Origin of the sequence: Lentzea sp. JNUCC 0626 (assembly GCF_043632865.1) — a bacterium.
Lineage (GTDB): Bacteria > Actinomycetota > Actinomycetes > Mycobacteriales > Pseudonocardiaceae > Lentzea.
In genome coordinates, this window is record NZ_CP171635.1 from 10,131,862 (window position 1) to 10,189,414 (window position 57,553).

Genomic DNA, 57,553 nt, shown 5'->3' on the forward strand with positions numbered 1-57,553 from the left:
GAACGCGGGCAGATCCGCCTCGGCCAGCGCGGGCAGCATCCCGTGGTAAAGGTGCGCTATCTGCCACAGCACGTCCTCGCTGGATACAGGTGTGTTCGACCGGAAGAACCCGCCTTCGGCGTCCGGTGCCACTGTCGGCCGCAACTCCGGGATCACCAGCGATATCCGCCAGTCGGCAGGTATCGGCCACGATCCCGTCGTCGTCGATGGTGGACGGTCCTGGGGGTCGTGCGACGGCCGGTAACACCCGTCAACCGGGTGTCCCCGTTGACCCGCGTCGACGACGAATCCTCCGGTGAAGAACGCGGCGGAGCCTACACCGGAGGTGCGACCCCTCCCGCTCAGCTTCACCAGATCGGCTGGTGACGTCGGCCAATCGTGCAACCTGGCCACCGCCGCCAGCGCGGACAGGACAGTTGCGGTGCCTGCCCCGAACCCGACGTGAGCAGGCAGAGCAGCTGTGATCGACAGCGCCGCGCGGGTGTCGAGCCCCGCGGCTGCCGCCCGCTCGAACGCGGCGGTCACCTTGAGTCGAGTGAGAGGTTCGGAGTCTGAGGTGAGCCCGAACCTCGGGGAGCGCTCGGCGCGCGTCCTGACCGGCCAAGCCGAGAACGACGCTCCGGCACCGCCATAGGCCCGTGGCGTCACGGAGCCCAGATCGATCAAACCGAAGTGCACCCAGGGGTAGGCGATCAGTGAGACCTCACGCGCCATCTCAGACGTCCGTCGGGATCGGTGCGCGGGACAGCGCGTCGTTCGACCAGATCTCCTCGAAGTGGTCCACCAGGCGCTCGTACATGTAGCCGGGGCGCTTGACGATCATCGTCGGGAGATTGCGGCTCGCGCGTCCGGACTGGCCGCTCAGGATCAGGTACGGGCCCCAGAACGACTCGTCGTCGATTCGGAACATGTTCACGCTGGGCAGCGTCTTGGCCAGCCGCAGATCGAACCGCACCTGGGCGTCCGACCATAGCGGCCGGGTCTCTTCGATGAACCGGCGGATCTCGTCGTCCGTCTTTCCGGCGTTGTTCCGCTCCTCGCGATCACGCAGCGCGGTGAAGGAGGTGCCGAGCCCCGCCGTTGACGGCTCGACGAGGAGCACACGCACTTCCGCACGTGTCGACCACTCGCGGAACCTCTCGGAGAAGTCCTCCCGCAGAGCGTTGAGGCCGTATCCCATGATGTCGATCCTGTGGGAGGCGCGGGAGATCCTCGCCTCGTACTCGGTCTTGATCTGGATGGACCGGTGTGGAAAGGCGGTCACGAAGCCGAACTCGTCCATCGCCTTTCGCCGTTCCGCGTCCTCCTCGCTGAAGACGATCCACCCGAACACGATCATTCCGCTGATGCCGGTGGCGATGACGGACGTGCCGACGGCCACGCCGATCGATCCACCGACCGCGGAGATGAACGCGCCGAGCAGTACCAGCAGGACGTGGGCGGAGAGGTAGACGACCGTGCGCACCCGCCTGATCGAGACGCGGACCCTGTCGGCGAACCCTCTGCTCATCACACCCCCCTGCACGCGGTGAACACCTGATAGGCGTCGTGCGTCGTGGTGACTTCAGGGCGGGAGTACCCGGCCGACTCGATCATGCGGAGGTACTCGGTCCGGCTTCGTTCGCGTCCGCCGAACAGGACGTGCATGTCCAGGTTCCGGGCGGAGTGCCGGAGAACCGCCGGGTCGAAGGCACGCTCGATGATCACGATCGAGGATCCCGGCCGGCCCGATTCGCGGCACGAACGGAGCAGGAACGCCGCCTCCGCGTCGGCCAGGTCGTGCAGGATGCTTCCGAGCAGGTAGACGTCCGCCGGCGGAGGCGGGGCGATTGGCTCGGCCGGCACGATCAGCAGGTCGACACCGGACTCGTGGCCGGTGCCGCACCACCAGCCGGCGTCGTCGTAGGTCTCCAGGAGCACACCGTTCCAGCGTGCCCCGGCCACGGCCAGCGCCCGCGCCAGGTAGTGGCCGGGTCCTCCGCCGACGTCGACGATGCGGCCCGCCGGCAGGGTGAACAGCTCAGGTGCGAACACATTGGCCGTCGTCGCCCGGCTCACCATGTGCTCGTCGAACGCGCGCGAGAGCGACCTGTCAGCCCGGATCTCGGACCAGGTCCGGGCGGCGCGATCCGAGGAGCTGTCGCCGTCTCCGGCCACGAGTCGCGGCAACTCGGCGCGCTTCCGAGCGAGGAACCGCTGAAGGGGATCGTCGCTGCGCTGGGCTCGTTCTACGAACTCCGCGGGGCTGGGAACCAGCTCGGGCTGAGAAGTCCGGCTGTGACGGATCTCGGGTGTCACCGTCCGCCAGAACAGCCTGAGGTGGTGAACCAAGGCTCCTCTCAACCCTGCCGGCTCCGGTGGCCGCCCGTCGGCACACGACAGGGTGGCGAAGTCGAAACCGACTGCTTCGGCTGCGAGAAGCGCATAAGGGGTGAGGGCATCGTGCTCGGCGAGGTCGATCTGGCCCACCGCGTCACCCCTCCTCGGAGATCGAGGTCCGACGGATGCTACTCGCGCTGGGTGAATCTGCCACGCGGAAACGACCTGCGAGTTGTCACTACGCGTGCCCAACTCGTGACGTGCCCGATAGGCTGTCGGAATCGATCTTTGCCGGAGCGTGGAGGCGCGACGTGGCGGACGAATCCGACGTGACGAACGCGATGAGCGGCGCTGCGGGCAACGTTGTGCAGGCAGCTCACGTCGGTGAGATCCACCTGCACTCCGGTCCCCGGGATCCCAGGCCTCGCCAGCTTCCTGGCGCGATCACGAAGCTGGTCAACCAGAAACGAGTGCTTCGCCAGCTGGACGAGGCGTTGGACGCGGTCGGTGACGACGGCCCGGTCGTCAGGGTGCTGCGCGGGCAACGAGGCAGTGGCAAGTCGACGGTCGCGTTGCACTGGTTGCACGGCAACGCGGCTCGTTTCCCCGACGGTCAGCTCTACGCGAACCTGGGAGCCTGGACCGATCAGACCAGCGCGCCGGCCGAGGTGCTGGCGGGCTTTCTCGCCGGGCTGGGGGTCGATCGCTCGCAGATTCCCGCCGACCTTGAATCACGCACGAGCATGTTCAGGTCGTTGACCCACGACAGGTCGTTTCAGATATTGCTCGACGACGCCGTGACCCCCGCGCAGGTGCGCTCGTTGCTGCCGGGCAGGGGACCTTCGATGGTCTTGGTCACCGGCCACGGGTCGTTCGGCACGCTGCTGCAGAGCAACGCGGCACAGGTCGACGTCCAGCCCCTCGAGGACGAGATGGCCATCGTTCTGCTGCGGACGTTCGCGGGAGACCGGATCGACGAGGAGCCGACGGCGCGCGATGCCCTGGTCTCGATGTGCGCCGGACTGCCGTCAGCCCTGTGCGTCGTCGGAGTCCTGCTCGCAGAGTCGTCGCATCTCGCGTTGGCGGAACTGGTCGACGAGCTGAACGATCCGGCGACCGGGATCACGAGCGTCACCGTGGGCGGCGAGCCGTCGCTCGGCATGGTGTTCGACGCGGGGTACAGCAGGCTCGGCCGCCTCGCTCAGCGCACTTACCGCGTGCTGGGCTTGCATCCGCACGGTGACGACGTGTCGGTCGCGGCGCTGGCGGTCGCACTGGGAGTGCCCGACGCGTCCCTTCGCCCCGTGATCCGCGAGCTTCACCACCTGCGCATGGTCGACCAGCATCGTGCGGGCCGTGTGACCATGCACAAACTGGTCCACGAACACGCCAGGTCGGTCGCCGGCGCGGTGGAGGAGTCCTCGGCACGTCTTGCCGTCGAACGGGCGTACGTGGCTTGGTATGTGACCGGCGCGATCACCGCCGATGCCGCGCTCCTGCCGCAGCGGCCCTGGCGTGCCGAGTTCTTCCCTGGGGCGATCGTGGACGGTTCTCATCCTGCTGCCGCGGACGCGGGCGCGTGGATGCGCGCGGAACGGACCAACCTGCGTTCCGCCGTCGCGTTGGCGTTCAAGCTCGGGGAGCTGGAGTCCGTACTGCGGCTGTGCGTGTCGCAGTGGTGGCTGTTCCTGGCGGAGAAGTACGCCGACGACCTGCTGGCCACCCATGCCCGGGGCCTCCAGGCGGCCGACGGCCTGGGTGCGGACGTGGTGAAGGCGCTTCTGCTCGTGCAGGAAGGGTTCGCTCATCGCGGGTTCGGCCGGTTCCGCGACGCGATCACCGTGTGCACCGAGGCGATCCGGCTCGCGGAGAGTGCGCGCAGAGCGGACCTCGCCGCTACCGCGCAGGAGTGTGCCGGGCTCGCCGCGTTCGACGCCGGAGACGTCCCGCAGGCGGTGGCGTTGTTGCGACGCAATCTGGAGCTGGCCGAGAACATCGGTGACCCGCGGCGGATCGCCCTGGCGTGCTTGCACGGAGCCAAACCGGAAGCTCCGGAACGGGCACTCGTTCTGCTCGACCGCGCGTATGAAGGGTTCCGATCGCTTCCTGTGCCGGAGCCGCAGAACCTGGCGAAGGTGTTGCTGTGGCAAGGCCGGAAGCTGGGGGTCGAAGGTGGCCCGCGGCTGCGGGAAGCGCTCTCCCTGGCCACCGAGCACAAGCACCAGGCTGATCGCGCGGAGGTCCTGGAAGCGCTGGCAGAGCTGGAGAACGACGTCGCCGTAGCGGTTGAGCTGTACCGCGAGGCGTTGATGATCTATGAGGAGCGAGGTCTGGTGCGATCGGCGCTAGCGGTCCAGGAACGACTCACTGACCTGAACTGAACCGCGCGCCAGATCGCTTGTTCACCGAGTCGAAGTTTCCTCAACTGGGTGGCGGGCCGTGCTGTTCGCCGACAGCTGGCTGCGACTCGACGACCTCCGGTCGGTCGGCCTGCGGTAGTCCGCTGGAACATCGGCATGGAGCCGGGCGCGCATCAACCTGATGAGTCTTGCCACCGAGAAGGATCTCGACACGGCGGGGCAGTTCGCACGCCTTGCTGCCGCCGGCGATCCAGGCGAAGACCACGGAAGCCAGAACCGGTCCGGCATGACCGGTGTGCTCGAAGCGCACCAAGTGTCCGTCGCGGTCGCCGACGAGCCAGGTTCCGTCTGGACCGGGGCGCGTCACCAGCGCCGAGCCCGGCAGCGCGCTCAACGTCTCGCCGATCCAGTCTGTCGTCCGGCTGGAAGTGTTGTGCACGATGACATCGGCGAGCTGCAACGCGCTTTTGGCCGGCTCGTCCGTGCTGACCACCAGGTGGGCGCCATCGGCGAGCGGTCGGCCGTGCTCGACCGCGTTGTCGGAGAGACGCACGGCCGTGGCGCGGAGAGACTGGTCCTGGCGTTCGAGGGTGACGTGCACCTGCTGCACCGCCGGGAGTGACGGACTGGTGACGGGTATTGGGACAGCTGCCGGTTCAGCCGGGATGGTCGGCTCTTCCAGGCGAAGCAGGCGATAGAGCTCGCTGCGCAGCAGGGCGTGAGCCTTGAGCGGTGCGGAGGTGGTGAGGTCGGCCAGGCGGTCGAGGTGGGCATCTCGGCGCCGTGTCGTCGCGCGGTCGATCTGCGGGCGCAGAGGTTGCCCGGAATCGAGTGCGTCGGCGACGGCGAGGAACCTGCCGATCGCCGAGACGGGATCAACGGTCTCGTGCGGGCGTTCGGCCAGCAGAACAGGCCTGCCCAGCGAGGCTCCGTAGAACGTGACCGAGCCGTGGTCGCCGACTACCAGGTCTGCGGCGACCAATCCGGCCCGCCAGCCCTCGTCGGCGGGGAAGACGTGCACACCGGACCGCACACAGGCGTTCAGCCACCTGCGGATCTGCCAGGGTGTGTGCGCCGACCAGATGTTCGGGTGCAGCGCGACCGCGATCGCGTAGTCGTCCAGCGGGAGTTCGGAGCGGAGCCTGGAAACGAGCTCGGGCTGCTTGCCGTGCAGAGAGCTCGGCCCCCACGTGGACGAGACGAGGATCAGACGTTGCGATGAGCCGACACCGAGCGCGTCGCGGTACAGGGAACGCAGCGGTGTGCTGGCGAGCATCCGGTCGAAGCAGGGATCGCCGGCGACGACGGCCACCGCTGCTGCTTCGGGGCAGGACTGGCGAAGCCGGTCGAGCTGTTCAGGGTGGGACAGCACCAACGAGGACGCGATCGGACGGCCTTGGTGCAGCAACCATTCCGGGGCCATCCCGAAAACCGGTTTCCGGTTTCCGGTTTCCGGTTTCCGGTTTCCGGTTTCCGGTTTCCGGTTTCCGGTTTCCGGTTTCCGGTTTCCGGTTTCCGGTTTCCGGTCCAAGTATTTATTGTATCCAATTCCGTGGGGAATGATTATCAGAGGAACGCGCAACTTGTTCAGTGGACCGCCGTGGCTGGCGGCCACGGCGAGGTCGAACCGTGTCTCGGAAGCCAGCTTCCAAGGCACGGGAGTGACCTCGCGCGCGGAGAAGTACTCGACGATCTGCCCGTGGAACGGCGACGACTCGGGGCACGTGAAATGCACCTGGATGCGCGGGTCGTCGGCAATGACCGGGAGGATGTCGAAAAGCCGGGTGGCGGCGGTCACGTTGTGCACCACGGCGAGGACGGTCCGCTCGATCACCGAGGTGGTCCACGGGGAATTCCTGTCGAGTACCTCGGGCCGTTGCGCGTTGAACACAACCTGCGATCCTAGCTTCGTTCGCCGGTGGGGTCGGCCCGAGCTGGAAGTGTCGTCCTGCTACCTGTCGCCCACCGTCAGCGACGGGCTGTGGCTCCGGCCGAACAGCTGGCTGAACACGTCGCGCTGCTCGTAGCTGTGCTCGAAGTGGACGAGTGCGACTCGTTTGGCGAGTTCAGCGACTTCGGCCTCCTCGGCGTGGGGGAGGTCTTCTGGGCGGGTACTGGTTTCGCCGCACCAGGCCAGCACGGCCTCCGGCCCGTTGATCGAGGCCACGAACGCGTGCTGGGCCTGGTGTTGCCAGGCCTTGGCGATCTCGTCGAGCATGCCGTTCCTGAGCATCTGTTCGGATCGTGCGCGCAGGCGGGTCAGATGCGCCGACCAGTCGAGGGGTTCGAGCACTCGGGTGTCCAGCTGGAACGGGAACCGGCCCCGGCACGCCGCGAATCTGCGCAGAAGTGAGAGGGATCCGCCTTCCACGATCACGTGTTCGTTGTTGCGGATCAGCAACTCCACCGCCCTCAGGAGGGCGGCCGCTGCCTCGTGAGTGGGGTAGTCGCCGTCGGTCACCGTTCGTTCGGCGATGTGGTGGCGGCCTTCGGCGTCGAGCCGGGCGCTGGTCACCGGCAGGTCGAGGTAGCACTGGATCCGATCGGCCACGACGACGGGAGCGCCGTGCTCATCGGCGAGGTTCATGGCGACCTCTGACTTTCCGGCTCCGGTCGGGCCGGCGACGAGGTGGACATAATTCATTGTCGAACTCCCTGGGGTAAGGGTGATATCCCTTCATTCTCGACCTCCCGTGTTGCCCTGTAGGTTGGAATCCACGTGCTTCGGAGAACGATTCGACAATTTCTGTTACAGGGTGAGTAAAGGGATTCCAATGGTTTTTGCGACGGATATTTCCGGAATATCATGTGTTCATGAGGATTGCTGTGTTCTGTGGTTCATCGGCTGGCCGTGTGCGGCACATGGAGGTTGCGGCCGACCTGGGTCGGGTGCTCGCGAAACGAGGCGTGGAGGTCGTCTACGGCGGAGGGCGGATCGGCACCATGGGTGCGGTGGCCGACGGCGCGCTGGAGGCCGGAGGCTCGGTGATCGGCGTGATTCCGGAGCACATGCTCGCGTGGGAGATCGCTCACGATGGCCTGACCGAGTTGCACGTCGTGGGCACCATGCACGAGCGCAAGAGCCTGATGGCGGACTTCGCGGACGCCTTCATCGCGCTGCCGGGGGGTGCGGGCACCCTGGACGAGCTCTTCGAGATCTGGACTTGGGCGCAACTCGATCTGCACGCGAAGCCGATCGGCCTGCTCAACGTCGACGGGTACTACGACCACTTGCTCGCAATGGTCAACAACATGGTGCTGGAAGGATTCCTGAAGGTTCCGTACCGCAACATGCTGCTGGTGGACATCGACCTGGACAGGTTGCTGAAGCGAATGGAGAGGTACGAGCCGCAGGAGTACGTGTGGGTGGAGGAGCCCGCGTTGAAAGACCTGCCGGCTTAGGCTTTCACGGGGGCAGCCGTTCGGAATGGAGTTCCTGGCGGCGTGGAGCTCGGTCGCCGTTCCGGGCAGGTCGACCGCCGCGGACCTGACTCGCGCGGTGCGCAGGTGATCCGGTGCTGCGCGGCACGCCGCTTGCGGTTCGTCGTATCGATGTGACGTGATCCGGTGTTCGACGAGCAGCCGGCCTCACGCGGCCACAGCCACAACGTTCCTCTGGCGCGGCCGGCGCCCCGGTCGGCCGCGCCAGAGCGTTGCCGGAGGCAAGCGAAAGAGCACCGATCTGGGAGCTGGCGGCGACATGACGGTGCTCGGATCCGGGTGGGCTGGAACCTGTCTCGTGCGGGCGGTGAAGGACGGGGCGGCCGAGGTGCTCGGTGCGGCCGCAGCGGCTGCTCGACCTGGGGACTGAGGGTTTCCCCTTGGCGCAAGGGATTCGTTGTCCCTGCGGTCCTGGAGACCAAGATCATCAGCGATACGTTCTCGCCGCTGCGGCTTCTTCTCCGCGCCAGGAAGGACTTGGTCACCCATGACTGCCCCGTCGAACTCGGTCGACAACGGTTCACCCGACGACGAGTTCGGGAGCTACCAGACACTCGCCGAACTGCAGTCTGCCGCGGGAGGCCTGGACGACCTGGGCACCGCCGGCGCGGCAGCGGCGGCGTGGCGGGAGAAAGCCGAGCTCTTCCGGCGCGCGGGTACCGCCTACGAGGACGCCAAAACCGGGCTCGACAACAGGATGCGGCATCTGGAGGACACGTTTCAGGGCGCGTCCGGTACCAGCGTGCAGGAGTCCGGGCGTCGGCTCGGCACGCGGGTGCAAGGCGCGAGGGAGATCATCGCTTCGTACCCGGGCAGCATGGAAGGCATCGCGCGGGCCATCCAGGCCTTCTCCAGTTCGTGGAACGGCACCATGGAGGAAGGCCGCGAGCAGATGAGAGTCAACACGGAGAAGGCTCTCGACGTCGTGTCCAAAGCGGCTGCGGCCGGGCTTGACGTCGACGGGGCCAAACTCGTCCGGACCGTGCAGCACAACACCGAACAGCAGATGTTGCCAAAGTTGCGTCAGCATCTGACTGATCTGGCCTCCCAGTACCGCGAACACGGGCAGGCCCTGAACCCCGTGGAGGACGGCGAGCAAGGAAGTTCAGGTGGGGGAGGGAACACCAACACCAACACCGGGTCCGGTGCTCAGCCCAACGGCGTGACCGGCTGGGCCACGGAGAACGGCGGCACGACCGGAGGCGGCGACGCCACTCCGATCGTCGTGACCACGGCCGAGGAACTCGAAGCGGCGCTGGCGAAGGACGGACCGGCGGTCATCCACGTCAAGGGCAACATCAACGTGGACGGCATGCTTAAGGTCGGTTCGGACAAGACAGTTCTGGGTGTCGGCGACGGAGCTGGGATCACCGGCGGCGGGCTGAACGTGAGCGACGCCAACAACGTCATCATCCGCAACCTGAACTTCAAGGGGTCGTCGGACGACGCGATCCAGGTCGAGCGTTCCAAGAACGTCTGGATCGACCACAACACGATCTCCAACGCGAAGGACGGCGCCGTCGACATCAAACGCGGCTCCGACTACGTCACCGTGTCCTGGAACCACGTCTACGACCAGGACAAGTCCATGATGCTGGGGCATGCCGACGACAACGGGGCTGAGGACAGCGGCGCGCTGCGGGTGACCTACGACCACAACTGGTTCGAGGGCGACCAGCGCAGTCCCCGCGTGCGGTACGGCAATCCGGTGCACGTCTACAACAACTACTACAGCGACGTTGACAGCTATGGCGTTGCATCGACCACGGACGCCGGCGTGCTGGTCGAGGCGAACTCCTTCGAGAACACCGAGGACCCCTACCACCTCGGAGAAGGAGACTCCGGTCCTGGATCCCTGGTGGCCAAGGACAATCAGCTCGTCGGCTCCGGGCAGGGCGAATCCACCAACGGCGGTGTCAAGCCCATTCCGTACACGTACTCGCCGGATCCGGCGGAAGACGTCGAGGCCATCGTCACCGGTGGCGCCGGTGCGGGGAAGATCTCGGTCACGGCGTGAACGGAATGACCGGCGGGGCCGGTGGCACCGCTCATCGCGTTGCTGCTGCCGTCATTTCAGCAAGGTCAACGCGGGAGAGTTTTCCCGACCTCCGTTGAGGTGTCCGTCTGGTTCCGAAGAAAGCGGCAAGTCCTCCTGGTGTTTCGGATTGCGGTGTTCTGTCCGGCTGGGATGTCATGGAAATGAATTAGGTCACGTGGTCGTGCACCCGTAGGTGGGTGCACTGACCGACTTGTGTCCAAGAAGTGGAGTGAACGTGAACCTGAAAAACATCGGGAGGCGTGCAGCGCTTCTGGCGGTGGGCATCCTCACGTTGGGCGCGATCCCGGCCGCTCCCTCTGCCCTCGCCGTCACGAACGACTGCCCGCGTGACAGCGGCGGATACCTGTGGCACTTCCAGAACCACGGGGATTCGAACGCCAGGATCACCGTCACGGCTCCCCGTGATTTCAAGTGCACCATCGACGTCAGCTCTGGCCACGGCAACGAGTTCTTCGCCGGCGCGAGCAGGGGAGATCTGACCTTCGCGCTCAAGTACGGCGTCTACAACACCACCTTCGGTCCCTACAAGAACAACACGAACACCTGTTTCCGGATCCTGGACGACGGAGAGCTCGATCTCGTCTCAACCGGAAACAACTGCAACACGAATTGATCAGTTTCTGATCCGCACGAGCCTCGGGATGGACGGTTCTGCAGAACCCGAGGCCGGCACGTCGAGACAACTTGACTGCGAGGTTCTCATGTCCGACTCAATCCACCAGGGGGGTCCCGGCACTGCGGTGGGCACTCCCATCGCGAAGGGCTTGTGGATGCTCGCGGCCTCCGGGGTGGTGGCCGGGCTCGCGGTGGCGGGGGTACTGGTGAGCTCGCCGGATGAGCCCTCCGCGGCTCCGTTCCGTCCGGTGCTCACCACGTTCGCTCCTGCCGACGTGCAACCGACAGACCCGCCTGTCGACGACGGGATTCCAGTCCTGCCGCCACCTGTCCTTCCGGTCAAGGTGCCGGCAGCCGACACCGTCGCCGAGGTGCAGCCTTCGGCGACTACCCCGAAGCCAGAGGCGGTGGGCAGGAGCATCGTGCCTGAACGGTCGCGGCCGGTGACTCCGCTCGCGAAGGTCGTCGCTCAGCCGGTTCAGCAGGTGCAAGCCGTTGTCGAAGCGGTTCAGCCCGCGAAGATCGCTCCTGAAGTGGTCCAGCGCGTGCAGGCCGTCGCGCTGCCGGCGCGGATGCCGTGGTTCGCCGGGCAGTTCGGTCAGCCGGTCCAGGCCGCCCCTCGGTCGGTTCAGCGCCCGCAGATCGCCTCTTTCCCAGCAGGCGGCAACATCCGGTCGAATCCCATGTGGACCTTCCGGTCGTGGCCGGGTTGCAGGTGACCGGGCTGGTCGTGACGACGAGCACGTGAGATGTGGGGCTCCGTTCATCCTCTGAACGGAGCCCACATCCAGTTTTCAGCCCTCATCCGTGAAGATCCGCACGTCCCACGGGCCGAGGCGCACCGCGTCGTCGATCGTGCCTTTTGAGGACGTCCTTCAGCTTGACCGGGGTGGCTACGTCGACAGGCGTCCAGCTCCCGTTGTGAACGACGTGGACGCGCCGGTCTTCAGGCGAGGTTCCGGTGGTCGTGGTGACGGATGGAGGGCGGGGTCGCCAGCCGCTGACGGCCGCTGGTGCGAGCCACTGGCTCAGTGCTGCCGCAAGATGGTGGTCTGGCACCGCGCCCACCTAGGTGATCCGGCCCGATCCGTGAGGCCGTGTGGTGATTGTGGGCCAACGACCGAAGTGGGGATGACCGTAGAGCGCGAGCACGGGATCGGATGTCCGGTCGTGGCAACTTCCGGTGCCGTGCCCGTCCGGCCTTCCAGCTGTCTGATGTGGACGATCCGGACCTACTTGCCCGAGCCGGCGAACTCGCGCACGACGTCCGCCTGCCAGCGGATGAACTCAGTGGCCCGGCTTGCCTTCGGCTGTGCGTTGCCGTCCGGTGTCCACCAGATCGGCCAGCGTCGATAACCGGTGCGACCTTCCGACGATCTTGCGAATCACCCGCTCCTCGTGGAAGAGAAAGCCGGATGGGTGAAGTCCACCTCCTGGCACGAGCCCAACCGAGGCGTCGGCCGGTGGCGGGCTCGCCCGCGATCTCCGGGTACTGCCACGGCGGCACCGCGTAGGTCGGCGTTCCGAGGACGACTGAGATGCCGCGTTGGTGTGCGCCGTCCAGAACGGGCTGCAACCAGTCGAGGTCGAACCTGCCGTTCTCCGCCTCCCACGCCGACTCGCCCACGCGGTGGCAGGGTCGTCATGCGGGAACTTCCCAAGCGGATCGAGGTGGCCCCTGTTCGTCACCGGGGAGGTGCTGTCGACGCGCGGACGATCAGTTCGACGGCCGTGACCGAGCTGTTCGCGGTCGGCACCTGGCCGACCTCGTAGCCGGATGCACGGGCCAATCAGCCTGCGGGACTGCGAGTTCGGGTCGGGAGCGCTCGATCAGCGTGGTGTGCCACGCCGCCAGCCTGTCTCTGGCGGAGAACCACCGAGCCGGGTCGGCGACGTGGTGCACCGTCCGGTGCCCGAGGTCGAGCAGGTGTTCGGTCGCCGCGCGGGCGAACAGGTCGGAGCGGATTCCGGCGGTGACGGTCCGGCGGCTGGTGAACGTCGCGGACCGAGGGTGGTGCGCTGCTTGCTCGAGGCCCAAGAGCAGGGAAGCCAGCTCGTGCAAAGTGGTTCCGGGGTGACCGCCCCGATCGACCTCGTGTCCAGAGACCAGGGCTCTGGCCGCTGTGTTCGGGCGGTAGTTCAGCCGGTCCGCTGCCTGAAGCACACGAGTGCGCACGTCGGTTGATGCGTAAGGCTCGTTGTGGCACACCCGTGACACGGTCTTCTGGGAGACGCAGGCCAGCCGTGCGACGCTCATGCTGCTCACCGTCGCGTTTCCTGATCTTGAGGGGCGACGGGTCTGTCGACGTAGTCACACCTGAGCCGCCAAGAATTGTTCGGCCTGAAACCGATGTGGTGAGTGGTGACACGCGTGACTCCGCGTTCTGCGGAACTTGTTCCGGCAGTTACAGAGTGACGCCATTGGATGGTCCGAACGGGTGATTTTGAGTGTTTAATCGGTTGGGCGGGCGGCTCGCGCCGCCAAGCCCGTGACTCGACGAATCAGAAAGCGAGCGTCACCATGCTTCACACAAACGCTGCGGGGAGACTCCGCAAGCACGGACGCTTCGTCGCCGCCTGCGTGCTCGCCGTCGGAGCCGTCGGCGCGATCACGCAGCCTGCCGCCGCGGCGGTCTCGTACAACATCGTGTTCATCGGCAAGGACATCCCGGCCAAGGTGCGCAGCGTTGTCGTCGCGAACTGGGAGACCGGCGCCCAGACTTGCGCGCCGAACCTCAAGACCGGTGAGGACAAGAACACAGGTCTCTCTGTCCAAGCTGGGCAGCACGTCGTGCTCGGGGTGTACAGCGACCCCTCCTGCCAAACGAAGTTCGGAGCGTCTCTGAGCGCCACTGCGCCCGCGGACAACGGAGGTCTCAAGAATTGGTGGGTGTCGCTGCGCGGAGTCGCCTAGTGTCCTGAGTCGTTGATTCGCTGGCAGTAGGCGGCGAGTGAGTCGAGGATCTGATCTGCGGAGCGGGTCTGGGCGTAGGGCTTGGTGTCGGTGTTCCACTGCTCGATCCAGTTGCGGATGTCTTTCTCCAGTGCGGTGGACGCCCCGGCGCAGCAGCTTGACGGTGATCTCGGCGAAGAACCGTTCGACGAGGTTGAGCCAGCTTGAGCTGGTCGGCGTGAAGTGCAGGTGGAAGCGCGGATGCTTGAGCAGCCACGTCTTCACCGCGGGCGTCTTGTGGGTGCTGAGGTTGTCCAGGATGACGTGGACATCCAGCCCGGCGGGCACGTTCTTGTCGATCGTGCGCAGGAACGCGAGGAATTCCTGGTGCCGGTGACGACGTTTGACCGCGCTGATCACCTGGCCGGTCGCGATCTCCAGCGCGGCGAACAAGCTCGTGGTTCCATGCCGGATGTAGTCGAAACTGTGCCGCTCGGGCACGCCGGGCAGCATCGGCAGCACCGGCGCTGAACGGTCCAGGGCCTGGATCTGGGTTTTCTCGTCCACGCACAACACGACGGCTTTGGCGGGCGGGTCGAGGTGGAGACCGACGAGATCGCGGACCTTGTCTACGAACAACGGGTCCTTGCTGATCTTGAACGTGTCCACGCGGTGCGGCTTGAGACCGAACGCCCGCCAGATCCTGATCGTCGCTGATCGTGCGCGGCCGGCCCGGCCGTGGCTCGTCAGACAAGCCGTCGAGCCTGTCCGTCACGAACCGCGACCGCCACGTACGCAACGATTGCGGCTTAGCCGCAATCGTTGCGCCACTTCGGTATTCGAGCTGCCTTCGGCGCAGTGGGTGATGGCCGACTGCGCCGTCATATCGCGCGCCTGTGGGGGATCAAGGTGTCGGGCCGCGATGCGCACCTCGTCCGGCACGAGTCACGTGGGGATGCCGCCGCGGTTGATCGTCGGCACGTCGATTCCGAGCGCGCGCAGCTGGTTGAACGGGTTCATGAACTCACGCTGCCGGGCGATGCGCCCGTCGCGGAAGTCGAACGAGTGCAGGAAGTGGTTGCGGTAGTGGCCGGGTGCGTAGCCGGGGTAGAGGATCTTTCCCTCTCCGTCGCACTCGGCCCAGAAGTGGTCGGGACTCTGCGTCTCGAAGATCGTGATGTTGAACCACACCCAGTCGGGGAACATCTGCAGCGACCATTCGCCGTGCGCGCGCAGCTTCTCGTGTCCCTTTGACACGACCGGCTCCAGGGTGTCCGCCGTGTACAGTCCGGCGCTGCCGTCCTCGGTGAACAGCTGATACCGGGTCAGTCTGCTTTCCCCGGTGCGACTGAGGTAGTCCTCGACGACGGCGCGGTTGTGCCGCCGTTGCTCCGCCGCGTCGGTGAACCCGAGGGTCGTGCCTTCCGTCATGAGAACACCTTCTTTTCCTGCTGTCGAAGTTCCTCCGGAGGCTCCCTGAGAACTTCCTCTGCTACAACAAGAACGTCCAACTGCGAGTGTCGCGGTTGGACGATTGCCCCCAAGGCGATGTGAACGAGCCGACGGCCGGGGTTCAAGCGGCGTGGTGTCGGCCCACCGGTCGCAGTGGACCCCGGCGTCGGACTGGTGAGCGTCCGGTGTGTTCCGGTGTGTCCGAAGTGCCGCCCGCTGAGTCGGTGTCCCCGTTCTGGCGTGGTGTGCGTCCACCGTCGGGGCGGGATTCGTTGAGGCGCACGAGTACGAGCAGGACGAGCCCGGCGAGCAGCAGCGAGTGGGACAGCACGCGGGACGTGGTGGCGGTACCGTTGATCAGGTCGCCCCCGGAGTAGGGGATCAGCACGGCGACGAACGCCGCTGTGACGGGAAGCGTGCCGGAGATCGCGGCGGGGCGCAGTGCGGTCCAGAGCAAGCCGAGGCCGAGTGCGATGTTCCAGGTCGTGCTCTCGTTGACCAGGTGGCCGTTGTCGACACCGGCGGTGTGGCCGTTGTGCCCGGAAGGGCCGATGCCCAGCACCTGGGCCAGTCCGAGCGTGAGCTGGGCGACCGCGACACCCGTGAGGACGCCGCGGGGAGTCGGCGGCGTGGCGCGGCTGGGGCGAGAGGGGGAGCAGCGTCGAGGATCGCTGCGGCCAGGTCGGGGACCTGCACAGCCGGTCGCACGCGAAGAGTGCGGGTGAGCGCGAAAGCGTTGTCGTGCCACGTCTTGCAGAGCGCGCACCTTTCGAGGTGCGCGTCGATCCGGTCGGCGGACGTTCCATCCTGTTCCCCGTCAAGCCGTGCGGACAAGGATTCTCGGCAGATGTAGCACTCCACGTCACAATTGTCGGATGTCTAGCGTTCGGAGTTCCCAGCGATCTCGGCCATTGGCTACTGTCCACGATCGTGTCAACTTCGAGGGGTGACGAGGCTGTGACGGCGTGCGCGCTGGCCGCCGGCGCGGGTGATCGTGGTGCGCTGGAACGGTTTGTCCGTGCGACGCAGAGCGATGTCTGGCGGCTGGTCGCCCATCTCGGCGGGGTCGGGATGGCGGACGACCTCACCCAGGACGTCTACTTGCGCGCCCTGCGCAGTCTTCCCGGTTTCGAGGGGCGTTCCTCCGCACGCACCTGGCTGCTCTCGATCGCCCGTCACACCGTCGTCGACCACGTTCGGGCGGCCGTCGTCAGGCCGCAGATCGCGTGGTCGGCGGACTACCGGCTGGCCTCGGACGCGAACCGCCACACCGAGCACGCCCGGTCGGCTGGGTTCGAGGACGTCGTCGAGCTCACCGTCATGCTCGCCGGCCTCGCACCGGAACGTCGTGAAGCACTGCTGCTGACCCAGGTGCTCGGACTGTCCTACGTCGAGGCAGCCGAGGTCGTGGGCTGTCCTGTTGGGACGGTCAGATCCCGCGTCGCGCGGGCCCGGGAGGAGCTGGCCGGAGGCGTAGGGAGCGCCGTTGTCGAGGTCGTCCAGCCCACCTCAGGACTACTTGCGGCAGTGAGAGGCACGCGGTGGGCACACGGTTGAGGTGCCTGACGATCGACGGCTGGATCGGTCGTCGCTGACGGTGTGCTGCTGTCGCGGCAGCCCGTTCACCCGTGCGCAGAAGCTTCTTGCTCGGTGGCGCCGGTGAATCGCCAGGAAAGCCAGAAGGTCTGTTCGACGTCCAAAGCGAGTGGCTGGACGTCCGACTCCCCCAAGCCGAACACCAGTCCCCGGGGTCGCCGCGATCGCGGAAGCGGTGAAATGCACGTCGTCCCACTCCTTCGCCACGGACGGCCAGTCAGGGTAAGCCCGACCATCGACGAAGGCCGGATACCTCTGCACGAACTGAACCCACTGAGTGGCCGACGAAATCTCGCACACGACGGCATCAGGGTCGACTTCCAGATGCCGGCGCGGCAAGGGCGCCTGATACAGGAACAAATGCGCCTCCTGGTAGATCCGCCACATGTCCCAGCCGTCCCAGGCCGAGGTCGAGGTGAAGAAGCCGATGTTCCGCGGCTTCGTGCACGCCACCGGAACCGTGGCCGCGTTCACCGGTACGAAGAGCTCAGGCCTGGGCGTTCTCGGGCCGAGGTCGCAGGTGTGCTGCCCGGTGGTGAACCCATTCCTGGGCCGGCAAGTCCACCGGACCGTCCACCACCGACCGGGCGAATACCCGCAGGCGTCCGAGCAACGCGCAGTCCGCGACGATCGCGTCGGCTTCCTCCGGCTCGACCTCCGAACGAACAGGCCTCCCACGCTCGTCAACGGTTGCGGAGAGGTCTGTCCGTTGTGCGAGAACCTCGGTGAACCAGGTTGCATCCGGTCGCTGGCCACTCGGTGGCGCATAGATCTCGTCCGACACAGACCGGTCGAGACAGGCGATCCTGTGGTGTAGGACAACGGCACCTGGGGCGGTAACTCGCGACATCGACTTCTTCGCATCCTAGGAACAATTGATTGGCTGTTGTCCAGGTTCAGCTGCGGTGGTGTGAAACCTTCGGGAAGCACGCCGACATCAGAGGCTGCACCGCGGCGAATGTCCGCGAATCCTGATCGCCGGAACAACGGCCGTGCAAGTCACGTCTGCCGTGACATTCACAGTTCCCTTGACATGTCCGGAATTGTGTGGATTTGAACACTCAGCGTGCAGTTGATCGTGGCGGAGACGCCTGATGTAGCGGCCGACGCCACCCCAGGCGACGATCCTGCCACGATGATGCCGACAGCGACCATTGCGAGCGCAGGACGAGCAAACCCCAATAGCTGAACATGAGGAAACCACGTTGGATGCTGGAACGTCGCATGGGTAACGGCTGGACTTTAGTAGTTCGCGGTCGTAGTTCCGCGTGTTGCGGACAACGCCGTCGGTCGCGGGTGATCTGACCAACCGGTACGGCGTCTAGCTCTGGTTGCTACGAGCGCACAACATGCTCGTCGTCAGTGCCAGCATCGCCAGCACGATGACGCTCACCGAGTACGCGTGCACGTGAGCGGGCAACGGCACCGCCGCGGCACCGGGCGTCGCGCCCAGCAGGAAGCGGTAGCCGACGCCGACGGCGGAGTAGCCGGACGCCAGGGCGAACTGCGTGACGGTGGACGCGACGCCGGAGGCCGCGCCTGCGTCGTCCGCGGTGACACGCGCGAAGATTCCGGTGACAACGGGAGCCACCACGACCCCTTGGGCGAGTCCGACGGCGCCGATCGCCACCGCGAGCAGGAGGTCCTGAGCTTCGACCGGTGCTCGGACCACGGCAAGATGACTCAGCATCGCGACGGCCAGCAGGCAGCAGCCTGTCACGGGCAGTTGGTCGCCGAAGCGTGCGGACAGGCGCGCGGACCACGCGGAGCCGAGTGCGAACGCGGCGCCCAGCGGTACGAACATCAGACCGGCTGTCAACGGTTCTCGGCCCAGACCGGTCTGCACGTAGTAGGTGAACACGAGGAACAGGCCCGAGTTGCCCGCGAAGAACGTCGTGATCGCCGCGAGCCGGATCACCATCCCCGGTGTCCTGAGCACACGAGGCGGAAACAGCGGCGAACCACCGGAGGCCGCGAGCTTTCGCTGCTGTCGCACCAGGACCAGACCTGCGGCCAGTGCCAGGAGCGGCAGTGTCCACAGCAGACCGGATGCTCCCGGCTCAGCGCCGAGCACGAGCGGTACCAGCAGCGACGGCAACGCGATCGCGGTCAGTGCAGTGCCGGCGAGGTCGATGCGCGGCCGTTCGGCCGACCTGCCCTCGTCGATCGCGATCCTGCTCAGCAGCAGGACGAGCAGGCCGATCGGCACGTTGATCAGGAACACCGTGCGCCAGCCCAGGCCCGCAGGGTTCCAGTGCACTAACAGGCCGCCACCGCCGAGCCCGGCGATGACCCCGAGGCCCATCGCGACGCCGTACCAGCCGATGGCGCGCGCACGCTGGGTCCGTCCGGAGAACATGCCGTGGATCAGAGCCAGTTCCTGCGGCACGAGCGCCGCTGCGGCGAGTCCCTGTACGCAGCGCATGACGATCAGCACCTCGGGGCTCGGCGCGAGGCCGCACAGCAGCGAGGCGAGTGTGAACACCGCGATTCCGGCCACGAACGTCCGGCGGCGGCCCCAGCGGTCGCCGATCCTGCCGCCGGTGACCAGTCCGGCGGCGCACGCGAGCACGTACGCCGCGCCGACGAGCTGGATCTGGCCGAACGACGCGGGGAGATCGCGCTGGACCGACGGTGCGGCGACGGTGACGATGAACCCGTCGACCTGGCCCATGAAGGTGGCGGCGAGGATCGCCGTCAGACCCAGCCAGGCCCGGAAGCCGGAGTGCTCGGTGGTCGTGATCATGCCTGCCTTCGTCGCGGTGCGGGGAAGAACCCGGTGCTGATGAAGTGGTCGAGGTAGGTGTCGATCAACGGTCCGTTCACCGCGGGGATGGCGAGCCCCGCATCCACCAGGTTGTCTCGCCCGAAGGCGACCGGTGCGGTGGAACCACCTAGCGCGGGAGCGTGTGCCACGGCGATGGCGAGGCTGTAGTCGCCCGTGTCCGCGGCGCGGTCGGCGGTGTCGGCCAGCAGGTTTCGCCACTCGGTGACGGGCAGCCGGGCGAGGTCGTAGCCGCGATCGCGGAGCCTGCCCAGCACGTCGTCGATCGCGAGCGGCCCCGGACCGGTCAGGTGGTAGGTCGCGCCGGTACTGCCGCGGACCAGCAGCTGCACCACGGCGGAGGCCACCCGGTCTGCCGGGACGACGTCCGCGTGACCGGCCGAGTTCGGTGCCGCGCCGACGACGAGCATGCCGCGCACGAGATTCCACAGCGCGTCGTCGGTGCCCGCGGCACCTGTCTTGCTGTGGCCGGCGATGCGGCTCGGCCGGTGCACGGCCACCGGCACGCCGCGTTGACCCGCGAGCAGCACCATGCCTTCCGCTACCCACTTGCTCGCGACGTAGCCGTTGGGCAGCAGGGACTCCGGCCGGACTCGCCGCGTTTCGCGCACGATCGGGGGATTGCCATCGGAAGCGACGGCGGTGTCGCAGGTGGACACGAAGTGCACGGCCTTGACCCGATGGGTGGTCGCGAGCCGCAGCACCTCTGCCGTGCCGCCGACGTTCGCGGCCCGCAACCGCCTGTACGGATCGAGGTGGTGCACCCTGGCGCCGTTGTGCAGCACCACGTCGATCTCGACCGCCAGTTTCTGGAACTCCTCCGCCGGCAGCCCGAACGACGGCAGCTCCAGATCTCCCGGTACGGCGATTACGCGGTGCAGGTCGTGTTTGGGCAGTCCGTAACGCCGCAGTGACGCCCTCAACCGCTTCAGCCCGTCCTGCTCGGTCTGCGTGCGGACAAGGCAGTGCACCGTGGCGGACGTGCGGTCGAGCAGTTCCCGCAGCAGGAACGCGCCGAGGAAACCTGTACCGCCGGTCAGCAGCACGGAGTCGACCCGGCCGGAGAACGGTGCGAGCCCTGCCGCGGTGATCGCGTCCGACAGCGCGACCTCCGCGGTGAGGTCCACATCGGACAGAGGGTCCGCGCCGAGAGGAGCGACCGCACCCAGCCTGATCGCGAGTGCGGCGACGTTCGCGGTCTCGAACACGTCGCGGATGCCGAGCCGGACACCGAACTCGGCGCGCACCCGGCTCAGCAGCTTCGCCACGAGCAGCGAATGTCCGCCCAAGGAGAAGAAGTCGTCGTCGACGCCGACCTCGGGCAGTCCCAGGACTTCGGCGAACAACGCGCACAACGCCCGTTCCCGCTCGCTGGTGGGAGGCCGGCTGCCGACCGTGATGTCCGGGGCGGGCAACGCCGCCCGGTCCAGCTTGCCGTTGACGGTCCGGGGAAGCCTGTCCAGCACGACGTAGACGGGCGGCACCAGGTGGTCGGGGAGCGAGGCCGCCGCGTGGGCGCGCAATGCGGAGGCCTCAGGAACAGGCAGGCCAGGTGCGAGGACGACGTAGGCGACCAGCCGGTCGTCACTGGCCACCACGGCGACCTGAGCGACGGCGGGATGGGTGGCCAGCGCCGTCTCGGCCTCGCCCGGCTCGATCCGGAACCCGCGGATCTTGACCTGGTCGTCGTTGCGCCCCAGGTACTCCAGCAGTCCGTCGGCCCGCCACCGGGCGAGGTCTCCGGTGCGGTACAGCCGCTCTCCGGACGGACCGGGGACGAACCTCCTGGCGGTCAGTTCGGGTCGCCGGTGGTAGCCGAGCGCGAGGGGAGTGCCGCCCAGGCAGAGTTCTCCGGCGACGCCGGGCGGAACCGGACGCAACTCGCCGTCGAGCACGTGGCACCGGGTGTTGGCCACCGGACGGCCGATGACCGGGGTCGGGCTGTGGGCCAGCCGCGCCCATACGGTGTCGACCGTGCACTCCGTTGGGCCGTACAGGTTGTAGGTGGTGATGCCCTCGGCGTCGCGCAACGCGGACCACAACGCCTGGCCCGTCGCCTCACCACCCAGGGCGATGATGCCCGGGCGGTGCTGTCCCGGTGCGAGCAGCCCGGCGGTCAGCAGTTCCTCGGCGTAGGTAGGCGTGACGTCGAGGAACCCGATGCGTTCGGTGTCGACGTAGCGCAGCAGCTCGGCCGGGTCACGGCGCACCTCGTCGGTAACGAGGTGCAGTTCGTGGCCGGCCAGCAGCCACAGCAGGCCTTCCCAGGAGGTGTCGAACGACAGCGACGCCGTGAGCGCTGCCCGGATCACGCCGTGCTCGCGTTCGGCGGGTTCGATCATCTCGGTGCGGTGGTGGTGATAGAGGTTGGCCATACCGCGGTGGGTGATCACAGCGGCCTTGGGCTCGCCTGTGGACCCGGAGGTGTAGATGAGGCACAACGGGTCGTCTGGTGCGACGGTCACCGCCACTGCAGGCGAGTTGTGCGGTGTGTCGACCGCGACCACAGGAGTGCCGTCGGGTAGTCGGCCGGCCAGGTCGAGGGTCGTGACGACGAGCTTCGGCTCAGCGTCTTCGAGGAAGAACGCCAGCCTGCGCGGCGGGTGGTCGGGATCGGCCGGCACGTAGGCCGCACCGGACCTCACCGTCGCGAACAGGGCGATGATCGCGTCAGCGGTGCGGGGGAGCAGGTGCAGCACGGTGGTCCCCGGCCCTGCTCCCGCCTCGTGCAGCCGATGTGCCAGGCGGTCCACGCTTCGGCCGAACTCGGCGAACGTCAGGTGGACCCGCTCACCGTTCTCCTCGGTCGCGACGAGCGCGGTGCGTTCCGGAGTCGCGGACACCCTGTCCGCGAGGAGATCCGTGATGGTGTTGTCCGGCCAGTCGTGGGTGATCGTGCTCCACGAACCGAGAACGGTGGAGCGCTCGCGGTCGAGGAGAAGTTCCGCGTCGGCGACCGGTGCGGCAGGTTCGGCCAGCAGCCTCCGCAGGAACACCCGCAGCCGTTCGGCGTGGGTGGCGAGCTCGCCGGCGGTGTAGAGGTTCGGGTTGCCGTCCAGCGCGACGGTCAGACCCGTGCCGTCGGCGCGGTGGTAGACGTTGAACGCCAGGTCCTCGACAAGACCCGCGGACACGTTGCGCATCACCGCCGGGGTTCTGTCGAACATCAAGCCGTAGTCGAACGGCATGATGTTCGCCGAAGGGCCGAAGAGCTTCCGTTCGCTGTTGAGCAGACCGAGATCGCGCCGCAGTTGTTCGTACCGGTAGCGGTGGTGACGCCTGCTGCGACGCAGGTGTCGGGTCACCTGCCCGGTCACGTCGATGAGAGACGGCCGGTCGCCGAAGTCCGTGTAGAGCTGGACGACGTTGAGCACCATGCACGGCACGCGCAACGCCACCGAACCTGTGCGCAGCATGACCGGGACCGCGAGCGAGATCTGCTCGGTTCCGGTCATCCGGTGCACGTAGGCGGAGATCGCGGCGATCAGGGCGTCGGTCCACCTCCCGCTCGCCTCGCGGGCAACGGATCGCAACGAGTCCACTGTGGATCCGTCCACCTCCGCCCAGGCGCGGAGGACGTGCCGTGGCAGCGCGGCCGGGCATCCGGCCAGCGTGGCGGGTGCGGGCCGCTCTTCTTGGTACTCCGTCCAGAACTCGCCGTCCTGGCGGTGTTCCGGCGAGCCCAGGTAGGCGGCTTCCTCATCCAGCACGGACCGCACTGTGCCGAACTCGTGCGCACCGACCTCGTCGCCGCGTGTCAAGGCCGTGTAGACCTCGGCGACCCTGCGTGCCACGAGGGACAACCCGTAGCCGTCGAGCAGGACGTGGTGAACCCGGTGGTACCACAGGTGGTGGTCGGGGCCGAGCCGGAAGATCGTGTGCGTGAATAACACGTCGTGGGTGAGATCGACCGGTGCGGCGACGTCCTGTTCCATCCGGGCTTCCGCCGCCGCCAGCGGATCGGATTGAGCACTGACGTCGAGGACTCGCACGTCCCATTCCGGCGGATCGACGATCTGTCGCGGGCCGTTCCCGTCCTCGATGAACCGGACCGACAACGCCTCGGTCTCCGTCACCACGTGCCGGATCGCCCGCGCAAGTGCGCCGACGTCCAGCGGTCCGTCGATGTCGGCGTACTCGGCCGTGTTGTAGGCAGGAGAGGAGGGATCGAGCTGCTGTCCGACCCAGATGCCGTACTGAGCCGTGGTGAGCGGCCAGGACACCGCCGTGTCAGGCATCTTCGGCGCCTGTTCCACTGAGCAGGTCCCACCACGCGCGCAGCGTCGGCTGCTCGGCGAGATCCGCGAAGCTGACCGCGGCGCCGCCCTCGCGCCACTCCTCCACCAGGTCGACGATGGTGACGGAGTCGAGGCCTTCCGCGAACAGGTCCGCGTCGTCGGTGAGCTCGCCGGGTTCCAGGTAGAGGCGTTCAGCGAGCTGAGCGCGCACGGCGTCGAGTGTGAGCATCGGGGTCCTCCCGGTGAAGTCAGTTGACCTGGCGGTCGCGCCCGGACCAGAACCTGTCGCGCAGCTCGCGCCGAAGGATCTTGCCGCTCGGGTTGCGGGGGACGCGGTCGACGAACTCGAACCTCGACGGGATCTTGAAGCTCGCGAGCCGCTCCCGGCTGAACACGAACAGCTCGCGCCGGTCGACCGCCTCGCCCGGCCGCACCGTGACGAAGGCGTGTACCGCCTCGCCGAACTTGTCGTTGGGCACGCCGACGACCGCGACCTCGGCCACCGCGGGATGCTTCGCGAGAGCGTTCTCGATCTCGGCGGGGTAGATGTTCTCCCCGCCTACGATGATCATGTCCTTGAGCCGGTCGCTGATGAAGACGTAGCCGTCCTCGTCGAGCCTGCCCGCGTCGCCGGTGTGGATCCACCCGTCGACCAGCGTGGCCGCGGTCGCCTCGGCGAGGCCCCAGTACTCGATCATGTGAGCGGGCGTGCGCAGGCACACCTCGCCGATCTCACCGACCGGCAGCGTGTTGCCGTCGTTGTCGATGACCTTGACATCTACGGCGGGGTACGGCCTGCCCGCGGCACGCAGCCTGGGACTGCCGACGACGTGGTCCGCAGGAGGCAGGCAGACAGCGGTGTTGCCCGTCTCGGTGAGGCCGTAGATCTGGGCGAACTCGCAGTCGAACACCGGAAGTGCCTCCTGCAGCAGCGCTTCCGCGATCGGCGAGCCGCCGTAGACGACCTTGCGCAGCGACGAGAACGCCTCCTCGTCCACACCCGGCTCGGCCAGCAGCAACCGCAGCATCGACGGCACCACGCAGGCCGTTGTGATGCCCTCGCCGATCAACCGGAGTGCGCCTGTGCTGTCGAAGCGAGGCATCGCGACGTTGGTGATACCGGCCGAGAACCCCTGGGTTGCCCACCAGATGCCGCCGACGTGGAATCCGGGAATGCCGATCAGGCTGCGATCACCCTCGCGCCAGTCGATCCAGTCCAGGTCGGACGCCGCGAGGGAGTCGCGGACGGCGAAGAAACTGCGCTGGGCCAGGACCACGCCCTTGGGCAGTCCGGTGGTCCCGCTGGTGTACAGCTGCACCACCGCGTCCTCGGGTCCGGTCACCTCAGGCGGGTCGATGGTGGGATGTGGCTGTGTCCATTCGGCGAAGTCGGCGGTCGCGGCCCCGCGCACCCGCAGGCCGGTGATCGTGGCGGCGGCCTCCTGGATCACCGGGCGCAGTTCGTCGTCGACGACGAGCAGCGTGCTGCCGGAGTCGCGCAGGACGTGGGAGACCTCAGGGCCGGTGAGCCGGAAGTTGATCGGCACCAGTACCGCGCCGATCTTCGCGCAGGCGAAGTACGTCACGTAGTAATGCACGGATTCGACGCCCAGGTAGGAGATCCGCTCGCCGCGGCGGACACCGTCCGCGATCAGTGCGTGCCCGACGCGGTTGCTCTCGACGTGCAGCTCGGCGTAGGTCAGAGTGCGGCCCGCGCACGTGATGGCGGGAACGCCAGGCGTGCGTTCGGCGTGGTAGCCGGGAATTTGCGCGACTGTGCGCAGATCGGCGTGATGGATGCGTTCGGCGGACATGGTTCAGCTCCCCACGATTGCGACTCGCGCGGCGCCGGAACAGGCGCCGCCCTTGTCGTCCCAGCATTGGAAGCTCGTCTCGAGGGACACCAGCGGATCGGCGCCGGGACGCAACGTGCGTCGCACGGCGCGATCGATCGTGAGCGCCATCCGGAAGGAGCGCGGATCGAGCGGGCGCCGGAAGTCGCACGAGAAGTGGGCGATGAGGACATCGCGGAGCTGCCTGCGCCAGAAGTCGTCCATCGACCAGCTCGACAGTTCCGGCAGCAGACCGTCGCGGACCGACGCCGCGATCACCTGGTACAGCAGCTGGTTGTAGCAGATTCCGACCTCGACGGAGTTCAGATGACCGGTGTCGTCGATGTAGCAGGACTCCGGGATGTGCATGACTCCGCTGCCGCTCACCACGTCGGCGTCCCGCGTGACCTCGGCGGAGGTCAGGTAGCGGCAGTGCGGCTTGTAACAGCGCAGGACGGCGGTGAGCAGGTCCGCGTCGGTCGCGATGGCCACTCAGGCCTCCGCGCCGTCGTAGATCGTGACGCGATACGACACGGCGGGTTCGTCAGTGGCGGTGTGCAGTGCCCGGTGCACGAGGCTGCGGTTGTCCCACAACAGAAGGTCGCCCTCGTCGTAGGTCTGCAGGTGGATGGCCGGGTGCTCGAACGTCCGGTCGAGCTGTCCGGTCGACTCCAGCACTTCGCGCAGCAGCTCGGGCTGTTCACGGCCGTCCGCGTCCGTGAGGGACAGTGTGAAACCCTCGCTGATGTACAGGATCGTCTCGTCAGTCCGCCGGTGCGGGTGTGCGGTCGGCAGCGGCACCGGAGGAGTCTTCGCGTCGACCTCTTCGATGATCTCCGACAGCGGGCGGTACACGTCGCTGGGCCTGATCTTGAAGTAGTGGCGAACGGTGTGCCACGCGGTGGTGTCCTTCACCGCGACCTTGAGCTCCTCGCTGAGGTTCTCGTAGGCCTTGGTGAGATCGATGAAGAAGGTGCCGCGGTTCTTCGACGGCACGACCTGCGGGTAGATCAGGGTGATGTCGAACGCGCGGGGCATGAACTGGTAGTCGGAGTGCCAGAACTTGCCGGTCTTCGGCACGCCGACGCGCTTGTCCCCGTCGCTCACGTTGGAGGAGACGAAGATCTCCGGCACCTCGGGGTGGTGGTAGATCGGTTCGTAGTAGGTCTGCGGTGTGCCGAGTCTTGTGCCGAGGGCGAGGAACTGCCTCGGGTCGAGCTCCTGACCCTTCAACACGACGATCTTGTCGCGGTAGACGGCCTCCTTGAGCGCGCGCACGTCCTCGTCGCTGGAGGAGTCGAAGTTCTCGGCGATGACGCCGATGCCGTCCTGCCGGGTGATCCGCATCTGGTGATGTCCTTTCAGGGCGGTCAGCGCGTGGCGGCGACCACATAGCCGGTGAGGTCGCCGACGGTCGAGATGGCCGGCAACGCTTCGTCTGGAATGGACACTTCGAACGCACGCTCCAGCGCGAAGAGCAGGTCGACGAGACTGAGCGAGTCGATGCCGAGCTCGTCGAGCCGTGCTGAGGGCGGAATCTCGGTGCCTGAGGTGTCGCCGAGCCGCCGGACGAAGTCCTCGACCAGCTCGTGCACTTGTTGCTGTTCCACGGGTTCCCTTCAGCTGAGTTCCGGCCAGACGAGAGTGGCCGCGCCCCAGGTCGCCCCGCCGCCGAACGCGGAGAGCAGCACGCGGTGGCCGGCCCGGATCCGGCCTGCCGCGTGGGCGTGAGCCAGCGCCAGCGGAATCGACGCGGAGACCGTGTTGCCGACCTCAGTGACGTTGGTGTGCACCCGGTCGGCATCGACGCCGAGATCAGCGCCAACCGCGCGGAGGATGCGCAGGTTCGCTTGATGGCCGACGAAGCTGTCCACGTCGCCCGGCTCCCAGCCGGTTCGGGCGAGCACACCCCTTGCGGCACCGGCCATGCGCGTCACGGCCTGCCGGTACACCGCCTGCCCCTGCATGGCGAACCAGCCGTCGCGCACCGTGATCAGTTCGGCGAGCGCGCCGTCACTGCCCAGCTCGAAGGCGAGCAGCGCGCCGGGCTCGTCCGGTTCCCCTGCGCGCAACACCACCGCGCCGGCGCCGTCACCGAACAGCGGGGCGGTGGCCCGGTCGGTGGGATCGACGATGGTGGAGAACGTGTCCGCGCCGATCAGGAGAACCCGATCGGCGGTTGCGGCCGCGATCAGGCCGTTGGCCACGGCGAGTCCGTAGACGAAACCGGAGCACACCGCATCGACGTCGAAAGCGGGTACGCCGGCCAGACCCAGTCCTGCGGCGACGGCGGGTGCGGTCGCGGGCACGAGTCGATCCGGCGTCGACGTCGCCAGCACCACCGCGTCGATCGACGCGTCGGAGCCGGCTGCGCGCAGGGCCGCCATTCCTGCGGCGATCGCGAGATCCGACGTGGACCCACCGGGTTCGACCACCTGCCTGGTCCTGATGCCGGTCCGGCTGGTGATCCACTCGTCGGACGTGTCGAGCCGCGCGGCCAGGTCGTCGTTGGTGACCACAATGGACGGAACGTGTGCGCCGACGGCAGCGAATACCGCGGAGCGTTCCCGCTGCGGTGTACGCGATTCCGCCGTGACGCCGACGGATTTCTCCCACATGGCAAGGAAGTCGAGCACGTGCGGCCCCTGGTTCCCGCGAGCGTCACCGTTTCGCGTGTGACAAGGGACACCGTGTGTTCCATGTGGCGAGCGCGGAACTTGTCGACGCCTCAACCGACTAGTGAGACGTGAACACCTACCTGCTGTCGTGGATCCGCCCGCGGGACGTACTGGCCCTCACCGCGGTTCTCCTGACAGCGAGTGCCTGCGGCACAGCGAGTTCCGGCACTGGCTCACCAGCTTCCGCAGGTGTCTCGGTGACGGCGACCGCCGCGCCGACGGTCTACCCGCTCACCATCGAGAACTGCGGCCGCGAGCTCAGGTTCGACCAGGCGCCGGGCAAGGTGCTGCTGCTCAACGGCACCTCCGTCGCGGAGGTCGAGAGTTTCGTGGCACTCGGCATCCAGGATCGGATCCTGGCCAACAGCCAGTCCTACGGCGTGTCCGACGATCCGTCGATGGTCGCCGAGATCAGGAGAGTGCCCACCGCGGGCCTGAAGCTCAACGACAACTTCGAGGTGCCCCGGGAACAGGTGCTCGCGCTCAAGCCCGATCTCGTGATCTCCACCTGGGCGGGCGGGTTCGACGACAAGATCGGTTCCGTCACCAGGGATCAGCTCGCGCAGGCCGGCGTCACCAGCTACGTCACCCCGGTCAACTGCGCGTTCGGGGATCCCGTGGCGAGCCCTGCGGACCAAGATCGCCTGAAGACCCAGTCGATCGAGTCGTCGTTCGAGCTTCTTCTGCAGCTGGGCCAGATCTTCGACGTGCAACGGCGCGCGGTCGACCACGTGAACCAGGCGCGAGCGAAGATCGAGCAGATCAAGCAACGGGTCTCGGGCAAGCAGCCGAAGAACGTGCTCGTCACCTACCCCGGTATGGCGATGATGAACAGCAACGGCCTCCCGGCCGTGTTCGCTGGCGGTATCTACGACGACATCGTCGGCCGTGCCGGTGGCGTGAACGCGTTCGCGGGCTCGACGAGCGCCGAACTCGCCGAGATCAACGCCGAAGCGCTCGCCGCCGCGAAGGTCGACGTGCTGGTGATCGGGTTGTTCCAGGAGAACGAGAACGCCGACAAGCTCGCCGCCGACCTCTTCGCGAAGTTCCCGCAGTGGGAGGCCTCGAAGACCAGGACGTACACGTCGGTGTCGGACAGCTTCTACCTCGGTCCGCTCAACACCGTCGCTGTGGAGAAGATCGCCGATGCCGCGCACGGCAAGCAGTAGCCCGCATCTCGTCGCCGGCGCCCGCTGCGTGATTCTGCTCGTGGGCCTCGCTGCGGCATTGGTGTTCTCGATCGCGTTCGCCATCGGCATCGGCACCGTCGACGTGCCGGTGGGACGGGTGGCGGAGATCGTGCTCGCGCACCTGTTCTCCGGTACGGCGGGCCTGGATCCGTTGACAGATCAGATCGTCTGGGACTTCCGCACACCGCGCGTCCTGCTCGCCGCCCTGGCCGGAGCGGGACTCAGCCTCGCCGGCGTGTGTCTGCAAACGTTGGTGCGCAACCCGCTGGCCGACCCGTACCTCTTCGGCGTCTCCGCCGGCGCGTCCCTGGGCGCGGTTGTCGCGCTCACCACTGGTGGCATCGTCATGGCGAGCCTTGGTGTCGCCGGTGCGGCGTTCGCGGGGTCGCTGATCAGCCTCGCGATCGTGTTCGTCATGGCACAGCGCGGCGGACGCCTGCTCGGCAGCGGTCTTGTGCTGGCCGGGGTCGCCGTCGCCGCATTGGGCAACGCCGCCACCAGCTACGTTCAGCTGCAAGCAGGTCCTGCTGAAGTGCGGCGCGTCATGTTCTGGTTGCTGGGCTCGGTCTCCGGCGCGAAGTGGGCCGATCTCGGCGTGCCGGCGGTCGCCGTGGGCCTGACCGCTGTCTGGCTGATCGCTCAAGGGCGTTCGATGAACGCTTTGTCCGTGGGCGACGACACCGCGGCGGGACTGGGCGTGAACGTTCACCTGCTGCGGATCCAGTTGCTCGTCGCGTCATCGCTGCTGACGGCCACCGTGGTCAGCGTCGCGGGCGGCATCGGCTTCGTCGGCCTGATCGTGCCCCACGCCGTGCGCCTGGTCGTGGGACCGGACCACCGCAAGCTGCTGCCGGTGTCGTTGCTGACCGGAGCGGTGTTCCTCGTCCTGGTGGACCTCGTCACCCGCACGGTCGACCGCCCGAACGAGATGCCCATCGGCATCTTCACCGCCGCCCTGGGAGCACCGTTCTTCCTGGTGCTGCTGCGCAACAGGAAGAAGGTGTGGCGATGAAGGTCGTGGTCGAGGGTGTCCAGGTCCGTATTGCCGACACCGTCATCGTCGACGGTGCCGACCTCGTCGCCGAACCAGGACGCGTCACCGGCATCATCGGGCCCAACGGCTCCGGCAAGAGCACCCTGCTGCGCTGCCTCTACCGTGCCCTCAGGCCCAGCGCGGGAACCGTCTACATCGGACAGGACGATGTGTGGTGCTCCAGTGCTCGACGTGCCGGTCTGCGCACCGCCGTCGTCGCCCAGGATCACGACCTCGACAACGACTACTCGGTGCTCGAGGTCGTGGCGATGGGCCGTCTTCCGCACAAACGCCTGCTGGACAGGGAAACTGGCGCCGACCGCGCGATCGTCGCCCGCGCACTGACCCGCGTCCGAATGGAGTGGGCCGCAGACCGCGCGTTCGCGACTTTGTCCGGTGGCGAACGACAACGCGTGCTCGTCGCGAGAGCCCTCACCCAGCAGGCACCCGTCCTCCTGCTCGACGAGCCCACCAACCACCTCGACATCGGCGCCCAGCTCGAACTCCTGGACCTGGTCCGGCATCTTGGACTCACCACCGTCGCCGCGCTGCACGATCTCGACCACGCCACGACGTACTGCGATCATCTGGTCCTGGTGCACGAAGGTCGCGTGGTCGTCCGCGGCACACCTGCCGAAGTGCTGGTGCCGGAACGGGTGGCCGAGGTCTTCGGCGTGGTGAGCGCGGTGGTGCCGCACCCGTTGACAGGGCGCCCGCACTTCGTCACGGCCTCCCGGACGCAGGACCAGATGGGATGACGTCCGGACCCTCGCGGCAGGATCAGCCGAACTGCCTCGTGAGCCGGTCATACTCGGCCCGGGTCACCGGCAGCACGGTGCCGTGGCGTGGTGAGCCGGGAAGCGAGTAGTTCGCTGACGCGATCCACCTGCCGGAGTTGAGGTCGCTCGTTTCGAACGGTACGTAGCCACGGCCGCTGTACTCGTCGATGAACAGGTACCACTTGTTCTCGCTGTTCGACTTGAACACCAGCGGGCCTTCGCCGCGGCTGATCGTTCCCTTGCCGATGCAGTCGGAGACGAAGCCGAAGCCGGTGTTGAGGAGGAATGTGGACTTCTCCGCGAGGACGTACTTGGCGCACGGCGAGGAGGAGCTCGGGTCGCGTTCGTCCTTGCTGTAGCGGTAGTAGGTGTTGCCGTTCTTGATGACCGTCGAGTCGATCACCGAGTAGCCTGGGTCCTTCCACGTCTTCGCCGCGCTGAACGTCCTGAAGTCGCTCGTGGTGGCGTACAGCATCCGGTTGTGGGTGGTGCCGGTGTGGTCGGGGTCATTGGCGGCGTAGATCTTCGAGGCCCAGTAGACGACGTACTTGCCCTGCACGGCGTCGTAGGTGGCTTCCGGTGCCCACACGTTGCCGGCGGTGTCCGGCGCGACTTTCACGAGCCGCTGGTTCGTCCACCGCACCAGGTCGGTGGACTCCCACACCACGATGCTCTTGCTGCCCTTGCGTTGTGGGGTGTCCCAGTCGCTGCTGCCGTACTGGCGCTGGTCGGTGCCGATCAGGAAGAACCTGTCGCCCTGCGGTGAGCGGACGATGAACGGGTCCCGCACACCCTTGGTTCCGACAGTGGACGCGAGCACCGGCTTTCCGCCGTTCTGCTGCGTGTAGTTCAGCGGGTCGTTGCCCTTGCTGAGCGAGTAGTAGATCTGTTCGCTGTTGGCCAGTCCTTCGCCTCTGAAGTGGACGAAGAGGTAGCCGGCGTAGGCCGCCGCCGCTGCCTGCGGTGCGGGGGCCGCGCCCATGCCGGCAGCGGCGAGTGCCGCCGCGAGCGTTGCGGTGAGCAAACGTCGAATGCCGTGCTTGTGCTTCATGAATCCGGCTCTCGTCGTTGAGAAAGCAGACCGTCGAGTGAGTCCGGCTTCCTCACCACCGGTCGGCCACCTGGGGAGCGATGAGCTCGTCGTACACGGCGCGCACGGTCGCCAGGGCGTTGCCCGTCAACGGGGAGAGCTCTGCGGCGGCGGCGTTTCCCCGTGCCTGCTCGGGGTTGCGGGTGCCCGGGATCACCACCGACACACCAGGCTGGTCGATGATCCAGCGCAGGGCGAACTGCACCATCGTCGCTCCGGCGGGAACCAGGGGAGCGAGCAGTCTCACCGCTGCCAGCCCGCGGCAGAGGTCCACACCGGAGAACGTCTCACCGATGTCGAACGCCTCACCCCGCCGGTTGAACGTGCGGTGGTCGTTCTCCGCGAAGGCGGTTTTCACGTCGTAGCGTCCCGACAACAGGCCGCTCGCCAGTGGCACGCGGGCGATGATGCCCACGCCGGCCTCGCGCGCGGCGGGAAGGACCTCGGCCAGCGGCCCCAGCCGCAACACGTTCAGGATGATCTGCACGGTCGCGACGTTCGGCCGCGCGATGGCGGCGAGTGCCTCGGAGCGGGTCTCCACGCTGACCCCGTACGCCGCGACGCGTTCCTCCTCGACCAGGGTGTCGAGTGAGTCGAAGACTTCGTCGGTGGAGTAGACGGCGCTCGGCGGGCAGTGCAGCTGGACGAGGTCCAGGGTGTCCACACCGAGGTTGGCGCGGGACCTGTCCGTCCACTTGCGGAAGTTGTCGAGCGCGTAGATCGCCGGGTCCTGAGGCGTGACGCGCCGGCCCATCTTGGTGGCGACGGTGATCGCCGCGTTGCTGCGAGACTTGAGGAACCGGCCGATCACCTGTTCGCTGCGTCCGTCGCCGTACGCGTCCGCGGTGTCGATGAACGTCACCCCGGCGTCGACGGCAGCCGACAACGCCTCCAGGGCCAGATCCTCGTGCACATCGCCCCTGTCGGCACCCAGCTGCCAGGCGCCCAGCCCGACCACGCCGACCTGCTTGCCGGTACGTCCGAGAATGCGCTCTTCCACGGTGGAACACTTCTCCTCTGCGGTGCCGGAACGGCTTGGGGACGACGTGATCAGCTCTGCGGAGCGGTGGTGACGCGCCGCACCTCGATTCCCGCGTGGCTCCACTCGGCTGCCTGTGCGTCGGTGAAGCCTATGTCGGTGAACAACCCGGTGACCCGGTCCACGGGCACGAACGGGAAGAGCGCGAACCGGTCGACCTTCGACGAGTCGAACAGCGCGTGGACGTCACGGCAGGCGCTCGCGATCCGGCGTTTGGCCGCGCCCTCTTCGCTGCTGAGCTCCATCAGCCCGTGCTCGCGGGACAGCGACCGGACGCCGAAGAATCCGCGGGTGAGGGTGCCGCCGCGGATCGGGAGCTCCAAGTGGTCTCCGACCAGTGACCACGACGACGGCCGCAGAGTGCCGCCGGTGACGATGACCGTCGCGGTGTCTCTGAGCACCTCGGCGGCGCGCAGCCCGTTGGTGACCACGACCAGGCCCTGGCGGGCGCGGAGCAGGTCCGCGAGGTAGTAACAGGTCGTGCTGCAGTCCAGCGCGATCGCGTCGCCGTCTCGTACCAGCCGGGCCGCTTCGCGGGCGATGGCGCGCTTCGCCTCGGCCCGGTGCCGGAGACGTACCTCGAACGCGCCTTCGTCGCTGCTGTCCGCCCGGACGGCGCCGCCCCGCACGCGGCGCACCAGCCGACGTCGTTCGAGGGTGTCGAGATCCTTGCGGATGGTCACCGGTGAAATGCCGAACAACGCGCTGAGGCCGGTGACCGACACCGACGGCTCGATGTCGAGCAGGCGGAGGATTTCCATTTCCCGCTCGTAAGCCACGGCGTTCGTCATTCCTGTTCCTCCGCGTCGCTCGGCTGTTGCAGCGTAAAGCGGGGGAGAAGAAGGCGTCAACGTGCGCAAGAGGAATGTGTGGCGGTGCGATTTCGAACGATGGTCGGGAGCTTTCGGTCTGGTGGTGCGCGGAAGGTTCGATGCGCGTTCTTCGGATCAAATTCCGAACCGTACTGGTTTGTTTGCCCGGCTGGATCGATGTCAGGTTGCAATCCGCGACTTTCGGAACACTTTCAGAGATTTCCCAAGATCAATTCATTGAGAAGTGAATGTTCCGTAGCGTGAAAAGGTAAGGATGATCCGCGAACATCCGGAGGGTGAAAGAGATGACCGAACTGATCTCCGACGGGCTGCCCACCAAGCGCCAGAAGCTGTTCGATCCGCCGTTCGAGGTCACCCGGATCCGCGAGCAGTCCCGTATCAGCAGACTGAGGTTCGCCGACGGGCACCTCGGCTGGATCGTCACCGGTCACCAGCAGGTGCGCGAGGTCCTGGGGAGCCCGAAGTTCACCACCGAACCGCATCGGCACCACCTCTTCGACGAAGGCTTCCAGGCCAGGGGGCCAGGGGAGAGCCACAAGATCGAGTCGGGGATCTTCGTCGCCCAGGACCCGCCGGAGCACACGCGGCTGCGCAAGCTGTTGCAGGGGCAGTTCACGGTGCGGCGGATGAACCAGCTGTCCGTCTGGATCGGTGAGATCGTCGACGACCAGCTGGCGCACATGAGGTCGCTGGGCGGCAAGGCGGACCTCGTGACGGAGTTCGCGCTTCCGGTGCCGTCGCTGGTGATCTGCGCGTTGCTCGGGGTCGACTACGACGACAGGCATCGCTTCCAGGACGACACCACGACGATGGTCAGCATCGAATCGACGCCTCTGGAGACAATGGAGGCGCTCGGGCGCATCAGGCAGTTCATGCGCGAGCTGGTCGCGCGCAAGAAGGTCGATCCGGTCGACGACATCATCAGCGGTGTGCTGGCCACAGGGGAGCCGACGGACGAGGAAGCCGCCAACATGGCGATGCTCCTGCTGCTCGCCGGGCACGAGACCACGGCGAACATGCTGGCCATCAGCACGTTCGCGCTGTTGCGGCACCCGGCGCAGCTCGAGATCCTCAAGAACGAGCCTGAGGTCGTCGACAACGCCGTCGAGGAACTGATGCGGTACCTGTCGATCCTCCACATAGGGCCCTTGCGCACCGCGACCGAGGACGTGGAGATCGACGGGCACCTGATCAAGGCGGGCGACAGCGTGCTGATGCACGTGCCGGCGGCGAACCGCGATCCTGACAGGTTCCCGGGCGACCCGGAGGCACTCGACCTTCGACGTCCGGCGTCGGGACACGTCGGGTTCGGGCACGGGATCCACCAGTGCCTGGGCCAGCAGCTCGCCCGGACCGAGATGAGGATCGGGCTCACCAGGTTGTTCCAGGAGTTCCCCGACCTCCGCCTCGACATCGCTCCGGAGGACGTGCCCATGCGCACGGACATGAGGGTCTACGGAGTCCACTCCCTGCCGGTGGCGTGGTCGGCGTGAGGATTTCCGTCGACCAGACCAAGTGCTGCGGTTCGGGGATGTGCGTTCTGACGGCCCCGGACCTCTTCGACCAGAACGGTGAGGATGGCACCGTCGTGCTGCTGGAGGAATACCCGGATGCCACCTGCGAGGCCACCGCGGAGGAAGCGGCGAGCCTGTGCCCGGCGAGCGCGATCACGATCAGTTGACGATCGCGGGTGAGCGGCAGGGCGACGGCCGTCCCGAAGATCGATTGTTCCTGACGAAAGCACTGCGAGGTGTACCAGATGTCTGAACTGATCTCTGAAGAGTCTCCCCTCACGCGTGAGGACCTGTTCGGCCCGCCGGGCCCAGGCGAGGTCGCGCGAATCCGCGAAGTGGGCCGCATCAGCAGGCTGAGGTTCGCCGACGGGCACATCGGCTGGGTCGTCACCGGCCACCGCCAGGTGCGCGAGGTCCTCAGCAGCCCGAAGTTCACCACGGGACCGGACAAACACCACCCGCTGGATCTGCGGTTCCACCGCGTTTCGTCCGACGGGAAGACGGAGCACAAGGTCGCGCCGGGCACGTTCCTTCGGCAGGACCCGCCGGAGCACACGCGGCTGCGCAAGCTGTTGCAGGGGCAGTTCACGGTGCGGCGGATGAACCAGCTGTCGGTGTGGATCGGTGAGATCGTCGACGACCGGCTGGCGCACATGAGGTCGCTGGGCGGCAGGGCGAATCTCGTGGAGGAGTTCGCGCTTCCGGTGCCGTCGCTGGTGATCTGCGCGTTGCTCGGAGTCGACTACGACGACAGGCACCGCTTCCAGGACGACACCGTGAAGATGCTGAGCCTGGAGACATCGCCCGAGGAGACTCTCGAAGCCCTCGCGAGGATCCAGCTGTTCATGCGTGAGCTGGTCGCCCGCAAGAAGGCCGCCCCCGGCGGCGACGACATTCTCAGCGATCTGCTGGCCACGGGCGGGCCGACGGACGAGGAAGCCACCAACATGGCGATGCTGCTCCTGCTCGCCGGGCACGAGACCACGGCGAACATGCTGGGCCTCGGCACGTTCACCCTCCTGCGGCACCCGGCGCAGCTCGAGATCCTCAAGAACGAGCCCGAGGTCATCGACAACGCCGTCGAAGAGCTCATGCGGTACCTCTCGATCATCCGGTTCGGACCGTTGCGCACCGCCACCGAGGACGTGGAGATCGACGGCCACCTGATCAAGGCCGGCGACACCATGCTCATGCACGTGCCGGCGGCGAACCGCGATCCTGACAGGTTCCCGGGCGACCCGGAGGCACTCGACCTTCGACGTCCGGCGTCGGGACACGTCGGGTTCGGGCACGGGATCCACCAGTGCCTCGGTCAGCAGCTCGCCCGCATCGAGATGAGGATCGGGTTCACCAGGTTGTTCCAGGAGTTCCCCGACCTCCGCCTCGACATTGAGCCGGAGGACGTGCCGATGCGTGAGAACATGGGGGTCTACGGAGTCCACTCGCTGCCGGTCGCGTGGTCGGTATGAGGATCTTCGCCGACTCGCCGGTGCTGCTGGGGTGGTCCTCGACCACCCTCGTCACAAGAAGATCGTCCAACTGAAGGCTTCGCGGTTGGACGCCGTGCTGGGCCTGTTCGGGGACCCCGGCTACGTTGCGAGGGTGCACCGATACACCGTGGTCGACGTCTTCACCGACACCATCCTGCAAGGCAATCCCGTTGCGGTCTTCTTCGGAGCAGGGGACCTCTCGTCGGAGGTCATGCAGCGCATCGCGCAGGAGATGAACCTGTCCGAGTCCACGTTCGTTGTGCCCGCGGAGCAGGGCGCCAACGTGAAGGTGCGCATCTTCACCCCGGTGAACGAACTGCCGTTCGCCGGTCACCCGACGCTCGGGACAGCGGTCGCGCTGGGCAAGTACACCAACGGCGACTGGTTGTCGATGGAGACGGGGATGGGCACGATCACGTTCGAGCTGACCCGCGTCGACGGCAAAGTGGTGTCCGCCCGCATGCGCCAGCCCATCCCGGTGTGGGAGCCCTACGCGCAGACCGAGCACCTGCTCGGCGCGTTGGGGCTCGCTTCTTCCACTCTTCCTGTTGAGGTCTACCGCAACGGGCCGCGCCACGTCTTCGTCGGACTGCCCGACGTTCCGGCGCTTTCCGCGATCCGGCCGGACCTGAAGGGGTTGGCGGAGCACGAGGACGTCGCGGTCAACTGCTTCGCCGCTGCGGACGGCCACTGGCGAGCCCGGATGTTCTCGCCGGCCTACGGGGTGTCCGAGGACGCCGCGACGGGGTCGGCGGCCGGCCCGCTCGCCGTGCACCTGATGCGGCACGGCCTGGTCGACTTCGGCACGGAGATCGAGATCCGGCAGGGCGTCGAGATGGGACGCACTTCGATCATGCGTGCCGAGGTCCACGGCGGACCGGACGGCATTGACACCGTGGACGTCAGCGGCTCCGCCGTGATCGCCGCGGAGGGGAAGTTCCGCATCTGACCGCACGGACGCTCACGGTTGCAGGCGCTCCGAGATCCAGCCTTCCTCGGTCAGCTCGTAGCGCAGGCGCCGGTACAGCCGGTCCGGGCTGCTCTGCCAGAACTCGGCTTCCGTGACGACCAGCTCGTAGGCGATCCAGGTTGCCGGTCGAGCCGGATCTCCACCTTCTGCCAGCGATCGTGCTCTGCCGAGGAGCTCGACCTCGTCGGTGAGCGGCTCGCTCTGCCTGGTGGCGGCCGACATCGCGTTCGCCTCGACCGGGCGCGCCGACCACAGCGCGTCCGCTTCGGTGTCGTCGAGCTGCTCGGAGTACCCGGAGAGGCTGATCTGCTGGTTCGTCTCGCGCCAGTAGAAGGTGCCCGCCCAGGTCCTCGTTTGATCGAGCTCGATCCCCTTGCGGCTGCCGGTGTGAGTCGCGAAGGCGATCCCCTGGTCAGTGATCCGGCTCAGCTGGATCATCCGGCTCGACGCGCTCCCCATCCACGACACGGTCGCGAGCGCCATCGCACCCGGCTCCCGGACCTGACGCGCCGCGGCCAGGTCGAACCACTCCCGCAGCAACGGAATCGGGTGTGGTGGAGGGCTGGAGAACTCAGCGCCGAGGGGAACGCGCCCTGTGTTCACAGCCATCCCTGCTCCTCGCTGGTGCTGTTGGCGGGGAGTCCGGTGACAGCCCCTTCGACCTCGAACAGGAGCCGCAGTGTCGGTGGACCGCCGATCAGCTCGCTTGCGCGGTTGGGAGGTAGCCCGCGTTCGCGCGCCGCCTCGGCGGCTTCGGCGCTCTCCCACACCATGACCGCACCCCACCGCTCGTCGGCGGAATCAGAGATCCAGAACTTGTGGTGCAGCCCGGCGATCGCGGCCCACGCGTGAGCGCCTTCGCGACGCAGATGCTCGCGCAGGGACGCCACGGTCTGGCCGGTACCGTGCAGGTCCCACCACGCGACTACGGCCCGCACTGTGGTGGTACCTGCGTCGCCAGCACGTCCTCGATCAGACTCGTGAGAATCAACGGCCCGTGCGATGTCAGCACCGACTCCGGGTGGAACTGCACCGAGGCGAACCCGTCGCCGCGGACGGCGTGGACCTCACCGGTCGCCGTGTCCCTGCTGAACTCGACCAACCCGTACTTCTGGTGCTCCAGCTTGTCGTGCGGACTGCGCGCGGCGAAGGTGTTGTAGAAGCCGACGACCTGCTGCGCGCCGAAGAGGTCGATCTCGCGTCGGACGCCCTGGTTCGGCGCGTCCCTGCGGATCAGGTCGAGCCCGAGCACGCCGCAGAGGATCTGGTGGCTCAGACACACCGACAGGAACGGCTGGTGCCGGCCGAGCAGCGACTGCGTCTCGTCGTGCAGGTGCTGGATCTTCGCGTGCTCGCGGTCGGTCGGGTTGCCCGGCCCCGGTCCGAGCACCACGAGGTCGTGGAGATCGGTGCGACCCGCGTCCCCGTACCGCTGGACGTCCACGGTCAGGCCCAGCGACCGCAGCTGGTAGGCGATCATCGAGGTGAAGGTGTCCTCGGCATCGATCACCAGCGCGCGTTTTCCCGACAGCGACGTCGCCCGGACGGTGATGTTGTCGCGGCCTGTGAACCAGAACGTGCCCAACCGGGCGTTGCGGGCTCGTAGTGCCGTGCGCACATCGGGGTGGTCGTCCCACCGCGCCGGAGAGTCCTGGAGGGCTGACAGCAGCGCGGCTGCTTTCAACCTGGTCTCGGCCGCCTCCGAGACGGGGTCGGAGTGCCGAACCAGCGTCGCACCGACGCCGATCTCGACGCGGCCTCGCCGATCGATCTCGGCGGTGCGGATCAGGATGGCGGAGTCCATGGTCTGGTGCCCTGCCCGGTCGTGACCGATGAGCGCCACGACGCCGCTGTAATAGCCGCGGCCTCGCTGTTCGTACTTGCTGATCACCCGGCACGCGTTCTCCACCGGACTGCCCGTGACCGTCGGTGCGAACATGGTCTCCCGCAAGATCTCGCGCACGTCGAGATCGCACCGCCCCTCGATGAGGTACTCGGTGTGGGCCAGCCGCGCCATCTCCTTCAGCCGCGGTCCCACGACCTGCACTCCCTTGGCGCAGATCCGCGACATCATCTTGAGCTCCTCGTCGAGCACCATGTAGAGCTCGTCGATCTCCTTGTGGTCAGCGAGGAAGTCCAGCAGGCCCGGCAGCGTGGGACCCCCCGGCGGGTACCGGTGGGTGCCGCTGATGGGGTTCATCGTCAGGACGTTGTTCTCCAGACTCACGTGTCGCTCCGGAGAGGCGCCCACGAACGTCCGATCACCGGTGTGCAGGACGAAAGCCCAGTAGTAGCCGGACTCCTGGGAACACAGCCGCCGGAACAGCGCGAGCGCGAGCTCCGGTCGGTAGTCCTCGATCTCCGCCACGAACGACCGGCGGATGACGAAGTTCGCGCCCTCTCCGCCGCCGATGTCGTCCGCGATGACCTGCCGGACGACATCGGCGTAGCCGTCGTCATCGACGTCGAAGTCCCCTGCTGACAACCTGATCCGGTCATCGGGCAACCGGTTCAACGCATCGTCCAGTGGCACCGCGGTGTGCCCGCGAACGTTCATCACCAGCAGCGGTGCCTGGTCGTCGACGCACGGCAGGCCGCGTTCCGTCACCTGGCGGAAAGGCATGATCACGAAGGTCTGGGGCCCGGTCCGCAGATCCGCTGCGGGCTGCGGGATGTCGGCGAGCGCGGGCACGGCGGCCACGTCGCCCACGAACACCTCCAACCGTTCGGGAGCGCCTGGCCGGGGCCTGTGCACGAGCGCAAAGGGTTGATCCGCCGAGGCCAGCACCGTGTTCAGCAAGTCGTTCATTCCAGAACCTCCTTCGTGCTCACCACGGCGGCGCAGCACCTGGCCGCGTAGTCGAGCGCCATCCGGTGGTTCTCCTCGGAGAAGTCAGCCACCGCGTCAGCCACCAGGAAGGGCTGAATGTCGTGGGTGTAAGCGTCCACAATGGTCATGAGAACGCCGATGTGCGCGTAGATCCCGCAGACCACCAGTTGGTCGCGGCCGGCGGATCGCATCCGCTCCAGCAGGTCCGAACGGTGAAACGCGCTGTAGCGCCACTTGGTGAGCTGCCAGTCGCCGGGGCTCGGCGCCAGGCCGTCGACGATCTCGCGGTCGGCCGGATCCACCCGCATGCCAGGGCCCCAGAAGTCCTTCAGGAGACCTCTGTCCTCTTCGGACATCGAGCCGGGCTGTGCGGTGTAGGCGATCGGCATCCCGGCTGGCCGGCAACGTTCGAGCACCGTCGCGACGTTGCCGGTCAGCTGTTCGGTCACTTCTGCCGGGAACGGCCGCAGGAAGTACCGTTGCATGTCGTGCACCAGGAGGACCGCGCGAGCGGGATCCACCGCCCACAGGACACGCCGTTCAGGCAGGGTGTCGTGGGTGGGCAGGGTGTAAGCGGCAACCGCAGGAATGCCGGTCATACAACACCTCGTGGGGTCTGGGAAGTCTGTGTCTCAGGAAGCCAGGTCGCGTTCGAGCAGTTCAGCCATCGAGCGCCAGCTCGTCGCGTTCTGCCTGGCGAACGCCGCCAGACCTGCCCGGCAGTGCGGTGGCACGTGATCTGTGAAGTCGGTCCAGGAAGCGCGCAACTCGGATTCGAGTTGCAAGAGGCGGAGCAGGGCTCGCCCGCGTTGGCTGGCGCGCAGCGCGGGGTCGTGGTGGAGCCAGTGCAGCAGGGTGGTGTTGTCCATCGGAGTCTCGGCCCGGGGCGCTGGCACCGGCTTGCCCTCAGATGGCGGCGGAAGACGGGCCTCGTCGTGCAGACCGGCGCGGACCGCGCGGACGGTCTCCGGCGACACGCCCACCTCCCTGGCCACCGCGCGCAGCGACAGGTGCGGCTGATCCAGCAGCAACTCCCGGACGAGTGCTCGGCGCCGGGCACTGTTCCTAGACCGCTTCCGGCCGTCGCTGCCCACCCTCACCTCGGTGCGGTCACCGAGACGGATCCGTGCGTTGGCGACTGTCCGTGCTGCCACGCCGGTGACCGCGGCGATCCGTCGATCTGCCCACTGTGGACGCTGAGACAGGACGTGCTCGATCGCGGCCCTGAGATCCGCGCGCGTCAGCGGCAGCCCCTTGTGGCCTTTGTTGGCCTGCAACGCGAATATGAAGGCGTCGAAGTCGTCGCCGTCCAGCATGACGGCGGCGATGTGAGAGGCGCCGCGCAACTCGGCCGCGCACCACCGATGCAGGCCGTCGACCACGTTCATCGTCTTGCGGTGCACGACAACGGGTGGCAGCCTCTTCTCAGGAACGTCGGCGAGTTGCCGCACGTACGGCGCGTTCTCGCCGTCGACACGCACTCCTCGCCCGCGGCGCAGCGCGCTGATCCTCAGCCGGACAACGGGACGGGTTCTCTGGTGCGAGCCGAGTCGGGCGCTCAGCACCGAATCGGTCGAGCTGGACATGCTTTCCTCGCTGTTCCGGAGCCATTTGCAGGCGACCCAACGGTGGACGTCAGTAGACCATCGCCGTCACCCGTCCGGCGCAACGCTCAGACTTTTGGGGAGATTTTTTGGCAGATCGCGAACTTTGGTTCGGTCTCTCTGTTCCAACAGGACACTCCCTCCACGGGCCGTGCGCACCACGGCGGAGAGGCCTGAAATGGACGCGAACTTGGCGGCCGCCCAGAAGGCGGTCGAGCTCATGACCGGCGGTTGGCGTGCACAATGCCTGTACACGGCCGTGAAAATGGGTATCCCGGACCTGGTGGCGGCAGGGCGGAACACGGACGAGGCTCTGGCGGAGGCGACAGGCGCTGAGGAGGAAGGCGTTCACCGGCTGATGCGCCTCCTGGTGGCCGTGCAGGTCTTCACCGGGGACGGCACCGCCGGTTACCACAACACCGCTGTCAGCTCTGCCCTGACCGACTCGCCGGACTCCTTGCGGAACATGTGCCTGCTCTACGGTGAAGAGTTCTACACGGCGTGGGCGCATGCGGAGGAGTCGATTCGCACGCTCACAGCCGGATTCGAGATCGCCTACGGCGAGCCGCTCTACAGCTACCTCGGCCATCACGAGGACGCGAGCGAACGGTTCCAGCTCGCCATGAAGGCGGGCAACCTCTTCTTCGACCGCGTGCCGGTGGCGATCGACCTGGCCGGCAAGACCTTTGTGGACGTGGGCGCCGGCCCCGGTCAGCTCACCGCGGCGATTCTCGCGGCCGTGCCGGACGCACGGGCGAAGGTGATGGATCTGGACCACGTCATCCCGGTGGCGGCGGCGAACCTCACCTCCTCCGTCGGTCTTGACCGCGTGGAGCTCACGGCCGGGGACATGACGAAGGCGGTTCCCCCCGGCGGTGACGTCTACTTCCTGTGCAGGGTGCTGGCCGGGTGGAGCGACGACGCCGTCGTCGGGGTGTTCGAGAACTGCCGTGCGGCGATATCCGGCTCGTCGTGCCGGCTGGTCGTGCTCGAACGCCTCGTGGCGGACGAGAAGCCCACGATGTTGCCCTCGTTGTGGGACCTCCATCTGCTGATGACCAACGGTGGCAGGCATCGCACCCTGGAGAGGTACACCGAGTTGCTGGAGAGGGCGGGGTTCCGGGTGGACCGCGTCGCCGAGCTCCCGTCCGAGACCACCGCGCTCATCGCTGCCGTGGCGTGAGGCAGGTCGTGGCTCAGCGCGTGCTCCGCCCGTCGAGGCCGCGATTTTAGAGGCAGATCTGCCTGAGGGGTTTCGGTATTATTTTCGCATTTTGCGGGAGTTGGTGAGCGTCGCGCTGCGTGAGAATTCGCTTGCAAAGGCGAGACGAGGAAAGGCAGCGATTCCTGACATGGCTGGTTTAAAGAGCAGGGTTGCGATGGTTGTGCTCGGCATGGCTGCGCTTGGCGGAGTGGTGATGCCCGGAGTGGCGCACGCGGAGGGGAAGTGGGTACGGCTGGAGATCTGTACCCGACACTACAAAAAGGCGTACGTGCGCATCGAGGGGTATGATCCGAACGGTGTGTGGGAGTACAGTGGCACGGCGATTCTCGACCCGAAGGGGTGCAGCGTGATGCCTGGGCGCTGGTTGATCGACCAGACGGTCCTCATTCCCTACTTCAACGCCGGGGACAATTCCGCCTGGACGAACACGACCTGTTACATCCAGAAAAATGTTGCGTCCGGATCCACGCGCCGGTGCTTCACCCCGGCGGGTCCGTCGTAGTCACGCCGCAGGGCGCGGACGAGAGCTGAGCTGGTTCTCCCGCAACATCGATGAACGGCCGGTTCCGCGCGAGTCGCGGGACCGGCCGTTCATCATATCGATGATTTTGGGTCGGCGCATCGCGGAAATGACTCAAGCGGTCGCGTCGGGTTGGATCTAGTTTCGGGATTCCGTCGCCGGACAGGCGCAAAGTGCGGATCCCGAAAGGAATTCTCATGGGTAGTTGGCAGTTGCGTTTCAGTTCACTGGTCGCCATCTCGGTCACAGTGGTCGGGCTCACCGCCACCGCGGCGGGAGCGGACGAGGCCAGGCACCTCACCGGCGAGCTTCCTGATGGGGCGAGCTGGGTCGCGGACGTCCCCGCCGTCTGGAACGGCACGACGATCCTGTTCAGCCATGGGTTCGGTGCGCCGCTCGCACAGAACGCTCCCGATGGCGATACCTCGAAGGCGTTGCTGGCCAAGGGATACGCATTGGTCGGGTCGTCCTACAGCGGATCGTCGTGGTGGGCCTTGAAGTCCGCCGTGAGCGATCAGTTCGGCTCGTTGCGGGCGTTTGAGCGGCAGGCAGGCACCTCCCAGCGCGTCATCGGGTGGGGCATGTCGATGGGCGGGCTGGTCAGCGCACTGGAAGCGGAGGACGGCGCAGGGCGGCTCGACGGCGCGCTGAGCACCTGCGGCATCGTCGCGGGCGCGATCAACCTCAACAACTTCCAGCTCGACGGCCTGTACGCACTGACGCGCCTGCTCACGCCGGGGTCACCGGTCAAACTGGTCCGCTACGCCAACGAGGTGGAGGCGTTCGCCGCGGGAAGCTCGCTGGCCGCGGCCACGACAGCGGCGCAGCACACCGCTGCGGGCCGGGCGCGGACCGCGCTTGCGGCCGCGTTCATGAACGTGTCGACCTGGTACGACGGCGGTGCCGCGCCGGAGCCTGCCGACTACGAGGCCCAGGTGCGGCAGCAGGCCGAGTCGATGGCCGACGTGCTCGGTTTCATCAGCCTCGGTCGCTATCACACCGAGCAGTCGGCGGGCGGCAACAGCTCGTTCACGGTGGGCGTCGACTACCAGGCGCTGTTGGCGGGCAACAGCCACGTCGAGCAGGTCCGCGCGTTGTACGGGCGGGCAGGTCTCGACCTGGACGCGGATCTGGCGGAGTTGACCCGCGATGCGAACATCAAGGCCGACCTCCAGGCCATCACCGCGCTCGCCGGCTCGTCGGTTCCCACGGGGCGGCTGCGGGTGCCCACTCTGAACATCCACACCGTCGGTGACCAGCTCGTGCCGGTCGAGCACGAGAGCTGGTACGCGGCGAAGGTCGCCGCGGCGGGGCAGGAGAGTCTGCTTGCGCAGGCCTACGTCGCCGGAACCGGGCACTGCAAGTTCCAACCGTCGGAGACGATCGCGGGACTCCACGCGCTCGAGGCTCGCATCGAGTCGGGTCGCTGGGCCGATTTGATCGAGTCTGAGCGGCTGAACGCGGGTGCGAGCACTCCAGGAGCACCTGGTCGTTACGTGCGATTCACTCCGCCGAAACTCAGTGGAGTTGTCGGCGAGGCCGGCCGTGTTTCGTCGTACTGACGAAACTTCTTATGGTCGGCGTGTTCGCATTGAAGCGCTATTCACCTGCTCGTGCCTTCGCCCGTGTCATTGCTGACGCTGAGTAGTTATTTGGGCCATGCGGCATTGAGGCTGGTGAGGGATTACCCCTGAACGGCTCAATTGGCGCCGCCGTACGGGGGTTCGGTCGTCTAAGGTCCTGTGATCAACGTGGTCGGGTGGTTCGCCACCTGCGCACCTGAATTTTCTGGATGCGGTTGGGGAGTGCGAAGCCAACAGGCGCATGCCTGACGGCTTTCGGCTACCAAAATTACCGGCGACACAACCGATTTCGATGCTCGGTAGTCGCAGCGGGTTCGTCAATCCCGATTTCGTGCTCGAGTTGTGGATGGTGTTCCATGAGCTTGGCGGAAAAAGTCGTTGTCATCACGGGTGGTGCGCGCGGGATCGGCGCCGCGCTCGCCAGGAGGTTCGGCCAGGACAAACCGCGGGGCCTCGTGATCTCGGACATCGATCTGCCCGCTGCCGAACTCGTCGCCCTGCAACTGCGCGACGCGGGTGTGCGCGCTCTCGCCGTTCGTACCGACGTCGGTGTGAGGTACGACGCCGAGCGCCTCATCGCCACAGCTCAACGCGAATTCGGCGAGGTCGACCTCTTGTGCTCCAACGCGGGAATCGCTACCGGCATGGGTGTGCACGCGCCGACTTCGATCTGGAACCGCGCCTGGTCGGTGAACGTGCTCGCGCACGTCCACCTCGCGCACGCGTTGTTGCCGAGCATGTCGCGGCGCCGCAAGGGGCATGTCGTCATCACGGCCTCGGCCGCGGGCTTGCTGGGTCTGCCGGGTGACGCGCCCTACGCCGCGACGAAGAGCGCGGCGGTCGCGGTCGCGGAGTGGCTGGCCACGACTTACGGACACCTCGGGATCAAGGTTCAGGCGCTGTGCCCGCTCGGTGTGCGGACAGACCTGCTGATGCCGTCGGTCGAAGCCGGTCACCGGGCTGCCCGTGCTGTCACGGACCTCGACGTGATCCTCGAACCGGAGGAGGTCGCGGACGCGGTCGCGGCAGGCCTCGACGAGGACGGCTTCTTCATCTTCCCCCACCGAGAAGTCGGTGCGCTGCACGCGGCCAAGGCCTTGAATACCGACGCCTGGATCGAGCGGCAGAGCCAAGGCTGAGAAGGAGTTCGCCATGGAATCACCGACGACTTCGGGTTGGCGCGTCGTCGCCATCACGCCCGGCGAGGTGCCTGACGCGACTCTTGCCGCGGCTGCAGCCTGGGCCGGGGCGCTGGGGGTGCTCGATCTCGGCATCGGAGACCGGCGCGCGATGGACCAGCTGGCCAAGGTCCTCGACACTGCGCAGGGCAAGGCTCTCGGTGTGCGGGTGGCCGCGGACTGCCGTGCGTCGATCTCCGAAGTGTTCGACGTGGTCGGTACGAACGGCATCAGCGCGGTGGTGCTCGGTCCCGGTTCGCCCTGGCAGGTGCCCGAGGTGGCTGAGCACTGGGCTGTGCTGGCCGAGGTGACTTCCTCGGCTCAAGGTCGTGCGGCTCAGGCATTGGGCGCGAGCGGTCTCATCACGCGCGGCGCCGAGTCCGGCGGTCACGTCAGTGACCTCGGTTCGTTCGTGCTGCTCCAACAGGTTCTCGGCGACGAGTTGCTGACCTTGCCGGTCTGGGCCTGTGGCGGCATCGGGCCCGCGACGGCGGCGGCGGCCGTCGTGGGTGGCGCGGCCGGTGTCGTGCTGGATTCCCAGCTCGCGTTGCTGCCGGAGTCGGCACTTCCGGACTCGGTGCAGGCCCGGATCGCACTGAGCAACGGCACCGGAACCATGCTCGCTGACGGTTACCACTCGTTGGACATGCCGCAGCCCGGTGACGTGCCCGTTCCGATCGGCGCGGACTGCGCGATGGCGCTCGTGTTCGCCGAGCGGTACGGGTCCGCCGCACGTGCGATCAAAGCCGTCGAGGAGGCCGTCGACGGCGTTGCCCGCTCGCCGGAGCGGTTCGGCGAGGTCGCGGTGCAGCCGGGGTCGGCGTTCGCCCGTGCGATGGGCACCGCGCTTCCGGTCGTCCAGGGGCCGATGACGAGGGTGAGCGACCAGGCCGGTTTCGCGAGGGCCGTCGCCGAAGCCGGCGCGCTGCCCTTCCTCGCGCTCGCGCTGTCCACCGCGGAGCAGACCAGGGACTTGCTCACGCTGACCAAGACCGAACTGGGTGATCTCCCGTGGGGCGTAGGTGTCCTCGGGTTCGCCCCGGACCAGGTCCGCGCGTCGCAGCTCCAGGTGATCCGTGAGTTCCGTCCTGCCGCGGCGCTCATCGCGGGCGGGCGGCCCGACCAGACTGCCGAGCTGGAGAACGCCGGGATCGCCACTTTCCTGCACGCGCCTTCGCCCGCGCTGCTGCGGCAGTTCCTCGACGCGGGCGCGCGCAGGTTCGTGTTCGAGGGCTCGGAATGCGGTGGGCACGTCGGGCCGCGTTCGAGTTTCTGCCTGTGGCAGGCGGCGATCGACGTGCTGCTCGACTTCGTCGCCGGTGGTGGCGACCCCGGAGAACTGAACGTCCTGTTCGCGGGCGGCATCCACGACGCGCGGTCGGCGGCGATGGTCTCGACCGCGGCGGCGCCGCTGACCGCATGCGGGGTCGCGGTGGGTGTGCTCATGGGGACGGCCTACCTCTTCACCGAAGAAGCCGTGGCACATGGCGCTGTGCAGCCGTTGTTCCAGGAACAGGTGGTGGCCGCGGAACAGACGGTGCTGCTGGAAACCGCGCCAGGGCACGTCACCCGGTGCCTGCCGAGCCCGTTCACCGACGAGTTCCACGCGATCCGGCGCGACCTGGCCGAGCACGGGGTGGCAGGACGTGAGGCGTGGCAACAGCTCGAAGACCTCAACGTCGGCAGGCTTCGCATCGCCAGCAAGGGAATCCGCCGCGAGGGTCATCTGCTGGTGAGCGTCGACGAGTCCGAGCAGTACGACGAGGGCATGTTCATGGCGGGCCAGGTGGCGGTGCTGAGATCGGCCGCGACCGACATCGCCGCGCTGCACACCGAGGTGACCGACGGTGCCGTCGAGTTCCTCGCCGCGAGGGCAGTGCCCGCCGTCGTCACCGAGGACGAGCCCCCGGCGCCGCTGGACGTCGCGATCGTCGGGATGTCCGGCATGTTCCCCGGTGCGGCGGATTTGCCGGCGTTCTGGGCGAACGTCCTCGCCAACGTCGACGCCGTCACCGAGGTGGCGCCGGACCGGTGGGACCCGGACGTCTACCACACCGAGGACACGACGCCGAGCACTGGCGACCGGACGTACTCGAAGTGGGGCGGGTTCCTGCCGCGGATCCCGTTCGACGCGCTCCGCTACGGCATCCCGCCGACGGCGCTGGCCTCGATCGAACCGGTGCAGCTGCTGGCACTCGAAGCCGCCAGGCGCGCGTTGGACGACGCAGGCTACGAGAACAGGCCGTTCAACCGGGAACGCACCAGCGTCATCTTCGGCACGGAGGCAGGCAGCGACCTGGCTCGTGCCAAGACGTTGCGCATGATGCTGCGCGCCTATCTCACGGAACTGCCGGCAGCGCTCGACGAGCAACTGCCCCGGCTCACCGAGGACTCGTTCCCCGGCAAGCTGGCCAACGTCATCGCGGGCCGGATCGCCAATCGGCTGGACCTCGGCGGCGCCAACTACATCGTCGACGCGGCGTGCGGTTCGTCGCTGGCCGCGGTCGACCTCGCGTGCAAGGAGCTCCTCGCCGGCGACAGCGACGTCGTGTTGTGCGGCGCCGCGGATCTGCACAACTCCATCGAGGACTTCCTGATGTTCTCGTCGGTGGGCGCGTTGTCGCCGACCGGGCGGTGCCGTCCCTTCGACGCCGACGGCGACGGCATCGCGCTGGGCGAGGGAGTGGCCTGCGTCGTCCTGAAGCGGCTCGCGGACGCCGAACGCGACGGTGACCGCGTCTACGGGGTGATCAAGGGCATCGGCAGCAGCAGCGACGGCCGGGCGATGGGACTGACCGCTCCCCGGACCGAAGGTCAGCGCCGGGCGCTGGACAGGGCCTACCGCAACGCGGGCCTGTCGCCGTCCCAGATCGGTTTGCTGGAAGCACACGGCACCGGCACCGCATTGGGCGACCGGACCGAGCTCACCACGCTCGATGAGGCTTTCACGGACGGCGGCGCGACTCCCGGTAGCTGCCAGCTCGGCTCGGTCAAGTCGCAGATCGGGCACACCAAGTGCGCCGCAGGACTGGCAGGGCTGATCAAGATGGCCATGGCGGTCCACACCGGAGTGCTGCCGCCGACCAGGATCAGCACGCCCCACCCGGCCTGGGACGCGGCGAAGAGCCCGTTCGTGTTCCGCACCCGGCCCGTTCCGTGGCTCACGGCCGCGGTGAACCGGGTGGCCGCGATCAGCGCGTTCGGCTTCGGCGGCACGAACTTCCACCTGGTCCTGTCCGGGCACGGCTCGGCAGAGCTGGTCCGGCACGCACAGGTCGACTGGCCGCAGGAGCTCTTCCTCGTCCGGGCTCGCGACCATGCAGGCGCTGTCCGCCAGCTCCAGCGGCTGCGCACCTTGCTGCTGGCGAACGACTCCGCGGGGCGACCGCGGGCGCTGCGCGACTTCGCGAAGACGGTCTCCGTGTGGAACTCGGTCGAGGACGCGCCGGTGCGCCTGGCGTTCGTCGCCGGCGGACTGGACGAGCTGGCCCGTCTCGTGGGAGCCGTGACCAGCGGTGAGACACCGGACGGGGTGCTGGTCTGCCAGGACGTCCCGGACGGCAAGGTGGCCGTGCTCTTTCCCGGACAGGGAAGTCAGCGTCCCGGCATGCTCGCCGAGCTGTTCGTGGCCTTCCCGGAGCTGCGCCGGGTCGCCCGGATGGGCGGGCCCGAGGTCGACGCCATGTTTCCGCGAGCGGCTTTCGGCCTGGACGAGACGCGGGCCCAGCAGGACCGGTTGCGTGACACCCAGCTCGCCCAACCCGCACTCGGTATCGCGGGTCTCGCCGTGCACGACCTGCTCACGCGGCTCGGCGTCCACGCTGACATGTTCGCCGGGCACAGCTACGGCGAACTGGTCGCGCTCACGGCGGCGGGTGCACTCGAGCCGACCGTGCTCCTGGAAATCAGCAGGGCCCGTGCCAGGTCCATTGTGGACGCGGCGGGGGATGATCCCGGAGCCATGGCGGCCGTGTCCGCGCCGCGCGCCGCAGTCGAGCGGGTGCTGGCCGAGTTGCCGGGCGCCCGTCCGGTGATCGCAAACCACAACGCACCCGAGCAGACGGTGATCTCCGGTCCGTCGGCCGCGGTCGACGCCGCGATGTCCGCGCTGGCCGAAGCGTCGCTGAGCGCCACCGCGTTGCCGGTCGCCTGCGCGTTCCACAGCCCCGTGGTGGCGGCGGCAGGTCCTGTGTTCGGTGCAGTGCTCGCCCACACCGGCATCCGTGAACCAGACCGTCCGGTGTGGGCGAACAGGACGGCGGCCCGGTACGAGCGGAGCGCCAGCGCCGTGCGGGCCGAACTGGCCGCGCAGATCGGCTCGCCGGTGCTGTTCACCGAACAGATCGAGGCCATGTACGCCGACGGCGCGAGGGTCTTCGTCGAGGCGGGGCCAGGATCGGTGCTCGGCGGGCTGGTCGGCAAGATCCTGGGTGATCGGCCGCACACCGTGGTCACTCCAGGGGAGAACGGTCTCCGAGGTCTGCTGACCGCACTGGCAAGGCTTGCCGCGGCAGGCATCGACGTGCGGCCCGGCCCGCTGCACAGCGGCAGGCACGCCATGGACCTCACCTTCGCCGAGCCACCCGCGCGGCCGCGCTGGACCGTCGACGGGCATCTGGTGCGTACCAAGGACGGCGACGTCGTCCCGGGAGGACTGACTCCTGCCCGCAGGATCACCACGATCACTGATTCGAGGACGACCGCCGTGACCACTCCGTCCGGGCGCGAGGCGCTCGTCTCCGAGTTCCTCAGGGCCAGCCGCGAGCTCGTCGCCGCGCAGCGCGACGTCATGCTCGGCTACCTCGGCTCCTCCGGCGCGGGGGCCGTCGCGTCCACGCCCGTGGTGGAGCTGCCGGCGGTGCGAGCGCTTGCGCCGGCCGCCGCACCGCCGCGACCTGCCGAGCAGGCCGAAGCGGTTGCCGAGACCGATCTGCTGACCGCCGTGGTCGCCGTGATCAGCAAGCGGACCGGGTATCCGCCGGACATGATCGATTCCGACCTCGACCTCGAGGCGGATCTGTCGGTGGACTCCATCAAGCGCACGGAGATCGCGGGCGAGCTCGCGGGCAGGACAGAGAACGGGAGGTCGTTCGTCGAGGAGTTGATCCGCAGCCGGACGGCCGCGGACATGGCGAAGGTGCTCGGCGGCGGTAAGAGCGCGGTCGCCGTCGCCAGTTCCGAGGCTGAGCCGGAAGCGGCGATCGCGGTGGGCGGTGCCCCAGCGGGTGTCGAACCCAGCCGGTTCGTCCTGGAGCTGGTCGAAGCCGAGATCGCCGCCGATCCGGTTGCGCTCGTCGGTGCGACCATCGTCATCGCCGGTGGAGAACGGAACGTCGCCGAGGCGCTGGCCGACCGGCTGTCGGCGAGTGGTGCTCTGCCGGTGATGGCCGACAGCGTCGAGCAGCTCGACGCGGTTCCGGACATCGACGGCCTGGTGTCGTTGCACGGGTTGACGGTGGCCACCGAGCCGGTGCTTCCCGAGATCTTCCCGCTCTTCCGGGCGGCGCTCTCCCGCGTGCAATGGTGCGTCGCGGTGGCCGCCGCCGGTGCACAGACGTGGGGCCTGCGCGGGTTCTTCCGGAGCTTGGAACGGGAGTACCCGCTGACGTTGACCCGGGTGATCGAACTCGACCAGGTCACCGACGTGGACCAGATCGCCGAGACGGTGATCTCCGAGCTGCAGGACGGCAACGACGCGCCGGTCGTGCTGGCGGGGGAACAGCGGCTCGTCCCGCGACTGGTCCCGGCCCGGCTCGGCGGTCTCGCGCTCACCGGTGCGGGTCCGGCGGGGGACGGCGCCGCGGAACTCGCCGCCGCCGGCCTGACCGCGGATTCCGTCGTGTTGCTCGTGGGCGGCGCACGCGGCATCACCGCCAAGGTCGCGGTCGCGATCGCCACGGCGACCCGGTGCCGGATCGAGCTGGTCGGGCGCACGGCCCGATCCGCCGAAGCGGAACCGGCCGAGGTGGCCGCCGCGGCCGACCTGCCCGCACTGCGCGGCGCGCTGGCCGCGCTCGGGCACCGGGAGCCGGCCGAGAACGACAGGAGGGCGAGGGAGGTCCTGGCCCGCCGCGAGGTCGAAGCCACCTTGTCCGAGCTTCGCGGGCTCGGCAGTCTCGCCACCTACCACGCCGCCGACGTGACCGACCCGGACGCGGTGCGAGGTCTGGTCAAACAGGTGCACGCGGAGCGCGGACGGCTCGACGGCGTGATCTTCGCGGCGGGCGTCATCGAAGATCGGCTGATCGCCGACAAGGAGCCCACGTCGTTCTCCCGGGTGTTCCGCACCAAAGTGGACGGTGCGCGCGGACTGCTCGGTGCGCTCGACGATCTGCCAGAACAACCGGGGATCGTGGTGTTCTTCGGCAGCATCGCCGCTGTGCGGGGCAATCGTGGACAGAGCGACTACGCCGCTGCCAACGACGCGCTCGAAGCGGTGGGCACCGAGTGGTCGGGGAGGTCCGGCTCTCGTGCGGTGACCGTCCACTGGGGACCGTGGGCGCCGCGTGGAGTGCACGGTGGCATGGTGACCGAGGAGCTGGCCCGTTCCTACGACGAGCGCGGAATCGGTCTGCTGGATCCGGACGCCGCGGTAGCCGCGCTCATCCGCGAGCTGGCCTGGGGCGACGCTCCGGCTGTCCTCTACGCCGCCCCAGGGTTGGTAGGCCGATGACGACCACCCGCCCCGTCGCTGCCGTCGCTGACCGGGTGCTGCTACTGGCCGCACCGGACCTGGCCGGCCTGCTGGCGGCACTCGACGGGGTCGACCCGGACTCGCCACCGGAACGACCGGCCTACCGAGGGCGCGGTCCACGCCTGGGTGTGGTGGACCCGACGCCGAAGCGGCTCGACGCTGCCCGGCGGTTGGTGTTGAAGGGGAATCCGGTTCGCAAGCGTGGCGACCTCTGGTTCAGCCCGAGGCCGCTGCTCGCGGGCGACGCGGGCGTCGTGTTCATCTTCCCGGGACTGGAAGCGTGCTTCGAACCTCGGGTCGACGACGTGGCCGAGCACTTCGGACTCCCGGTTCCCGAGATCTCGACCACGACCGTGGGCAGGCACGGTGCCGCGGTGATGGCCGTGGGACGGTTGCTGGACGCGGCTGTGCGGCGGGTCGGCATCCGGCCTGCCGCGGTCGTAGGGCACAGCGTGGGCGAGTGGGCGGCGATGATCTCCGGCGGTATCGTCTCCGGTGCGGCGTTCGACGCGATGGTCGCGCACGCGGATCTTGACGCGTTGCGGGTGCCGGGGGTGGAGTTCGCTGTTCTCGGCTGCTCACCCGAGCGGGCCCGTCCTGTGCTCGCCGGTCGCCCGGAGGTCGTGATCTCCCACGAGAACTCGGCCAACCAGACGGTGATCTGCGGTCCGGAGAGCGCGGTCGCCGACGTCGTCGCGCAGCTGCGGGCTTGCGGGGTGATCTGCGAGCCGCTGCCGTTCCGGTCCGGGTTCCACACCCCGATGCTCGAGCCGTACCTCGGCTACTTCCGCGACGGAATGCCGAGCCTGCCGATGCGGCCGGCCGTCACACCGGTCTGGTCGGCCACGACCGCCGCGCCGTTCCCGGACGAGCAGACGGCCGCGCAAGCGTTGTGCCTGAGGCACCTCGTCGAGCCCGTGCGCTTCCGGCAGGTGATCGGCGGCCTGTACGCCACCGGGGTACGAGTCTTCGTGCAGCTCGGTCCCGGGCAGCTCGGCTCGCTCGTCGAGGACACGCTCCGGCACGACGTCCCGGACGCCGACTTCCTCGTGGTACCGGCGAACTCGGCCCAACGGACCGGCCTGGACCAGCTGCGCCGGTGCGCGGTGGCGCTGTGGGTGGAGGGAGCGGAGCCCGACTTCTCCGCACTGGAGCCGCCTGCTCCCGAGACCGTGCCCGAGCCAGGGAATCCGCGCGGACACGCGGGTCTGGTGTCGCTGGGCGTCAGCGTGCCGCTCGCCGCTGAAATGGCAGGGTTTCTCGACGACATGGCCGAGGCCGTGGCGCAGGTCCTCCGCGCGGCGGGCAGTGGCGAACAGCGGGAAACCCTCGAAGTGTCCCTGCGAGCCATGCCGTACCTCAGGGATCACAGCCTGATGCGCCAGCGTGCCGGATGGCCGCAGGACGAAGACCTGCGTGCCGTGATGCCCGCGACCACGATGGTCGCGCACATGATCGCCGCAGCGGAGCGTGCCTGTCCGAGCCGGGTGGTCGTCGCGCTCGAAGACGTCCGGTTCCACCGCTGGCTGACCGCCTCGCCGCCGCAGCAGGTGACCCTGGCGGTCGAGCACGCTGGTGCTGACCGGGCGCGAGTGCGGCTGGGTGACCACGCCGAGTCGACGGCGCTGTTCGGCACGCGCTACCCGCCGCCACCCGCACCTTGGCGCGCAGGCGAGGAGCGGCGGCCGGCGCTGACCGCGGCCGAGATCTACCGGCAGGGCTGGATGTTCCACGGCCCGGCATGGCGGGGAATGACCCGCACGGTCGGTGTGTCGAACAGGACAATCACCGGGGTGATCACGACGCCGGACGTTCCCGGCGGTCTGCTGGACAACCTCGGCCAGTTCCTCGGTCAGTGGCTGGTCGAGAACGAGTCGGGACGCTGGATAGCGCTGCCCACCCGGATCGCCAGGATCGACCTGTACGGTCCCGAGCCGCCGGCGGGCGCGGAGGTCGACTGTCTGATCAGGGTGACCGACATCGACGAGGACGCGGTGACTGTCGAAGGGCAGTTGTGCCGGTACGGCGTGCCGATCATGTTGGTGCACGGCTGGGTCGACAGGCGGTTCGACAGCGACGAACGGGGAGGAGCGGTGCATCGGGCGCCAGCGTTCGCGACGCTGTCCGAGCACCACCCCGGCGGATGGTGGTGGGTCGCCGAGCGTTGGCGGACTCTGGCGTCGAGGGAGTTCTACCTCCACCGATACGCGGGCCTCGCCGAATGCGAGGAGTACGACCGGTTGCCGCCGGCGAAGCGCCGTGCCTGGCTGCTCGAACTGATCGCGGCCAAGGACGCCGTGCGCGGCTGGTTGTGGGACAACGGAGCCGGTCCGATCTACCCGGCCGAACTTCGCGTGCGTCGGCACATCCCCGGCCAGGTCCTGGTGATGGGCGAGCACGGGCTCGACCTTCCCGATCTCGAGGTGGCGGTCGCCCACCACGCCGAGGTGGGGGTGGCGGTCGTGCGTCCGGCCGGTCCCGGCCCCAGACCGGCCGTCGAGGTCTCCGAGCCGGACGGCGGAGTGGACCCGTCCGGCAACTCGATCAGCAATCCGGGTGGACTGCCACCCCGCAGTTACCGAGTCCGTTGCACGTGAAGGAGACAACCGTGACGAATTCCGCCGTTCCCTCCGCGGCCGAGGTACTCGAGGACATCGCGACGATGGTGACCGACCTGCTCGACCAATACGGTCTCGACGACGTCGAGATCACCGCTGACAGCAGGTTCCACGACGACCTCGGACTCGAGAGCATCGACCTCGTCAGCCTGGGCGCGATGATCGCCGATCGGTACGGCGAGCACGTCAACCTGGCCGAGTTCCTCGCTGATCTCAAGATGGACAGGGTGATCGGCCTGCGCCTCGGTCTGCTGGTCGACTTCGTGGTCTCGTCGCTCGAGAAGAAGGCGAGCACCCCAGCGTGAGCTTCCTGGTGACGAACGGGGTTCGCACCCACTACCAGCGGTTGCCACCGAAGAACGCGCCCTGCTCGCCCGCTCCGCAGGTGGTGTTCGTGCACGGGCTGGGCTATGACAGCCTCGCGAGCTTCTACCTCACCCTGGCGTCACCGGTCGCCGCGGCGGGGTTTGACGTGCTCACCTACGACCTGCGTGGCCACGGCCGCAGTGACCGGCCCGCTCGTGGCTACCGGCTGGCGGATTTCGTCGCCGACCTGCGCGAGCTGATCGACGGCATCGGGATCAGCGAGCCGGTTCACCTGGTGGGCAACAGTTTCGGCGGCACGATCGCGTTCCGCTTCGCGGCGGCGTACCCGGAGCGGGTCGCGAGCATCGTCGCGATCGAGGCGGAGCCCGCGACTCCGCTCTGGTCGGAGAAGATGGCGCGAGCGCTCAACGGTGTGGTTGACGGCATGGAGGCGGAGCGGTACCTGGCCTGGGTCGAGGACACCTTCGGCCACCACCACGCGCGGCTCGCCGCCGCGGCGGCGGAGGTCATCCGCGCGACCAGCATCGTGCAGGACGTTCCGAGCGGACCGGCGCACGACGACGCGCAGCTGGCGAGGCTCATGGCCCCTGTGCTGTCCATTGTGGGCAGTGAGGGGTTCCAGAGCGAGGACCTGCACGGGCTGGAACGGATGCTGCCGCGCTGCGAGACCGCCGTCGTCGACGGACAGGACCACTCCGTGCTCGTCGCACGCCATCACGAGATCCGGCCGGTGATCCTGGACTGGATCGCGCGCGTGCACGTCGAGGC

At 67.8% G+C, this 57,553-nt stretch carries 47 protein-coding genes and 2 pseudogenes (2 of these 49 running past the window's edge); 22 read left to right on the forward strand and 27 right to left on the reverse strand.

The window, feature by feature from the left end; genetic code table 11:
- The 3 genes in view from JNUCC0626_RS47550 to JNUCC0626_RS47560 are tightly spaced (at most 1 nt apart) and all read right to left on the reverse strand, a layout consistent with a single transcriptional unit that may run on beyond the window.
- Positions 1-714 carry the 5' portion of a beta-ribofuranosylaminobenzene 5'-phosphate synthase family protein gene (locus JNUCC0626_RS47550; RefSeq protein WP_394617186.1) on the reverse strand. The gene continues 264 nt to the left of window position 1, outside the view, so 714 of the gene's 978 nt are visible here — the first part of the coding sequence; its start codon is at positions 712-714; the stop codon falls past the left edge of the window.
- Position 715: 1 nt separating this feature from the next.
- Positions 716-1,510, reverse strand: a complete 795-nt coding sequence (locus JNUCC0626_RS47555) for a hypothetical protein (RefSeq protein ID WP_394617187.1) — start codon at positions 1,508-1,510, stop codon at positions 716-718.
- Complete coding sequence (locus JNUCC0626_RS47560) at positions 1,510-2,298, reverse strand: methyltransferase (RefSeq protein WP_394617188.1); 789 nt, start codon at positions 2,296-2,298, stop codon at positions 1,510-1,512. Before JNUCC0626_RS47560 ends, JNUCC0626_RS47555 begins: the two co-directional genes overlap by 1 nt.
- 332 nt (positions 2,299-2,630) lie before the next feature.
- Between JNUCC0626_RS47560 and JNUCC0626_RS47565 the strand changes: the two genes are divergently transcribed.
- Positions 2,631-4,700, forward strand: a complete 2,070-nt coding sequence (locus JNUCC0626_RS47565) for an NB-ARC domain-containing protein (RefSeq protein WP_394617189.1) — start codon at positions 2,631-2,633, stop codon at positions 4,698-4,700.
- Between the two features lie 40 nt (positions 4,701-4,740).
- Here the strand turns inward: JNUCC0626_RS47565 and JNUCC0626_RS47570 are convergent, their stop codons facing one another.
- Together JNUCC0626_RS47570 and JNUCC0626_RS47575 are read right to left on the reverse strand one after the other, a co-directional pair.
- Positions 4,741-6,570 (reverse strand): hypothetical protein, encoded by a 1,830-nt coding sequence (locus JNUCC0626_RS47570; RefSeq protein WP_394617190.1) that lies wholly within the window; start codon positions 6,568-6,570, stop codon positions 4,741-4,743.
- Positions 6,571-6,630: 60 nt separating this feature from the next.
- Entirely contained in the window at positions 6,631-7,323 is a 693-nt protein-coding gene (locus tag JNUCC0626_RS47575) for an isopentenyl transferase family protein (protein ID WP_394617191.1), read from the reverse strand.
- A 170-nt stretch (positions 7,324-7,493) separates the two neighbouring features.
- Between JNUCC0626_RS47575 and JNUCC0626_RS47580 the strand changes: the two genes are divergently transcribed.
- From JNUCC0626_RS47580 to JNUCC0626_RS47595, 4 genes are all read left to right on the forward strand, one after another.
- Positions 7,494-8,081 carry a TIGR00730 family Rossman fold protein gene (locus tag JNUCC0626_RS47580; RefSeq protein ID WP_394617192.1) on the forward strand — a complete coding sequence of 196 codons (588 nt, stop codon included), beginning with the start codon at positions 7,494-7,496 and terminating at the stop codon, positions 8,079-8,081.
- A gap of 526 nt (positions 8,082-8,607) precedes the next feature.
- Positions 8,608-10,137: a pectate lyase family protein gene (locus JNUCC0626_RS47585; protein WP_394617193.1), complete on the forward strand. Its 1,530-nt coding sequence runs from the start codon at positions 8,608-8,610 to the stop codon at positions 10,135-10,137.
- Positions 10,138-10,387: 250 nt separating this feature from the next.
- Entirely contained in the window at positions 10,388-10,792 is a 405-nt protein-coding gene (locus JNUCC0626_RS47590; RefSeq protein WP_394617194.1) for a hypothetical protein, read from the forward strand.
- A gap of 28 nt (positions 10,793-10,820) precedes the next feature.
- Positions 10,821-11,513 (forward strand): hypothetical protein, encoded by a 693-nt coding sequence (locus tag JNUCC0626_RS47595; RefSeq protein ID WP_394617195.1) that lies wholly within the window; start codon positions 10,821-10,823, stop codon positions 11,511-11,513.
- 227 nt (positions 11,514-11,740) lie between these two features.
- Here JNUCC0626_RS47595 and JNUCC0626_RS47600 read toward each other — a convergent pair whose 3' ends face one another.
- The gene (locus JNUCC0626_RS47600) at positions 11,741-12,421 is read right to left on the reverse strand and encodes a beta-galactosidase (protein WP_394617196.1); all 681 of its coding nucleotides are present in this window, start codon (positions 12,419-12,421) and stop codon (positions 11,741-11,743) included.
- Positions 12,422-12,511: 90 nt separating this feature from the next.
- Complete coding sequence (locus tag JNUCC0626_RS47605; RefSeq protein ID WP_394617197.1) at positions 12,512-13,051, reverse strand: LacI family DNA-binding transcriptional regulator; 540 nt, start codon at positions 13,049-13,051, stop codon at positions 12,512-12,514.
- Positions 13,052-13,315: 264 nt separating this feature from the next.
- Between JNUCC0626_RS47605 and JNUCC0626_RS47610 the strand changes: the two genes are divergently transcribed.
- Positions 13,316-13,708 carry a hypothetical protein gene (locus tag JNUCC0626_RS47610; RefSeq protein WP_394617198.1) on the forward strand — a complete coding sequence of 131 codons (393 nt, stop codon included), beginning with the start codon at positions 13,316-13,318 and terminating at the stop codon, positions 13,706-13,708.
- Here the strand turns inward: JNUCC0626_RS47610 and JNUCC0626_RS47615 are convergent.
- The 4 genes and pseudogenes from JNUCC0626_RS47615 to JNUCC0626_RS47630 all read right to left on the reverse strand — a co-directional run.
- Positions 13,705-14,611, reverse strand: a pseudogene (locus JNUCC0626_RS47615) (IS630 family transposase). The gene JNUCC0626_RS47610 and the pseudogene JNUCC0626_RS47615 overlap by 4 nt on opposite strands.
- A 21-nt stretch (positions 14,612-14,632) precedes the next feature.
- Positions 14,633-15,118, reverse strand: coding sequence for a PhzA/PhzB family protein (locus tag JNUCC0626_RS47620; RefSeq protein ID WP_394617199.1), 486 nt, complete (start codon positions 15,116-15,118; stop codon positions 14,633-14,635).
- 142 nt (positions 15,119-15,260) lie between these two features.
- Positions 15,261-15,701 (reverse strand): hypothetical protein, encoded by a 441-nt coding sequence (locus JNUCC0626_RS47625; protein ID WP_394622280.1) that lies wholly within the window; start codon positions 15,699-15,701, stop codon positions 15,261-15,263.
- Between the two features lie 239 nt (positions 15,702-15,940).
- Positions 15,941-16,000: pseudogene (locus tag JNUCC0626_RS47630) on the reverse strand (hypothetical protein); the annotation flags it as partial.
- Between the two features lie 69 nt (positions 16,001-16,069).
- Here JNUCC0626_RS47630 and sigC point away from each other — a divergent pair.
- Complete coding sequence (gene sigC, locus JNUCC0626_RS47635) at positions 16,070-16,696, forward strand: RNA polymerase sigma factor SigC (RefSeq protein ID WP_394617200.1); 627 nt, start codon at positions 16,070-16,072, stop codon at positions 16,694-16,696.
- Positions 16,697-18,056: 1,360 nt separating this feature from the next.
- Here sigC and JNUCC0626_RS47640 read toward each other — a convergent pair.
- From JNUCC0626_RS47640 to JNUCC0626_RS47675, 8 genes are read right to left on the reverse strand one after another with little or no spacing between them, the layout of a single operon-like run.
- Entirely contained in the window at positions 18,057-19,481 is a 1,425-nt protein-coding gene (locus JNUCC0626_RS47640; protein ID WP_394617201.1) for an MFS transporter, read from the reverse strand.
- Positions 19,478-23,758, reverse strand: coding sequence for an amino acid adenylation domain-containing protein (locus JNUCC0626_RS47645; protein ID WP_394617202.1), 4,281 nt, complete (start codon positions 23,756-23,758; stop codon positions 19,478-19,480). The genes JNUCC0626_RS47640 and JNUCC0626_RS47645 overlap by 4 nt, the downstream gene beginning before the upstream one ends.
- A complete protein-coding gene (locus tag JNUCC0626_RS47650) occupies positions 23,751-23,987 on the reverse strand; it encodes a phosphopantetheine-binding protein (RefSeq protein WP_394617203.1) in 237 nt (78 codons plus the stop codon). The genes JNUCC0626_RS47645 and JNUCC0626_RS47650 overlap by 8 nt, the downstream gene beginning before the upstream one ends.
- Positions 23,988-24,006: 19 nt before the next feature.
- The gene (locus JNUCC0626_RS47655) at positions 24,007-25,572 is read right to left on the reverse strand and encodes a long-chain-fatty-acid--CoA ligase (protein ID WP_394617204.1); all 1,566 of its coding nucleotides are present in this window, start codon (positions 25,570-25,572) and stop codon (positions 24,007-24,009) included.
- Positions 25,573-25,575: 3 nt separating this feature from the next.
- Positions 25,576-26,082, reverse strand: a complete 507-nt coding sequence (locus JNUCC0626_RS47660; RefSeq protein ID WP_394617205.1) for an FcoT family thioesterase — start codon at positions 26,080-26,082, stop codon at positions 25,576-25,578.
- Complete coding sequence (gene scoE / locus JNUCC0626_RS47665; RefSeq protein ID WP_394617206.1) at positions 26,083-26,937, reverse strand: (3R)-3-[(carboxymethyl)amino]fatty acid oxygenase/decarboxylase; 855 nt, start codon at positions 26,935-26,937, stop codon at positions 26,083-26,085. It abuts the gene before it with no gap.
- A 23-nt stretch (positions 26,938-26,960) separates the two neighbouring features.
- The gene (locus JNUCC0626_RS47670; protein ID WP_394617207.1) at positions 26,961-27,200 is read right to left on the reverse strand and encodes an acyl carrier protein; all 240 of its coding nucleotides are present in this window, start codon (positions 27,198-27,200) and stop codon (positions 26,961-26,963) included.
- A 9-nt stretch (positions 27,201-27,209) separates the two neighbouring features.
- Positions 27,210-28,208 carry a beta-ketoacyl-ACP synthase 3 gene (locus JNUCC0626_RS47675; protein ID WP_394622258.1) on the reverse strand — a complete coding sequence of 333 codons (999 nt, stop codon included), beginning with the start codon at positions 28,206-28,208 and terminating at the stop codon, positions 27,210-27,212.
- 257 nt (positions 28,209-28,465) lie between these two features.
- Between JNUCC0626_RS47675 and JNUCC0626_RS47680 the strand changes: the two genes are divergently transcribed.
- Genes JNUCC0626_RS47680 through JNUCC0626_RS47690 form a run of 3 tightly spaced genes read left to right on the forward strand, consistent with a single transcriptional unit; the run spans position 28,466 to position 31,249 of the window.
- The gene (locus tag JNUCC0626_RS47680) at positions 28,466-29,437 is read left to right on the forward strand and encodes an ABC transporter substrate-binding protein (RefSeq protein ID WP_394617208.1); all 972 of its coding nucleotides are present in this window, start codon (positions 28,466-28,468) and stop codon (positions 29,435-29,437) included.
- The gene (locus JNUCC0626_RS47685; RefSeq protein WP_394617209.1) at positions 29,415-30,470 is read left to right on the forward strand and encodes a FecCD family ABC transporter permease; all 1,056 of its coding nucleotides are present in this window, start codon (positions 29,415-29,417) and stop codon (positions 30,468-30,470) included. The genes JNUCC0626_RS47680 and JNUCC0626_RS47685 overlap by 23 nt, the downstream gene beginning before the upstream one ends.
- Complete coding sequence (locus tag JNUCC0626_RS47690; RefSeq protein WP_394617210.1) at positions 30,467-31,249, forward strand: ABC transporter ATP-binding protein; 783 nt, start codon at positions 30,467-30,469, stop codon at positions 31,247-31,249. The genes JNUCC0626_RS47685 and JNUCC0626_RS47690 overlap by 4 nt, the downstream gene beginning before the upstream one ends.
- Positions 31,250-31,271: 22 nt before the next feature.
- Here JNUCC0626_RS47690 and JNUCC0626_RS47695 read toward each other — a convergent pair whose 3' ends face one another.
- From JNUCC0626_RS47695 to JNUCC0626_RS47705, 3 genes are read right to left on the reverse strand one after another with little or no spacing between them, the layout of a single operon-like run.
- The gene (locus JNUCC0626_RS47695) at positions 31,272-32,321 is read right to left on the reverse strand and encodes a glycoside hydrolase family 43 protein (RefSeq protein ID WP_394617211.1); all 1,050 of its coding nucleotides are present in this window, start codon (positions 32,319-32,321) and stop codon (positions 31,272-31,274) included.
- 52 nt (positions 32,322-32,373) lie between these two features.
- On the reverse strand, positions 32,374-33,360 hold the full coding sequence (locus JNUCC0626_RS47700) for an aldo/keto reductase (RefSeq protein WP_394617212.1): 987 nt from the start codon (positions 33,358-33,360) through the stop codon (positions 32,374-32,376).
- A gap of 50 nt (positions 33,361-33,410) precedes the next feature.
- A complete protein-coding gene (locus JNUCC0626_RS47705) occupies positions 33,411-34,190 on the reverse strand; it encodes a DeoR/GlpR family DNA-binding transcription regulator (RefSeq protein ID WP_394617213.1) in 780 nt (259 codons plus the stop codon).
- 326 nt (positions 34,191-34,516) lie between these two features.
- On the opposite strand from JNUCC0626_RS47705, the gene JNUCC0626_RS47710 reads away from it, so the two are divergent.
- From JNUCC0626_RS47710 to JNUCC0626_RS47725, 4 genes are all read left to right on the forward strand, one after another.
- On the forward strand, positions 34,517-35,725 hold the full coding sequence (locus tag JNUCC0626_RS47710) for a cytochrome P450 (RefSeq protein WP_394617214.1): 1,209 nt from the start codon (positions 34,517-34,519) through the stop codon (positions 35,723-35,725).
- Positions 35,722-35,913 (forward strand): ferredoxin, encoded by a 192-nt coding sequence (locus JNUCC0626_RS47715; protein ID WP_394617215.1) that lies wholly within the window; start codon positions 35,722-35,724, stop codon positions 35,911-35,913. The genes JNUCC0626_RS47710 and JNUCC0626_RS47715 overlap by 4 nt, the downstream gene beginning before the upstream one ends.
- 78 nt (positions 35,914-35,991) lie before the next feature.
- Positions 35,992-37,215, forward strand: coding sequence for a cytochrome P450 (locus JNUCC0626_RS47720; protein ID WP_394617216.1), 1,224 nt, complete (start codon positions 35,992-35,994; stop codon positions 37,213-37,215).
- Between the two features lie 133 nt (positions 37,216-37,348).
- On the forward strand, positions 37,349-38,185 hold the full coding sequence (locus tag JNUCC0626_RS47725) for a PhzF family phenazine biosynthesis protein (protein WP_394617217.1): 837 nt from the start codon (positions 37,349-37,351) through the stop codon (positions 38,183-38,185).
- Between the two features lie 12 nt (positions 38,186-38,197).
- Here the strand turns inward: JNUCC0626_RS47725 and JNUCC0626_RS47730 are convergent, their stop codons facing one another.
- The 5 genes from JNUCC0626_RS47730 to JNUCC0626_RS47750 are packed head-to-tail and all read right to left on the reverse strand — an operon-like array spanning position 38,198 to position 42,622.
- Positions 38,198-38,815: a pyridoxal 5'-phosphate synthase gene (locus JNUCC0626_RS47730; RefSeq protein ID WP_394617218.1), complete on the reverse strand. Its 618-nt coding sequence runs from the start codon at positions 38,813-38,815 to the stop codon at positions 38,198-38,200.
- Positions 38,806-39,144: a hypothetical protein gene (locus JNUCC0626_RS47735; protein WP_394617219.1), complete on the reverse strand. Its 339-nt coding sequence runs from the start codon at positions 39,142-39,144 to the stop codon at positions 38,806-38,808. Before JNUCC0626_RS47735 ends, JNUCC0626_RS47730 begins: the two co-directional genes overlap by 10 nt.
- Positions 39,132-41,015 (reverse strand): anthranilate synthase family protein, encoded by a 1,884-nt coding sequence (locus JNUCC0626_RS47740; RefSeq protein ID WP_394617220.1) that lies wholly within the window; start codon positions 41,013-41,015, stop codon positions 39,132-39,134. Before JNUCC0626_RS47740 ends, JNUCC0626_RS47735 begins: the two co-directional genes overlap by 13 nt.
- Positions 41,012-41,635, reverse strand: coding sequence for an isochorismatase family protein (locus tag JNUCC0626_RS47745; protein ID WP_394617221.1), 624 nt, complete (start codon positions 41,633-41,635; stop codon positions 41,012-41,014). The genes JNUCC0626_RS47740 and JNUCC0626_RS47745 overlap by 4 nt, the downstream gene beginning before the upstream one ends.
- A gap of 33 nt (positions 41,636-41,668) precedes the next feature.
- On the reverse strand, positions 41,669-42,622 hold the full coding sequence (locus tag JNUCC0626_RS47750) for a ParB/RepB/Spo0J family partition protein (protein WP_394617222.1): 954 nt from the start codon (positions 42,620-42,622) through the stop codon (positions 41,669-41,671).
- Between the two features lie 196 nt (positions 42,623-42,818).
- Between JNUCC0626_RS47750 and JNUCC0626_RS47755 the strand changes: the two genes are divergently transcribed.
- The 8 genes from JNUCC0626_RS47755 to JNUCC0626_RS47790 form a co-directional block, all read left to right on the forward strand.
- On the forward strand, positions 42,819-43,823 hold the full coding sequence (locus JNUCC0626_RS47755; RefSeq protein WP_394617223.1) for a methyltransferase: 1,005 nt from the start codon (positions 42,819-42,821) through the stop codon (positions 43,821-43,823).
- A 103-nt stretch (positions 43,824-43,926) separates the two neighbouring features.
- Positions 43,927-44,367 carry a hypothetical protein gene (locus JNUCC0626_RS47760; protein ID WP_394617224.1) on the forward strand — a complete coding sequence of 147 codons (441 nt, stop codon included), beginning with the start codon at positions 43,927-43,929 and terminating at the stop codon, positions 44,365-44,367.
- A gap of 215 nt (positions 44,368-44,582) precedes the next feature.
- Positions 44,583-45,947 (forward strand): alpha/beta hydrolase, encoded by a 1,365-nt coding sequence (locus tag JNUCC0626_RS47765; RefSeq protein WP_394617225.1) that lies wholly within the window; start codon positions 44,583-44,585, stop codon positions 45,945-45,947.
- Positions 45,948-46,324: 377 nt separating this feature from the next.
- Positions 46,325-47,107: an SDR family oxidoreductase gene (locus JNUCC0626_RS47770; RefSeq protein WP_394617226.1), complete on the forward strand. Its 783-nt coding sequence runs from the start codon at positions 46,325-46,327 to the stop codon at positions 47,105-47,107.
- A gap of 13 nt (positions 47,108-47,120) precedes the next feature.
- A complete protein-coding gene (locus JNUCC0626_RS47775; protein ID WP_394617227.1) occupies positions 47,121-53,819 on the forward strand; it encodes an SDR family NAD(P)-dependent oxidoreductase in 6,699 nt (2,232 codons plus the stop codon).
- Entirely contained in the window at positions 53,816-56,437 is a 2,622-nt protein-coding gene (locus tag JNUCC0626_RS47780) for an acyltransferase domain-containing protein (RefSeq protein ID WP_394617228.1), read from the forward strand. Before JNUCC0626_RS47775 ends, JNUCC0626_RS47780 begins: the two co-directional genes overlap by 4 nt.
- A gap of 11 nt (positions 56,438-56,448) precedes the next feature.
- Positions 56,449-56,763 (forward strand): acyl carrier protein, encoded by a 315-nt coding sequence (locus JNUCC0626_RS47785; RefSeq protein WP_394617229.1) that lies wholly within the window; start codon positions 56,449-56,451, stop codon positions 56,761-56,763.
- A protein-coding gene (locus tag JNUCC0626_RS47790; RefSeq protein WP_394617230.1) for an alpha/beta fold hydrolase crosses the window boundary here: on the forward strand, positions 56,760-57,553 show its 5' portion. 16 nt of this gene lie beyond the right edge of the window; 794 of the gene's 810 nt are visible here — the first part of the coding sequence; it begins with the start codon at positions 56,760-56,762; its stop codon lies beyond the right edge, outside the window. Before JNUCC0626_RS47785 ends, JNUCC0626_RS47790 begins: the two co-directional genes overlap by 4 nt.

What these genes read in the sequence shown, in the direction of transcription:
- JNUCC0626_RS47555 (WP_394617187.1), bottom strand. Translation starts at nt 1,510, where the DNA reads ATGAGCAGAGGGTTCGCCGACAGGGTCCGCGTCTCGATCAGGCGGGTG.
- JNUCC0626_RS47575 (WP_394617191.1), bottom strand. Translation starts at nt 7,323, where the DNA reads ATGAATTATGTCCACCTCGTCGCCGGCCCGACCGGAGCCGGAAAGTCA.
- JNUCC0626_RS47580 (WP_394617192.1), top strand. Translation starts at nt 7,494, where the DNA reads ATGAGGATTGCTGTGTTCTGTGGTTCATCGGCTGGCCGTGTGCGGCAC.
- JNUCC0626_RS47585 (WP_394617193.1), top strand. Translation starts at nt 8,608, where the DNA reads ATGACTGCCCCGTCGAACTCGGTCGACAACGGTTCACCCGACGACGAG.
- JNUCC0626_RS47595 (WP_394617195.1), top strand. Translation starts at nt 10,821, where the DNA reads ATGGACGGTTCTGCAGAACCCGAGGCCGGCACGTCGAGACAACTTGAC.
- JNUCC0626_RS47605 (WP_394617197.1), bottom strand. Translation starts at nt 13,051, where the DNA reads ATGAGCGTCGCACGGCTGGCCTGCGTCTCCCAGAAGACCGTGTCACGG.
- JNUCC0626_RS47610 (WP_394617198.1), top strand. Translation starts at nt 13,316, where the DNA reads ATGCTTCACACAAACGCTGCGGGGAGACTCCGCAAGCACGGACGCTTC.
- JNUCC0626_RS47620 (WP_394617199.1), bottom strand. Translation starts at nt 15,118, where the DNA reads ATGACGGAAGGCACGACCCTCGGGTTCACCGACGCGGCGGAGCAACGG.
- JNUCC0626_RS47640 (WP_394617201.1), bottom strand. Translation starts at nt 19,481, where the DNA reads ATGATCACGACCACCGAGCACTCCGGCTTCCGGGCCTGGCTGGGTCTG.
- JNUCC0626_RS47645 (WP_394617202.1), bottom strand. Translation starts at nt 23,758, where the DNA reads ATGCCTGACACGGCGGTGTCCTGGCCGCTCACCACGGCTCAGTACGGC.
- JNUCC0626_RS47650 (WP_394617203.1), bottom strand. Translation starts at nt 23,987, where the DNA reads ATGCTCACACTCGACGCCGTGCGCGCTCAGCTCGCTGAACGCCTCTAC.
- JNUCC0626_RS47655 (WP_394617204.1), bottom strand. Translation starts at nt 25,572, where the DNA reads ATGTCCGCCGAACGCATCCATCACGCCGATCTGCGCACAGTCGCGCAA.
- scoE (WP_394617206.1), bottom strand. Translation starts at nt 26,937, where the DNA reads ATGCGGATCACCCGGCAGGACGGCATCGGCGTCATCGCCGAGAACTTC.
- JNUCC0626_RS47675 (WP_394622258.1), bottom strand. Translation starts at nt 28,208, where the DNA reads ATGTGGGAGAAATCCGTCGGCGTCACGGCGGAATCGCGTACACCGCAG.
- JNUCC0626_RS47685 (WP_394617209.1), top strand. Translation starts at nt 29,415, where the DNA reads ATGCCGCGCACGGCAAGCAGTAGCCCGCATCTCGTCGCCGGCGCCCGC.
- JNUCC0626_RS47690 (WP_394617210.1), top strand. Translation starts at nt 30,467, where the DNA reads ATGAAGGTCGTGGTCGAGGGTGTCCAGGTCCGTATTGCCGACACCGTC.
- JNUCC0626_RS47695 (WP_394617211.1), bottom strand. Translation starts at nt 32,321, where the DNA reads ATGAAGCACAAGCACGGCATTCGACGTTTGCTCACCGCAACGCTCGCG.
- JNUCC0626_RS47705 (WP_394617213.1), bottom strand. Translation starts at nt 34,190, where the DNA reads ATGACGAACGCCGTGGCTTACGAGCGGGAAATGGAAATCCTCCGCCTG.
- JNUCC0626_RS47710 (WP_394617214.1), top strand. Translation starts at nt 34,517, where the DNA reads ATGACCGAACTGATCTCCGACGGGCTGCCCACCAAGCGCCAGAAGCTG.
- JNUCC0626_RS47720 (WP_394617216.1), top strand. Translation starts at nt 35,992, where the DNA reads ATGTCTGAACTGATCTCTGAAGAGTCTCCCCTCACGCGTGAGGACCTG.
- JNUCC0626_RS47730 (WP_394617218.1), bottom strand. Translation starts at nt 38,815, where the DNA reads ATGGCTGTGAACACAGGGCGCGTTCCCCTCGGCGCTGAGTTCTCCAGC.
- JNUCC0626_RS47740 (WP_394617220.1), bottom strand. Translation starts at nt 41,015, where the DNA reads ATGAACGACTTGCTGAACACGGTGCTGGCCTCGGCGGATCAACCCTTT.
- JNUCC0626_RS47745 (WP_394617221.1), bottom strand. Translation starts at nt 41,635, where the DNA reads ATGACCGGCATTCCTGCGGTTGCCGCTTACACCCTGCCCACCCACGAC.
- JNUCC0626_RS47750 (WP_394617222.1), bottom strand. Translation starts at nt 42,622, where the DNA reads ATGTCCAGCTCGACCGATTCGGTGCTGAGCGCCCGACTCGGCTCGCAC.
- JNUCC0626_RS47755 (WP_394617223.1), top strand. Translation starts at nt 42,819, where the DNA reads ATGGACGCGAACTTGGCGGCCGCCCAGAAGGCGGTCGAGCTCATGACC.
- JNUCC0626_RS47765 (WP_394617225.1), top strand. Translation starts at nt 44,583, where the DNA reads ATGGGTAGTTGGCAGTTGCGTTTCAGTTCACTGGTCGCCATCTCGGTC.
- JNUCC0626_RS47770 (WP_394617226.1), top strand. Translation starts at nt 46,325, where the DNA reads ATGAGCTTGGCGGAAAAAGTCGTTGTCATCACGGGTGGTGCGCGCGGG.
- JNUCC0626_RS47775 (WP_394617227.1), top strand. Translation starts at nt 47,121, where the DNA reads ATGGAATCACCGACGACTTCGGGTTGGCGCGTCGTCGCCATCACGCCC.
- JNUCC0626_RS47780 (WP_394617228.1), top strand. Translation starts at nt 53,816, where the DNA reads ATGACGACCACCCGCCCCGTCGCTGCCGTCGCTGACCGGGTGCTGCTA.